The 57254-nt window shown below is 70.8% G+C and carries 44 protein-coding genes, 2 tRNA genes and 1 pseudogene (2 of these 47 running past the window's edge); 16 read left to right on the top strand and 31 right to left on the bottom strand.

Going from position 1 to position 57254, the window contains the following annotated elements:
* From ACZ5VQ_RS06175 to ACZ5VQ_RS06160, 4 genes are all read left to right on the top strand, one after another.
* A protein-coding gene (locus tag ACZ5VQ_RS06175) for a M50 family metallopeptidase (RefSeq protein ID WP_362087359.1) crosses the window boundary here: on the top strand, positions 1–371 show its 3' portion. Its footprint begins 352 nt before the window's first position; only the last 371 of its 723 coding nucleotides appear in the window; its start codon lies off the left edge, out of view; the stop codon is at positions 369–371.
* A gap of 245 nt (positions 372–616) precedes the next feature.
* The gene (aroA, locus tag ACZ5VQ_RS06170; protein ID WP_469103884.1) at positions 617–1933 is read left to right on the top strand and encodes a 3-phosphoshikimate 1-carboxyvinyltransferase; all 1317 of its coding nucleotides are present in this window, start codon (positions 617–619) and stop codon (positions 1931–1933) included.
* A 16-nt stretch (positions 1934–1949) separates the two neighbouring features.
* On the top strand, positions 1950–2960 hold the full coding sequence (gene rsgA, locus ACZ5VQ_RS06165) for a ribosome small subunit-dependent GTPase A (RefSeq protein WP_055617011.1): 1011 nt from the start codon (positions 1950–1952) through the stop codon (positions 2958–2960).
* 134 nt (positions 2961–3094) lie between these two features.
* Positions 3095–3418 (top strand): DMT family transporter, encoded by a 324-nt coding sequence (locus ACZ5VQ_RS06160; RefSeq protein ID WP_189837529.1) that lies wholly within the window; start codon positions 3095–3097, stop codon positions 3416–3418.
* 79 nt (positions 3419–3497) lie between these two features.
* Here the strand turns inward: ACZ5VQ_RS06160 and ACZ5VQ_RS06155 are convergent, their stop codons facing one another.
* A complete protein-coding gene (locus ACZ5VQ_RS06155) occupies positions 3498–4109 on the bottom strand; it encodes a TetR/AcrR family transcriptional regulator (protein WP_469103883.1) in 612 nt (203 codons plus the stop codon).
* A 251-nt stretch (positions 4110–4360) separates the two neighbouring features.
* Between ACZ5VQ_RS06155 and hisN the strand changes: the two genes are divergently transcribed.
* Both hisN and ACZ5VQ_RS06145 read left to right on the top strand, forming a co-directional pair.
* On the top strand, positions 4361–5161 hold the full coding sequence (hisN, locus tag ACZ5VQ_RS06150) for a histidinol-phosphatase (RefSeq protein WP_269650362.1): 801 nt from the start codon (positions 4361–4363) through the stop codon (positions 5159–5161).
* A gap of 164 nt (positions 5162–5325) precedes the next feature.
* Entirely contained in the window at positions 5326–5718 is a 393-nt protein-coding gene (locus tag ACZ5VQ_RS06145) for a CBS domain-containing protein (RefSeq protein WP_361072128.1), read from the top strand.
* Between the two features lie 116 nt (positions 5719–5834).
* On the opposite strand, the gene ACZ5VQ_RS06140 is transcribed toward ACZ5VQ_RS06145, so the two are convergent.
* A complete protein-coding gene (locus tag ACZ5VQ_RS06140) occupies positions 5835–7307 on the bottom strand; it encodes a catalase (protein WP_469103882.1) in 1473 nt (490 codons plus the stop codon).
* 137 nt (positions 7308–7444) lie between these two features.
* Between ACZ5VQ_RS06140 and ACZ5VQ_RS06135 the strand changes: the two genes are divergently transcribed.
* Positions 7445–7861, top strand: coding sequence for a Fur family transcriptional regulator (locus tag ACZ5VQ_RS06135; protein WP_143636461.1), 417 nt, complete (start codon positions 7445–7447; stop codon positions 7859–7861).
* A gap of 144 nt (positions 7862–8005) precedes the next feature.
* Here the strand turns inward: ACZ5VQ_RS06135 and ACZ5VQ_RS06130 are convergent.
* From ACZ5VQ_RS06130 to ACZ5VQ_RS06115, 4 genes are all read right to left on the bottom strand, one after another.
* Positions 8006–8079 (bottom strand) — tRNA-Met (locus ACZ5VQ_RS06130).
* Between the two features lie 230 nt (positions 8080–8309).
* The gene (locus ACZ5VQ_RS06125) at positions 8310–10115 is read right to left on the bottom strand and encodes a sel1 repeat family protein (protein WP_469103881.1); all 1806 of its coding nucleotides are present in this window, start codon (positions 10113–10115) and stop codon (positions 8310–8312) included.
* A 239-nt stretch (positions 10116–10354) separates the two neighbouring features.
* A tRNA-Met gene (locus tag ACZ5VQ_RS06120) sits at positions 10355–10428 on the bottom strand.
* 41 nt (positions 10429–10469) lie between these two features.
* Positions 10470–13397: a UPF0182 family membrane protein gene (locus ACZ5VQ_RS06115; RefSeq protein ID WP_469104075.1), complete on the bottom strand. Its 2928-nt coding sequence runs from the start codon at positions 13395–13397 to the stop codon at positions 10470–10472.
* A 137-nt stretch (positions 13398–13534) separates the two neighbouring features.
* Between ACZ5VQ_RS06115 and ACZ5VQ_RS06110 the strand changes: the two genes are divergently transcribed.
* Positions 13535–14092 (top strand): PPA1309 family protein, encoded by a 558-nt coding sequence (locus ACZ5VQ_RS06110; protein ID WP_055618589.1) that lies wholly within the window; start codon positions 13535–13537, stop codon positions 14090–14092.
* A 30-nt stretch (positions 14093–14122) separates the two neighbouring features.
* Here ACZ5VQ_RS06110 and ACZ5VQ_RS06105 read toward each other — a convergent pair whose 3' ends face one another.
* The 4 genes from ACZ5VQ_RS06105 to ACZ5VQ_RS06090 form a co-directional block, all read right to left on the bottom strand.
* Entirely contained in the window at positions 14123–15217 is a 1095-nt protein-coding gene (locus ACZ5VQ_RS06105; protein ID WP_469103880.1) for a YlbL family protein, read from the bottom strand.
* 68 nt (positions 15218–15285) lie between these two features.
* A complete protein-coding gene (locus ACZ5VQ_RS06100; RefSeq protein WP_269650368.1) occupies positions 15286–15477 on the bottom strand; it encodes a hypothetical protein in 192 nt (63 codons plus the stop codon).
* 146 nt (positions 15478–15623) lie between these two features.
* Entirely contained in the window at positions 15624–16085 is a 462-nt protein-coding gene (locus tag ACZ5VQ_RS06095) for a molybdenum cofactor biosynthesis protein MoaE (RefSeq protein WP_469103879.1), read from the bottom strand.
* 220 nt (positions 16086–16305) lie between these two features.
* Positions 16306–17418 (bottom strand): SDR family oxidoreductase, encoded by a 1113-nt coding sequence (locus ACZ5VQ_RS06090; RefSeq protein ID WP_469103878.1) that lies wholly within the window; start codon positions 17416–17418, stop codon positions 16306–16308.
* Between the two features lie 190 nt (positions 17419–17608).
* On the opposite strand from ACZ5VQ_RS06090, the gene ACZ5VQ_RS06085 reads away from it, so the two are divergent.
* Both ACZ5VQ_RS06085 and ACZ5VQ_RS06080 read left to right on the top strand, forming a co-directional pair.
* Positions 17609–19048, top strand: coding sequence for a zinc-dependent metalloprotease (locus ACZ5VQ_RS06085; RefSeq protein WP_469103877.1), 1440 nt, complete (start codon positions 17609–17611; stop codon positions 19046–19048).
* Complete coding sequence (locus ACZ5VQ_RS06080; RefSeq protein ID WP_469103876.1) at positions 19045–19566, top strand: NUDIX hydrolase; 522 nt, start codon at positions 19045–19047, stop codon at positions 19564–19566. The genes ACZ5VQ_RS06085 and ACZ5VQ_RS06080 overlap by 4 nt, the downstream gene beginning before the upstream one ends.
* Positions 19567–19737: 171 nt before the next feature.
* Here the strand turns inward: ACZ5VQ_RS06080 and ACZ5VQ_RS06075 are convergent, their stop codons facing one another.
* The 4 genes from ACZ5VQ_RS06075 to ACZ5VQ_RS06060 all read right to left on the bottom strand — a co-directional run bounded on the left by ACZ5VQ_RS06075 (position 19738) and on the right by ACZ5VQ_RS06060 (position 23689).
* A complete protein-coding gene (locus tag ACZ5VQ_RS06075) occupies positions 19738–20493 on the bottom strand; it encodes an AIM24 family protein (protein WP_469103875.1) in 756 nt (251 codons plus the stop codon).
* A gap of 17 nt (positions 20494–20510) precedes the next feature.
* The gene (locus ACZ5VQ_RS06070) at positions 20511–21191 is read right to left on the bottom strand and encodes an AIM24 family protein (protein WP_055610520.1); all 681 of its coding nucleotides are present in this window, start codon (positions 21189–21191) and stop codon (positions 20511–20513) included.
* Between the two features lie 13 nt (positions 21192–21204).
* Positions 21205–22938 (bottom strand): TerD family protein, encoded by a 1734-nt coding sequence (locus ACZ5VQ_RS06065; RefSeq protein ID WP_469103874.1) that lies wholly within the window; start codon positions 22936–22938, stop codon positions 21205–21207.
* Positions 22939–23092: 154 nt separating this feature from the next.
* A complete protein-coding gene (locus tag ACZ5VQ_RS06060; RefSeq protein WP_469103873.1) occupies positions 23093–23689 on the bottom strand; it encodes a M48 metallopeptidase family protein in 597 nt (198 codons plus the stop codon).
* A gap of 210 nt (positions 23690–23899) precedes the next feature.
* Between ACZ5VQ_RS06060 and ACZ5VQ_RS06055 the strand changes: the two are divergent.
* Together ACZ5VQ_RS06055 and ACZ5VQ_RS06050 are read left to right on the top strand one after the other, a co-directional pair.
* Positions 23900–25092: pseudogene (locus tag ACZ5VQ_RS06055) on the top strand (ThiF family adenylyltransferase).
* The gene (locus ACZ5VQ_RS06050) at positions 25085–26506 is read left to right on the top strand and encodes an ABC1 kinase family protein (RefSeq protein WP_469103872.1); all 1422 of its coding nucleotides are present in this window, start codon (positions 25085–25087) and stop codon (positions 26504–26506) included. Before ACZ5VQ_RS06055 ends, ACZ5VQ_RS06050 begins: the two are co-directional and overlap by 8 nt.
* Positions 26507–26631: 125 nt before the next feature.
* Here the strand turns inward: ACZ5VQ_RS06050 and ACZ5VQ_RS06045 are convergent, their stop codons facing one another.
* From ACZ5VQ_RS06045 to ACZ5VQ_RS06025, 5 genes are all read right to left on the bottom strand, one after another.
* Complete coding sequence (locus ACZ5VQ_RS06045; RefSeq protein ID WP_469103871.1) at positions 26632–26841, bottom strand: hypothetical protein; 210 nt, start codon at positions 26839–26841, stop codon at positions 26632–26634.
* A gap of 117 nt (positions 26842–26958) precedes the next feature.
* A complete protein-coding gene (locus tag ACZ5VQ_RS06040; RefSeq protein ID WP_362081481.1) occupies positions 26959–27282 on the bottom strand; it encodes a hypothetical protein in 324 nt (107 codons plus the stop codon).
* On the bottom strand, positions 27279–27647 hold the full coding sequence (locus ACZ5VQ_RS06035; protein ID WP_099499760.1) for a WhiB family transcriptional regulator: 369 nt from the start codon (positions 27645–27647) through the stop codon (positions 27279–27281). The genes ACZ5VQ_RS06040 and ACZ5VQ_RS06035 overlap by 4 nt, the downstream gene beginning before the upstream one ends.
* Positions 27648–27821: 174 nt before the next feature.
* A complete protein-coding gene (locus ACZ5VQ_RS06030; protein ID WP_469103870.1) occupies positions 27822–28136 on the bottom strand; it encodes a hypothetical protein in 315 nt (104 codons plus the stop codon).
* 162 nt (positions 28137–28298) lie between these two features.
* Positions 28299–30503, bottom strand: a complete 2205-nt coding sequence (locus ACZ5VQ_RS06025; RefSeq protein WP_469103869.1) for an ATP-dependent DNA helicase UvrD2 — start codon at positions 30501–30503, stop codon at positions 28299–28301.
* A gap of 265 nt (positions 30504–30768) precedes the next feature.
* Between ACZ5VQ_RS06025 and ACZ5VQ_RS06020 the strand changes: the two genes are divergently transcribed.
* The gene (locus tag ACZ5VQ_RS06020; protein ID WP_055610529.1) at positions 30769–31011 is read left to right on the top strand and encodes a mycoredoxin; all 243 of its coding nucleotides are present in this window, start codon (positions 30769–30771) and stop codon (positions 31009–31011) included.
* Positions 31012–31023: 12 nt separating this feature from the next.
* Here the strand turns inward: ACZ5VQ_RS06020 and nudC are convergent, their stop codons facing one another.
* The 5 genes from nudC to ACZ5VQ_RS05995 form a co-directional block, all read right to left on the bottom strand.
* The gene (gene nudC / locus ACZ5VQ_RS06015) at positions 31024–31971 is read right to left on the bottom strand and encodes an NAD(+) diphosphatase (RefSeq protein ID WP_246575274.1); all 948 of its coding nucleotides are present in this window, start codon (positions 31969–31971) and stop codon (positions 31024–31026) included.
* A gap of 85 nt (positions 31972–32056) precedes the next feature.
* Positions 32057–33460, bottom strand: a complete 1404-nt coding sequence (locus tag ACZ5VQ_RS06010; RefSeq protein WP_469103868.1) for a dipeptidase — start codon at positions 33458–33460, stop codon at positions 32057–32059.
* 10 nt (positions 33461–33470) lie between these two features.
* Positions 33471–37064 (bottom strand): UvrD-helicase domain-containing protein, encoded by a 3594-nt coding sequence (locus ACZ5VQ_RS06005; protein ID WP_469103867.1) that lies wholly within the window; start codon positions 37062–37064, stop codon positions 33471–33473.
* A 229-nt stretch (positions 37065–37293) separates the two neighbouring features.
* Positions 37294–40896, bottom strand: coding sequence for an ATP-dependent helicase (locus ACZ5VQ_RS06000; protein WP_469103866.1), 3603 nt, complete (start codon positions 40894–40896; stop codon positions 37294–37296).
* 305 nt (positions 40897–41201) lie between these two features.
* Entirely contained in the window at positions 41202–41567 is a 366-nt protein-coding gene (locus ACZ5VQ_RS05995) for an MGMT family protein (protein WP_469103865.1), read from the bottom strand.
* Positions 41568–41752: 185 nt separating this feature from the next.
* Here ACZ5VQ_RS05995 and ACZ5VQ_RS05990 point away from each other — a divergent pair, with 185 nt between their 5' ends.
* From ACZ5VQ_RS05990 to ACZ5VQ_RS05980, 3 genes are all read left to right on the top strand, one after another.
* Positions 41753–44569, top strand: coding sequence for a lysylphosphatidylglycerol synthase transmembrane domain-containing protein (locus tag ACZ5VQ_RS05990; protein ID WP_469103864.1), 2817 nt, complete (start codon positions 41753–41755; stop codon positions 44567–44569).
* Positions 44570–44698: 129 nt separating this feature from the next.
* Positions 44699–46249 (top strand): alpha/beta fold hydrolase, encoded by a 1551-nt coding sequence (locus ACZ5VQ_RS05985; protein ID WP_469103863.1) that lies wholly within the window; start codon positions 44699–44701, stop codon positions 46247–46249.
* Between the two features lie 118 nt (positions 46250–46367).
* Positions 46368–47912: an alpha/beta hydrolase gene (locus ACZ5VQ_RS05980; protein WP_469103862.1), complete on the top strand. Its 1545-nt coding sequence runs from the start codon at positions 46368–46370 to the stop codon at positions 47910–47912.
* A gap of 98 nt (positions 47913–48010) precedes the next feature.
* Here the strand turns inward: ACZ5VQ_RS05980 and moeZ are convergent, their stop codons facing one another.
* From moeZ to ACZ5VQ_RS05945, 7 genes are all read right to left on the bottom strand, one after another.
* Entirely contained in the window at positions 48011–49189 is a 1179-nt protein-coding gene (gene moeZ / locus ACZ5VQ_RS05975; RefSeq protein ID WP_307521613.1) for an adenylyltransferase/sulfurtransferase MoeZ, read from the bottom strand.
* A 63-nt stretch (positions 49190–49252) separates the two neighbouring features.
* On the bottom strand, positions 49253–50011 hold the full coding sequence (locus tag ACZ5VQ_RS05970; RefSeq protein WP_469103861.1) for a spherulation-specific family 4 protein: 759 nt from the start codon (positions 50009–50011) through the stop codon (positions 49253–49255).
* Entirely contained in the window at positions 49999–50958 is a 960-nt protein-coding gene (locus ACZ5VQ_RS05965; RefSeq protein ID WP_266755243.1) for an NAD-dependent epimerase/dehydratase family protein, read from the bottom strand. Before ACZ5VQ_RS05965 ends, ACZ5VQ_RS05970 begins: the two co-directional genes overlap by 13 nt.
* Positions 50959–51105: 147 nt before the next feature.
* A complete protein-coding gene (locus tag ACZ5VQ_RS05960) occupies positions 51106–52491 on the bottom strand; it encodes a hypothetical protein (RefSeq protein ID WP_469104074.1) in 1386 nt (461 codons plus the stop codon).
* A gap of 206 nt (positions 52492–52697) precedes the next feature.
* Positions 52698–54521 (bottom strand): DUF3492 domain-containing protein, encoded by a 1824-nt coding sequence (locus ACZ5VQ_RS05955; protein WP_469103860.1) that lies wholly within the window; start codon positions 54519–54521, stop codon positions 52698–52700.
* Positions 54522–54767: 246 nt separating this feature from the next.
* Positions 54768–56273 (bottom strand): DUF3152 domain-containing protein, encoded by a 1506-nt coding sequence (locus ACZ5VQ_RS05950; RefSeq protein ID WP_469103859.1) that lies wholly within the window; start codon positions 56271–56273, stop codon positions 54768–54770.
* A gap of 491 nt (positions 56274–56764) precedes the next feature.
* Positions 56765–57254 carry the end of an alpha/beta fold hydrolase gene (locus ACZ5VQ_RS05945; protein WP_469103858.1) on the bottom strand. It continues 500 nt past the right edge of the window, so 490 of the gene's 990 nt are visible here — the last part of the coding sequence; its start codon lies beyond the right edge, outside the window; its stop codon occupies positions 56765–56767.

The raw sequence follows: 57254 nt of genomic DNA, 5'->3' as shown, positions 1-57254 counted from the left end.
CCGCGGGCCACATCACCGCCCTGCTGTGGCTGGCCACCCTGCTCCTGGTGGTGATGCTGGTGATGATCCGCAACGCGTACGGCGCCCTCACGGTCCTCCTCACCGGCGGCACGTTCGTGGTGGTCTCCTGGCTGGCCGGCCCCCAGGTGCAGGCCGCCTTCGCCTACGCCGTCGTCTGGTTCCTCCTCCTCGGCGGCGTCCGACCTGCCTTCGAGCTCCAGATGAAGCGCAGCCGCGGCGGCGCCGGCGACTCGGACGCCGACCAGCTCTCCCGCCTGACCCACGTCCCGGCAGGCCTGTGGCTGTTCCTGTTCCACACGGTGTCCCTGTGCTCACTGATGGGCGGGGGCAGGTGGCTGCTGGGGTTGTGAGGCGCTGACTGCTGAGGCTGCGGGGCGGCGGCTTCTGTGGGCGGCGGGGCGCCCGATGGGGCGCAGCCCATTTAGGGGCGCGGGGCTGTGTCGATATGCGGCTCCGCCGCGTGGGCGCGACCAGCCACACACGACCCGCAGCCGCCCAACCACACGAACCCCCGAGGCCTCAGGCGCACCCCACGGAGTGGTTTCGCCCCTTTCGATCAAGATCTCCGCAAGTGGCAAACCATTAAAGTGAGGGCATGCCCGTTAACGCCGCACACACCGCCCTCTGGCCCGCCCCCCACGCAAGCGGAGCCGTCGACGCGACGGTCCACGTGCCCGGGTCCAAGTCGGTCACCAACCGCGCCCTCGTCCTCGCCGCCCTCGCGGCGGAGCCCGGCTGGCTGCGCCGTCCCCTCCGCTCCCGCGACACGCTCCTGATGGCAGGCGCCCTGCGTGCGATGGGCGTGGGCATCGAGGAGGGCGTGGGTCCCGACGGCTCCGGCGAGGCCTGGCGTGTCATCCCCTCGGGTCTGCAGGGCCCGGCCACGGTCGACGTGGGCAACGCCGGCACGGTGATGCGCTTCCTGCCCCCGGTCGCCGCCCTCGCCGACGGCCCCATCCGGTTCGACGGCGACCCGCGTTCGTACGAGCGCCCCCTGCACGGAGTGATCGACGCGCTGCGCGCCCTCGGCGCCCGTATCGACGACGACAGCCGCGGCGCGCTGCCGCTGACCGTGCACGGCTCCGGGGCGCTGGAGGGCGGTCCGGTGGAGATCGACGCGTCCTCGTCGTCCCAGTTCGTGTCGGCGCTTCTGCTGTCCGGCCCGCGCTTCAACCAGGGCGTGGAGGTACGGCACACCGGCTCCAGGCTCCCCTCCATGCCGCACATCCGGATGACCGTCGACATGCTGCGCTCGATCGGCGCCCAGGTGGACACCCCGGAGTCGGGCGGCGAGCCGAACGTCTGGCGGGTCACGCCGGGCGCGCTCCTCGGCCGCGACCTGACGGTCGAGCCGGATCTGTCGAACGCCCAGCCGTTCCTGGCGTCCGCCCTGGTCACCGGCGGCCGGGTCGTCATCCCCGACTGGCCGCTCCGCACCACCCAGCCTGGTGACAGGCTGCGTGAGATCTTCACCGAGATGGGCGGTTCCTGCGAACTGACCGACCGGGGCCTGGAGTTCACCGGCTCCGGCTCGATCCACGGCATCGACGTGGACCTGGGCGAGGTCGGCGAGCTGACCCCGGGCATCGCGGCGGTCGCGGCCCTCGCCGACTCCCCCTCCACCCTCCGCGGCGTGGCCCATCTGCGCCTGCACGAGACGGACCGGCTGGCCGCACTCACCAAGGAGATCAACGAGCTCGGCGGCGACGTCACCGAGACCGCCGACGGCCTCCACATCCGCCCGCGCCCGCTGCACGGCGGGATCTTCCACACGTACGACGACCACCGCATGGCCACCGCGGGCGCGATCATCGGCCTCGCGGTCGACGACGTACGGATCGAGAACGTGGCGACGACGGCGAAGACCCTGCCGGACTTCCCCGATCTGTGGACCGGAATGCTCGGGAACTGACGGGCGGACCGGGATCATGCGCCGTTACGGCAAGCACACCGACGAGGACGACATCCGCCAGCGCCCGAACCGCAAGGGCAACCGGCCTCGTACGAACATCCGCCCCAAGCACGAGGAGGCGGTCGAGGGCATGGTCGTCACCGTCGACCGGGGCCGTCTGACCTGCCTGGTGGACGACCGGGTCGTCATGGCGATGAAGGCCCGCGAACTGGGCCGCAAGGCCGCGGTCGTCGGCGACCGCGTGGCCATCGTCGGCGACCTGTCCGGTGAGAAGGACACCCTGGCCCGCATCGTCCGCATCGAGCCGCGCACCTCCGTGCTGCGCCGCACGGCCGACGACGACGATCCGTACGAGCGTGTGGTCGTCGCCAACGCCGACCAGCTGGCCATCGTCACGGCCCTGGCCGATCCCGAGCCCCGCCCGCGCCTCATCGACCGCTGCCTGGTGGCGGCGTACGACGGCGGCCTGGACCCCCTGCTGGTCCTGACGAAGTCGGACCTGGCCCCGCCCGACGAACTCCTGGAGATGTACGGGGCGTTGGGCGTCCCGTACGTCGTGACGAGCCGTCAGGAACTGGAGAGCGGCGAGGCGCTGGACCGCGTGCACAAGCAGCTGGACGGCAAGATCACGGCGTTCGTCGGACACTCGGGCGTCGGCAAGACCACGCTGGTCAACGCGCTCGTGTCGCGGGAGCGGCGGCGCTCCACGGGCGTGGTCAACGCGGTCACCGGCCGCGGCCGGCACACCACGACGTCGGCGCGGGCGATCCCCCTGCCCGACAACGACGGCTGGGTCGTCGACACGCCGGGCGTACGGTCCTTCGGTCTGCACCATGTGGACCCGTCCCGGGTCATCAAGGCGTTCCCGGATCTGGAGCCCGGCACCGAGGGCTGTCCGCGCGCGTGCAGCCACGACGAACCGGACTGCGCACTGGACGCGTGGGTGGCCGAGGGGCACGCGGATCCGGCCCGCCTCTACTCGCTCCGTCGGCTGCTCTCCACGCGCGAGCGGCGCGAGGGGGACTGATCTCCGGCCGAACTCCAACCGATCTCCGCTTGACCTCAGTGTTGTTTGCATCCCCGCTGCGACGGTAAAGGCATAATCGCACCAAGCGGGATGCAAGCGAGACGAAGCGGTCACGGAGCGTGGGAGGGCATCACATGGCGTGGCTGCTGGTCGTCGTGGCAGGGCTCCTGGAGACGGGTTTCGCCGTCTGCCTCAAGCTCTCCCACGGCTTCACGAGACTCTGGCCCACGGTGGCCTTCTGTATCTTCGCCCTGGGCAGCTTCGGCCTGCTCACCCTGTCCCTCAAGAAACTCGACGTGGGCCCCGCCTACGCGGTCTGGACAGGCATCGGCGCCGCCGGCACCGCCATCTACGGCATGATCTTCCTCGACGACCTGGTCTCGACCCTGAAGATCATCTCGATCTCCCTGGTGATCATAGGAGTCATCGGCCTACAGCTGTCGGGCTCGTCCCACTAGGACCACCGGCCGCCGCCCACCGGCCACCGATCACCGATCACCGATCACCGCGGTCTGTGCCCATCCACCGCGGTCGCGCTCAACTCACCGACCGCACAGTGGTCAGAGCGTCCCGGACCATCCCGGCCGTACCGCCCTCCCCGGCAGGGGCCAGCACGCACGACACCCCCAGCCGCACCACGAGCTCACAGGCCCGCGCCAACTCCGCGGCCTCGGACTTCGACGCGCCCGGCACGGTCAGCGACGCGACGGCCCGGTCCCGCACCAGCCCCACGAAGTCCCCCGGCGACGGCAACGGCCCGTCGGCCCTGCGCTGGGCGGGCACGGCCGACGAGGACGGCACCGCGGACAGGGTAGGAGAGGGCAGCCTCTCCGCCCAGCACCCGGTGAGCATCGCCCGCACCAGCGCGTTCCCCCGGGCCGCCGACACCGTCCACTCCGCCGCGGCGGCCAACCGCTCCCGGGGCTCCGAATGGCTCACCAGAGCCCGCTCGACCCCCGCGAGATACGCATCGGCCTCCCGCCGTACGAGCGCACGCGCGAGCCCCTCCTTGCTCCCGAACTCGTTGTAGAGGGTCTGCCGGGAAACCCCGGCCGCGGCGGCCACGTCGACCATCCGCACGGCGGACCACGGACGGCGTCCGAGCGCCGTGTAGGCGGCGTCCAATAGGGATTCCCGCGCTGCAGGCATCGTCGCCTCCCTGGGGCGATCGGCTCTGCGCCTCAGAGTTGACGCGCGCGGAGGCACTGTCAAGGGTTCGCGGCACGACCAGGGGGCGCCAAGCGCCGCCGAGGGGCGCGCGGCCGTGCCGGACCGCGGCTCGTCGCGGGGTGCGACCGGCCACAGCGGGGCGTGACCGGCGGCATCCGACCCGCACCTGTAACACAACCCCCGGTCTCCCCCCGTTCCCCGCGGAGCGACCCGGAAGATACGGTTCGCTCATGCCCGACTATCGCGATGACCTGCGCCTCGCCCATGTCCTGGCGGACGCCGCCGACGCCGCGACGATGGACCGGTTCAAGGCGCTCGACCTCAAGGTCGAGACCAAGCCGGACATGACCCCGGTGAGCGAGGCCGACAAGGCCGCCGAGGAGCTGATCCGCGGCCACCTCCAACGGGCACGGCCGCGGGACGCGATCCTCGGCGAGGAGTACGGCGTCGAGGGCACGGGCCCCCGCCGCTGGGTGATCGACCCGATCGACGGCACCAAGAACTACGTACGCGGCGTACCCGTCTGGGCCACGCTCATCGCGCTGATGGAGGCGAGCGAGGGCGGCTACCAGCCGGTCGTCGGCGTGGTCTCCGCGCCCGCGCTGAGCCGCCGCTGGTGGGCGGCGAAGGGCCACGGCGCGTTCACCGGCCGCAGTCTGTCGTCCGCGTCCCGGCTCAAGGTCTCCCAGGTCTCGCGCATGCGGGACGCGTCCTTCGCGTACTCCTCGCTGAGCGGCTGGGAGGAGCGCAGTCTGCTCGACGGCTTCCTCGACCTGACCCGCGAGGTGTGGCGCACGCGCGCGTACGGCGACTTCTGGCCGTACATGATGGTCGCCGAGGGCGCGGTCGACATCTGCGCGGAGCCCGAACTGTCGCTGTGGGACATGGCGGCGACCGCGATCATCGTGACCGAGGCGGGCGGCTCCTTCACGGGCCTCGACGGCCGCCCGGGCCCGCACAGCGGCAACGCGGCCGCGTCGAACGGCATCCTCCACGACGAGTTGCTGGGCTATCTGAACCAGCGCTACTGAGGCGCCCGGGGGCAGTTGAGGCACTGACGGGGGAGAAGGCGCCCCAAATATCGCCCGTACACGCCCTCTTGTTGACCGTCTCTTTAACTGCGACTCTGAGAGTCCCCCCACTTGTGAACTTGTGAATCCGTTAACTAACGGATTCGTAGGAGGTGGCTCCGTCCATGCTCGTCCGCGACGCCATGAGCACGGTGGTACTCACCATCGGACCCGCTCACACCCTCCGGCAGGCCGCCGCGCTGATGTCCGCACGCCGCGTGGGCGCGGCCGTGGTCCTCGACCCCGACGAAGGCGGGCTCGGCATCCTCACCGAGCGCGACATCCTCAACTCCGTAGGCCTGGGCCAGAGCCCTGACGCCGAGCGGGCTCACGCCCACACGACCACCGACGTGGTGTTCGCCGCCCCTACCTGGACGCTGGAGGAGGCGTCGCTGGCCATGACCCACGGCGGTTTCCGCCACCTCGTCGTCCTCGACCACGGCGAGCCGGTCGGCATCGTCTCGGTCCGCGACATCATCCGCTGCTGGGCACCACTGCGGCAGCACGCCCCGGCTTGAGCGCAGTTCTGCTTGAGCACGGCTCGAAATCTGAACGACCTGGAAGGCGAACGGGCCGGATCTCCGGTACGGGAGATCCGGCCCGCTCTTCTACGACAAGCGTTCCAGTGCTGGCGTCAGCCGCGCAGGGCCTGGACCGCGGCTTCCAGCCGCTTGCCGAAGTCTCCGTCGGCCTGACGGAAGTTGTCGATCGCGCGCTCGGCGATCTCGTCGCGCGAGACCTTGGCGATGAAGCCCGCGAGGTTGTCGATCAGACGGCCCTTCTCGCCCTCGGACATCAGGCGGTAGAGGTTGCCCGCCTGCACGAAGTCGTTGTCCTCGGAGTGGACCGGGGCCTCGTGGTTGCCGGTGCCGGCCGTGAAGTTCGCGGTCGCCTGCCACAGCGGCCGCTCGGTCTGGAACGGGCCGCCGAAGCTGTTCGGCTCGTAGTTCTTGGCACCCTTGTGGCGGCCGTCGTACAGGAAGCCGTCACGGGAGTGCGTACGCGCCTCGGTGGCGTGCGGACGGTTCACCGGCAGGTGGTCGGCGTTGACGCCGACGCGGTAGCGGTGGGCGTCGCCGTACGCGAACAGGCGGCCCTGGAGCATCTTGTCGGGCGAGGGTCCGATGCCCGGCACGAAGTGCGCGGGGCTGAAGACGGACTGCTCGACCTCGGCGAAGACGTTCTCCGGGTTGCGGTTGAGCTCCAGCCTGCCGATCTCGATCGGCGGGTAGTCCTCGTGCGGCCACACCTTGGTGAGGTCGAACGGATTGAAGCGGTACGTCGCCGCGTCGGCCGCCGGCATGATCTGCACCTGCACGGTCCAGGTCGGGAAGTCGCCGCGCTCGATCGACTCGCGCAGATCGCGCTGGTGCGAGTCGGGGTCGAGACCGGAGACGTTCACGGCCTCCTCGGTCGTCAGGTTCTTGATGCCCTGGTCGGTCTTGAAGTGGTACTTGACCCAGAAGACCTCGCCGGCCTCGTTGTTCCACTGGTAGGTGTGCGAGCCGTACCCGTTCATGTGGCGGTACGAGGCGGGGATGCCGCGGTCGCCGAAGAGCCAGGTCACCTGGTGGGTGCTCTCCGGGCTGAGCCCCCAGAAGTCCCAGACGTTGTCGGCCTCCTGGGAACCCGTGTACGGGTCGCGCTTCTGCGTGTGGATGAAGTCGGGGAACTTGATGGCGTCCTTGATGAAGAACACCGGGGTGTTGTTGCCGACGAGGTCGTAGTTGCCCTCCTCGGTGTAGAACTTCAGCGCCCAGCCGCGCGGGTCACGGACCGCGTCGGCCGAGCCGAGGTTGCCGGCCACGGTGGAGAAGCGCAGGAAGGTCTCGGTCCGCCTGCCGACCTCGGAGAGGAAGTGGGCGCGCGTGTACCGGCTGACATCGGCGGTGACCGTGAAGGTCCCGTAGGCGCCGGCGCCACGGGCGTGCACCACACGCTCCGGGATGCGCTCACGGTTGAAGTGGGCGAGCTTCTCCAGGAGGAGCTGGTCCTGGACGAGAACAGGGCCGCCGATGCCCGCGGTCTCGCTGTTCTGGTTGTCGGCAACCGGCGCACCGGCCTCCGTCGTAAGCGGTCCCTGCGTCACGTGCGCCTCCTGCGTCATTCCTTGCTGATCCTGGCTGTTCCTGTCCCTCAGCCAAGGCCGAACTCGATCCTACAATAGACAATGTCTAAGTCAAGGAATGCTCCAAAGTCACACCTGTTCGGAAACTGGGCCTCCCTGCTGCTAGGCTTGGTGGTATGAGCGACCTGTTGGAACGACTGCGCGGACGCGGATGGCGTATGACCGCGCAACGGCGCGTCGTGGCCGAGGTCCTCGACGGCGATCACGTCCACCTGACGGCCGACGAGGTCCACGCGAGGGCCGTGGCCAAGCTGCCCGAGATCTCCCGGGCGACCGTCTACAACACGCTGGGTGAGCTGGTCTCGCTCGGCGAGGTGCTGGAAGTCGCCACGGACAAGCGCGCGAAGCGGTACGACCCGAACGCGCACAGTCCGCACCACCACCTGGTCTGCGCCCAGTGCGGCGCGATCAAGGACGTCCACCCGGGCGGCAACCCGCTGGCGGACCTCCCCGACTCCGAGCGCTTCGGCTTCGCGGTCTCGGGCGTCGAGGTGACGTACCGAGGCGTCTGCCCGAACTGCGCGGCAGCCTGACCGCCCGCTCAACACTCCCCGAAGCCCCGGCCACGACTGACTTTGGCCGGGGCTTTCGACATCCCCGCCCCTGCCTCGCTCACCCTCCCGCCCCCGAACACACCGAAGGCCCGGAACCATTGGTTCCGGGCCTTCGGTCTTCAGTAGCGGGGACAGGATTTGAACCTGCGACCTCTGGGTTATGAGCCCAGCGAGCTACCGAGCTGCTCCACCCCGCGGCGATGACTGAACAGTACGTCACCGGCCCCGACCAGTGCAAATCAGTTCCCCGCGCCCGAATCCCCGGTTGTCGAACGCCGGGCACTGGACGCTTCGCGCCCGGGTCGGCACCTTCAGCCCGTCCGGCGTTTGAGGACGAGCGCGTCAGCGCGATACGGGGGTCTGGGGGCAGAGCCCCCAGGGACGGGACGGGTAAGGGCGGCGGGGGCGAAAACTCACCCCCGCCCCCTCACGCCGACAACTCCTGCCGCAACGCATCCCGCAACCGAGCCGCCCGCTCGGAAACCTCACCGGGCCCGAGCGACACGGCCCGATCGGCCCACCGCTGCCCCTCCGCCAGCTCCCCACGACGCGCGTAGACGAGGGCAAGCCGCAACGCCGCCCGCCCATGCCCCGCATCAGCGGCCCGAGTCCACCACAGCGCGGCCTCCGGCTCACTCCCCTCCCGGGCGAGCAACAGCCCAAGGTTGAACGCCCCGTTCCGAGACCCCGCCTCCGCGGCCTCCCGGTACCACCGAGCCGCATCCACGACATCCCCGCGCGCGGAGGCCAGCATCCCCACCCGCACCTGGGCCCGCCGATGCCCTTGGGAAGCGGCCCGCTCGTACCACTCCTCACACTCGCTCTTCTCGGTCGCAGGCTCTCCCAGCTCGTGCGCGGGCGCAGGCGGCCGCCGGGCGTCGAGCACGGTGGCCAGCCGATAGGCCGCCTCCGCGCTCCCCCCGCCCGCGGCACACCGAAGGTGCCGCTCGGCGGCCCGCTCGTCCCCGTCCCGAAGACGCGCGATCCCCACCTGCAGCGCGGCCTCGGTGTGCCCGGCGGCAGCGGCCCGCTCGTACCACCGCAGGGCCGCCTCGTCCTCGCCCCGCCCGGCGTGCAGGATCCCGAGGTTGAAAGCGGCGTCCACGCTCCCGGCCTCCGCGGCCTTGGAGAACCACGGCTCGGCCCCGGACGCGTCACCGACCTGCAGCAGCAGAATGGCCAGCGCGTTCGCCGCCTCCCGGTGTCCCGCGTACGCCGCACGCCGGTACCACTGCTCGGCCTGCGCGGTCCGCGCCTGCTCGGCGCAGAGCAGCCCGAGGTTGTACGCGCCGTTCACGTCGCCGGCGTCCATCGCGGCGCGGTACCACCGCTCGGCGGTCTGGGTCTCACCCCGCTCGGCGTGCAGCGCGCCCAGCGCGTTGGCGGCGTTCCCGTCGCCGTCCTGGGCGGCCCGCAGCCACCACACGGCGGCGCTCTCGGTGTCGCCCGCGTCCCGCAGCAGGAACCCGAGCGCGCAGGCGGCCCGCGCCTCGCCGTCCTTGGCGGAGGTCAGATACCAGCGCCCGGCCTCCTTGAGCTCCCCGCGCCTCTCCAGGATCGCTCCGAGGTGCAGCGCGGCACGCCGGTGACCGCGCGCGGCCGCCTGCCGGTACCACTGCTCGGCCTGCGCGGCGACGGTCGCCGCGACACCGTTGTCGCCCTCGTCCTCGCCCGCCTGCACGGCCTTGCGGTCCAGCGTCCGCGCGAGCCGGTACGCCGCCTCGCGGTGCCCCCGCTCGGCGGCCGCCCGCATCCAGTCCCCGGCACCGGCGTCGCCGCGGTGCTCCAGGAGATCTGCCAGCGCGTACGCGCCGAGGGCGTGGCCCTGCTCGGCGGACTGGCGCAGCCAGTACTCGGCGGCGGGCTCGTCCCCGCGCTCGCGGTGGTGGCGGCCCAGCGCGTGCGCGGCGGCCGCGGATCCGGCGACGGCGGCGATCCGCCACCAGCCGGCCGCCTCCTCGGCGTATCCGCGCTGGTGCAGGAGGACACCCAGGTTGTTGGCGGCGGCCCGGTCACCGGCCGCCGTGGCAGCGCGCAGCTGAGGCTCGGCCCCGTCGAGATCACCGCGGCGGAGCAGCATGGCTCCGAGAACGCTCATCGCCTCGACGTCGCCCGCCTCCGCGGCGAGTCGTCGACGAGCCTCCTCCGCAGCCTCGCCGGTCTCGTCCCGGTCGGAAGGCTGCACAAACCGCCCTGTCTCCAACAGAGTTGCCTTGTCCCCCATAACGTCCATCGTCGCACCACCTGCAACCTGGGTACACCTGGTATACCGCAGCCAGTGAGGTCACTTCAGCGTTTTGTCGACATGCCCACAGAGAGACAAGTGAAACACAGATTTCCCAACTCCAGGCGGATGGCGCAGCCTTCGCCGCAGCAGCACTGATGAGCGATGAGCACACGCACGCGATCCCGCACGGTCCGCACACACAGAAGGACCCGGATCCTTTGAGGATCCGGGTCCTTCTACTTCAGTAGCGGGGACAGGATTTGAACCTGCGACCTCTGGGTTATGAGCCCAGCGAGCTACCGAGCTGCTCCACCCCGCGCCGTTGTGTTGCAACCGTACCACGGCGCGGGGTGGGACTGCTCAACTGCCCTGGTCACCGTCCTGTTGACCGCTCTCTTCCTTGTTGGCGTCGCTGTTGGCACCACTGGCAGAGCTGGCCTTCTGCTCGGCCTCGGAGGCGCGCTGGAGCGCGTCCTGAAGGTCCTCCTGGGCCTTGCCGTACGCCTCCCAGTCGCCCTTCTTGAGCGCTTCCTCGCCGGCCGTGTAGGCCTCCTCGGCGTCGGCGATGGCCTTCGCCAGGTCGGAGTCGCCCGTCGTCGGTGGCGTCGGGGTCTCACCGTCCTTGGGTGGTGGCTCGGTGGTGTCCTCGCCGTCCACTCCGAAGACCGTGTTCAGCCCTTCGGCGAGGGTGTCCTTGAAGACGGTCTGGTCTCCGTAGGCGACGCCCACCTTCCTCAACAGCGGGTAGTTGGACGTACCGCCTCGCGCGTACACCGGCTCGATGTACAGGAACCCGCCGTTGAGTGGCACGGTCAGCAGGTTTCCGTACTCGATGTCGGAGTCCGTGCCTCTGAGGTTGCGGACGAACTCGGCGACGTCGGCGTTGCTGTTGAGCTCGCTCTGTACCTGTTGTGGACCTCTCACCGTGGAGGTCACTCTCAACAGCCTTATCGTGCCGTAGTCCTTGCTGGCCGCATCCGCGTCCACCGCCATGAACGCCCCCAGGTTCGGGCGCCCGTTGGGCGTGAAGGTCGTGGTCAGCGAGAACTGCTGTGCGTTCTGCCCCGGCATCTTCAGGCTCAGGTAGTACGGCGGGACCGCACTGCTGTCCTTGTTGGTCGGGTCGTCCGGCACCTGCCAGGCGTCACTGCCGCTGTAGAACTGGGCGGCGTCGGTGACGTGGTAGCGGGTGAGCAGCTCGCGCTGGACCTTGAACAGGTCCTGCGGGTAGCGCAGGTGCTCCATCAGCGAGTCGCTGATGTCGGCCTTCGGCTTCACCGTGTCGGGGAACGCCTTCATCCAGGTCTTGAGGACCGGGTCCTTGGTGTCCCACTGGTAGAGCTTGACCGAGCCGTCGTACGCGTCGACGGTCGCCTTCACCGAGTTGCGGATGTAGTTGACGCGGTTCTGCTGCGCCACCACCGCCCGCTGGTTGTCGGTCAGCGAGTCCGCCGTGGTGTCTCCCAGCGTCGTACGGGAGGCGTAGGGGTACCCGTTGGTCGTCGTGTAGGCGTCGACGATCCACTGGATCTTGCCGTCCACGATCGCCGGATAGGCGTCGCCGTCGATCGTCAGCCACGGGGCCACGGCCTCGACGCGCTCCTTGGGCGTGCGGTTGTAGAGGATCCGGGAACCCTCGCCGATCGCGCCCGAGTAGAACATCTGCGGCTCGCCGAACGCGACCGCGTACGCGGCGCGGTTGATCGGGTTGGCGAGGTTGACGCCGCTCTTGCCCTTGTAGCTGGTGGTCTTCTCGCCGTTCTCCTCGTAGTCGAGCTCCTTCTGCGGGCCGCCCACGATGGAGTACTGCTCGGTCTTCTCCCCGTAGTAGATCCGCTGCTCGTACTTGCCGAGGTCACCGGTGGTCGGCAGCCCCGACTCGGAGAAGTCCGGGGAGCCCGGCGGATCGGAACCGGTCGCCGTGCCCCTGGCCGCGACCGCGCCGTAGCCGTGGGTGTAGGTGAAGTGGTCGTTGATCCAGTTGCTCTTCGGGATGCCGTTCAGGTTCAGCTCGCGCAGACCGATGACGGTGTCCTGCTCCTTGCCGTCGGCGTCCGTGTACCGGTCGACATCGAGCGTGGAGGGGAACTGGTAGTACTTGCGCTCCTGCTGGAGCTGCTGGAAGGCCGGCGAGACGACGTTCGGGTCGATCAGCCGGTAGCTGGCGGCCGAGTCGGCGTCCTTGCGGATCTGCTCGGCGTTCTCGGTGCCGCCCTTGCCGGAGTAGTCCGTCACCTTGGCGTCGTCGATGCCGTAGGCCTCGCGCGTCGCCTTGATGTTCTTGTCGACGTACGGCGCTTCCTTGGCCTGCTCGTTCGGCTGGACCTGGAACTTCTGGACGATCGCCGGATACAGACCGCCGATCAGGATCGCCGAGAGCACCATCAGACCGAAGCCGATGACGGGCAACTGCCAGGTGCGCCGCCACAGGGTGGCGAAGAACAGCAGGGCGCAGATGACGGCGATGCAGAACAGGATCGTCTTGGCGGGCAGATACGCGTTCGCGTCGACGTACCTCAGGCCCGTCCAGTTGTCCGTCGCCTTGAAGTCACTGGACTTCACCGCGAGGCCGTACCGGTCGAGCCAGTACGCGACCGCCTTCAGGGCGACGAAGAGGCCGAGCAGCACCGAGAGATGCCCGGTGGCCGCGGCCGTGGCGCGCGCTCCGGGGCTGGTGATGCGCAGCCCGCCGTACAGGTAGTGGGTCAGCGCTGCGGCGATCACCGAAAGGATCGCGGCAGCGAATCCGAAGCCCAGCAGGAAGCGGTACCAGGGCAGATCGAAGGCGTAGAAGGCGATGTCCAGGTGGAACTGGGGGTCCTTCTGGTTGAAGGGCACTCCGTTCACCCACAACAGCCACGTACGCCACTGGCCCGCCGCGGAGGCGCCCGCGATCAGCCCGACCAGGGCGGTGATCCCGAGAAGAATCCACTTCTTGTACGGGGCCACGCCCATCCGGTAGCGGTCGAGGTTCTGCTGCTCCATCGACATGGCGCTCAGTGGCGGCCGCAACCGGTGGGCCAGCCAGATGTTCACGCCGACGGCCGTGGCCATCAGCAGTCCGAAGACGAAGAACAGGCCGATCTTGGTCCACAGGGTGGTCGTGAAGACGGACGAATACTTGACCGACCGATACCAGAGCCAGTCCGTCCAGAACCCCGCGAACATGACGAACGCCATGGCCAGCACGGCCAGTACGCCCAGTGTCATGAGCAGGGTCCGGACGCGCCGGGACGGTCGGCCCACTCTGATCCGTGGCCCCGTCGGGCCTCCGCCGCGGTCCGGCATCTGGAAAGCCAAGGTGCGCACCTCGAAGTTCGCTGTTGGTATCTGGGGGCCCCGCAAACGCCGGGCCACATCTATGCAACTTACTGATGCTTTACTCGGTTCCCGCTTCGGGGGCCGAACGAGGCAGGATTGTGACCATGTCCAACACCGCCTCCTCAGGCACACCCATGGCGGCCGGGCCCCTCACCCGTGCCGTCCTCGAGATCGACGAGTACGTAGCGGGGCTCGGCTGGGACCAGCCCGCCCGTCTTTTCGCCCTGGTCGACACCGGCCGGCTGCGCTCCCAGGAACCGGGGCTCGCCGAGCGCCTCGGTCTGACCGAAGACGCACCCGAGGGCACCCTTACCCCCATTGAGCAGGACGAACTCCCCGCGGGCAGCCCGCTGGACGAGTTCCTCGGCACCATCGCCTGGCCGGACTCGGTGGTCGGCTGCGCCCTGTCCGTGGAGCGGCTGATGCTCCCGCCGTCCGCGGAGGCGTCCGTACCGGACGGCCTCGACGAGAAGCGGCTGGCGAAGTGGGTCGCCGAGCACCCGGAGCGCCAGGAGGTCCGGATGACCGTCGCGGTGCTGCGCGGCGGGAAGCGCGAATCGGCGCTGCGGCTGCGCGAGAAGGACGCGGCGACGGACGTGCTCACCGGATCCGACCTCGTACCGGGCCTGGCCGAGGCCCTGACGGCGACGTTCGCGGAGTAGCTCGGAGCGGGCCGGCCCGCCGCGAGTGCCCTAGCTCCTGGTGCACTTCGGCAGGTCGGCCGTTTTGCCGCCGCGGATGTCCTTGAGGGCGCTCATCGCGTCGTCGATGGTGTCGACCTTGACGAGGGTGAGCCCCTCGGGGACGTCACGGGCGGCGGCCGCGCAGTTGTCCTTGGGCGTCAGGAAGTACTGGGCGCCCTTGTCGCGGGCGCCGACCGTCTTCATCTCGATGCCGCCGATCGGGCCGACCTTGCCGTCGTCGGTGATGGTGCCGGTGCCGGCGACGAACTTGCCGCCGGTGAGGTTGCCCGGCGTCAGCTTGTCGACGATGCCGAGGGCGAACATCAGACCGGCGCTGGGGCCGCCGACATCGGCGAGCTTGATGTCGATGGTGAACGGCAGCGTGTGGTCGGTCCCGGCCGAGATACCGACGATCGCGCGCTGCTCGCCGGTGTCGTCGGACTTGGCCGTGGTGATCGTGATCTCCTCGGTCTTGGTCGCCGTCCGGTTCTCCTTCTCGGCGGCGGCCTGTTCCTTGGCGGGCACGACGGTGAAGACGACCTTCTCACCGGGCTTGTGCTTGGTGACCAGCTTCGCGACGTCGTCGGGCGCCTTCACCGTCGTACCGTCGACGGCCTTGATGACGTCACCGGCGTGCAGCCTGCCCTCGGCGGGGGTGTCCTTGACGACGGTGGAGACGATCACCCAGGACTTCACCGGGATGTCCAGTTCCTTGAGGGCCGCGACCTTGGCGCTCTCCTGGGACTGGCTGAACTCCTCGGCGTTCTCCTGCGTCGACTGCTCCTCCGTCTTGCCGTTCGGATAGAGCGTGTCGTGCGGAACGACCTTGTTGTCGTGGGCCAGCCACCCGTACACGGCCTCGACGAGGTTCATCTTGTAGTCGGCACTGGTGACCCGGACGGTGGTCATGTTCAGATGCCCGGTCGTCGCGTAGGTCTTGCGACCTGAGATCTGGAGCACCGGCTCGCCGTCGTGCTGACCGAGTGTGTTCACCGTCGGACCCGGTGACATCTCCGAATACGGCACATTGATGAAGACTCCCGCGCACAGGAGCGCGATCAGCATCAGGGTGGAGGCGAGCATCGTCGCGGTGCGGCGTGGCATGGAACGACAGTACGGGACCGGTCTGTCAGCGCACCGTCAGGGCCGTCCGTCCGGGGAATCCGGGCAGATCAGGCATCCGTGCGCAATTGCTCCGACTTCTCCGGGTTCTCCGACTTCTCCATGGCCTCGCGGAAGCGTGTGTAGCCCGCGAGCTCGGTGCCGTCCCCGAGGGTCTTTCGGTTTCGTCCGGCCCAACTGCCCCAGAGTCCGGCGCCGATCGCGGCCAAAAGCGGAATCAGCAACCAGGCGAGCGCCGCCATGCCGACCTCCCAACCCCATGAGCGACCGCAACTGACTGATCAGCAGATTAACCATCCGCATGTTCAACGCTCACGGCAGGGGTCGGGTTACGCAACCGGAACGGCGGACAGGAGTGGCACCTGGGTCCCAGGTGACCCGTGGGACCTCAACAGGCCCCGACCCACTCCTCCGTACCGTCGGAGAACGTCTGGTGCTTCCAGATCGGGACCTCGTGCTTGAGATCGTCGATCAGCTTGCGGCAGGCCTCGAACGCCTCGCCCCGATGTGGACAGGAAACGGCGACGACCACCGCGAGGTCACCCACCCGTAGGTCACCGATCCGGTGCACCGCGGCGAGCGCCCGCACCGGATACTCGGCGACGACCTTCTCGGCGACCCGTCGCATCTCCGCCTCGGAGCTCGGATGGCAGGAGTACCCGAGCGCGTCGACATCGGCTCCCCCGTCATGATTCCGCACGGTCCCCACGAACAGCGCGGTCCCTCCGGAGGCATCGTCCCCGACGGCCCGGAAAACCTCGTCCAAGGAGAGCGCGGTCTCCCGAACGGCCAGCAGCTTGATGGGCTCCTGAGCGGCCTGCTCACCGGGATGATCATTCATGGGTGCCATACCCCCATCGTGCCCCACCCCGCCAACCCCACGGAATACGGATTTCCTCCCGCACACGCGCGTGCACGATTGGAGCCTCCTACAGGGGCTCAGCCCGTCCGGCGTTTGAGGACGAGCGCGTTCAGCGCGATACGGGGGTCTGGGGGCGGAGCCCCCGGAAAGGGACGGGAATGGGAAGGGGCGGCGGGGGCGAAAAACCCCACGCCACAACCCCACCGCCTCAGATCCGCCGCCGAGCCTTCCGAGCCCGCCGCACCAACGCAGCCGTACCCAACAGAGCAACCGTCGCCCCCGCCGCCCCCGCGGCAGTGGCGTCCTTCCGCCCGAGCCGCCGCCCGGCCAGGGTGTGCCGCCCGGCAACCTCCTCAAGAAGCTCCGCAAGGACCTCCTCATTGGTCCACTGCGGCCGCCACCCGGCATCGTGCAGCCGGCTCCCGCTCACCACCCAGGGATACATCGTGTAGGCGAGATCCCCCGCCGGAGACGGCGTGAGCCCGATCCGGTGCAGCCGGGCCGCGGCCCCCAGCGCGACGGCCGACGGCAACTCCATCCGCCGAATCCCGCTGAGCTCCTCGACCTCCTCCTGCTCCAGCCACCCCTCGCACCCGACGGCCAGCTCCCCTTCGACCTTCTCCAGGACGGCGTACTCCAGGGCCCCGCACAGGTCCTCGACATGGCAGAACTGCCAGGCGGGCCGCGACCCGGCGACGACGAGCAGCCGGGGGGACTCGAAGTACCGCGTGAGCGCCGTGTCGGTCCCTCCGACCAGCACGGCAGGCCGTACGACGGTGACGTTGAGCCCGGGATGCGCACGCGGTGCCCGCCGCGCGAGCCGCTCGACCTCCAGGAGGTCCCCCACCCCCGTGGCCTCCGCGGTCGCCCGCAGTTCGGCGTCTTCGGAGAGGGGCAGTTCGTTGTCGGGCAGCGCTCCGTAGACCATCGCCGAGGTGCACAGCACGACGCGGTGCACCCCGGCCGCGGCTGCGGCCGTCAGTACGGTCTGTGTCCCCCGCACGTTGTAGGCCGTTCGTGCGGCCGGATCCGTCTCCAGGTCGAGATCGAGCGCGAGGTGCACCACGACGTCCGCGCCGCGCAGCTTCTCGGCGATCGCCGGATCCCGGACGTCCAGGATGTGCCACTGCGCGGCCGCGCACTCACCGCGCCGCTCGTCGATGGCGATGACCTGCTTGATCTCGTCGCTGGCGGCGAGTCGCTCGGTGAGCATCGCGCCGATTCCGGCCGCGGCGCCGGTGATCGCGACGACGGGGCCGCGTACGGCCGGATTGGTTGAAGGGTTTCGCGCTGCGCGAACCTGTGGATCTGGGGAACTCACCGGGCGTCTCCAGCGGTTGTCTTCAGTAAGAACGCGCGTGACGCGTACGTACCAGGTGGCATCCATCCTGCCGCAGCCGCTGAGTCGGCGAAGCACCGAGGCCCGAACCGGTTGTGGTGTCTACGCTGGGTGGTGATGTAGGGCAGCCGCCGTCGGAGCGAACCGGCGGCCTTAACAGCCGAGGAATCCCGTGAGTGACACCCCATTCGGATTCGGCCTTCCGCCGGAGGAGCCGGACGACGGCGACGAGGGCAAGAAGAAGGACCAGCAGAGCGGTGGTGGTCAGGGACCTGCCGACCCGTTCGGTTTCGGGCCCGGAGGACCGGGTGGCGACAACCCGCTCGCAGCCATGTTCGGGTCGCTGAACCCCAACGATCTGGGCGCCGCGTTCCAGCAGCTCGGCCAGATGCTCTCGTACGAGGGCGGGCCGGTGAACTGGGACATGGCCAAGCAGATCGCCCGCCAGACGGTGTCCCAGGGCACTCCCGACGGCACCAAGGACGCGAGCATCGGCCCCGCCGAGCGCACCCAGGTCGACGAGGCGGTGCGCCTGGCCGACCTGTGGCTGGACGACGCGACGTCGCTGCCGTCCGGCGCCGGCTCCGCGGTGGCCTGGAGCCGCGCGGAGTGGGTCGAGGCGACCCTGCCGGTGTGGAAGGAGCTCGTCGACCCCGTCGCCGAGCGGGTCGGCGCGGCCATGGGCGACGTACTGCCCGAGGAGATGCAGGCCATGGCGGGCCCGCTTCTCGGGATGATGCGCTCCATGGGCGGCGCCATGTTCGGCACGCAGATCGGGCAGGCCGTCGGCGTGCTCGCGGGCGAGGTCGTCGGCTCGACCGACATCGGCCTGCCGCTCGGCCCGGTCGGCAAGGCCGCGCTGCTGCCGCTGAACATCGAGTCGTTCGGCAAGGACCTGAGCGTCCCCCAGGAGGAGGTGCGGCTGTACCTCGCTCTGCGCGAGGCCGCCCACCAGCGGCTCTTCGCCCACGTGCCGTGGCTGCGCTCGCACCTGTTCGGCGCGGTCGAGGGGTACGCGCGCGGGATCAAGGTCGACACGGCGAAGCTGGAGGACGTGGTCGGTCAGTTCGACCCGCAGAACCCGGAGGAGCTGCAGCAGGCACTCCAGCAGGGCATGTTCCAGCCGGAGGACACGCCCGAGCAGAAGGCCGCCCTGGCCCGCCTGGAGACGGCGCTCGCGCTCGTCGAGGGCTGGGTGGACGCGGTGGTCCACTCGGCCGCGAAGCCGCGTCTGTCGTCCGCCGACGCGCTGCGGGAGACGCTGCGCCGCCGTCGTGCGACGGGCGGCCCCGCCGAGCAGACCTTCGCCACGCTGATCGGCCTGGAGCTGCGCCCGCGCCGCCTGCGGGACGCCTCGCGCCTGTGGGCCTCGCTCACGGACGCGCGCGGTGTCGACGGCCGCGACGGCCTGTGGGCGCACCCGGACATGCTGCCGACCGCCTCCGACCTGGACGACCCGGACGGCTTCGTGCACCGCGAGCAGCTGGACTTCTCCGAGCTCGACAAGATGCTCGGCGAGGCCGCGAGCGGCCCGTCCCAGAAGCCGAACCTCACGAAGGACGAGCCCAAGGACGTCGAAAAGGGCGAGGAAAAGGGCGACGACGACAAGTGAGCCTGTACGACGACGCCGTCCTGGTCCTGAAGGGCATCGAGGGCCAGGAGGAGCTGCGGCAGGCCTATCTCGACCATCTGGAGGCCCATCCGGACGGCATGTGGAAGGCCTGCACGGCCGGGCATGTCACGGCGAGCGCCCTGGTGATCGATCCCGGGCACGGCAGGGTGCTGCTGACTCTTCACAAAAAGTTGCGGATGTGGCTCCAGATGGGTGGTCACTGCGAGCCCGGGGACGCCACTCTGGAGGCCGCCGCCCTGCGCGAGGCCACGGAGGAGTCGGGCATCACGGCTCTGACCCTGCTCCCGGGCGGGCCCGTACGCCTGGACCGGCATCCCATCCCGCCGCCCTGCCACTGCCACTTCGACGTGCAGTACGCGGTGGTGGCCGAGCCGGGCGCCGTCCAGGAGATCAGCGACGAGTCCCTCGACCTGCGGTGGTTCCCGTACGACGAGGTGGCGAAGGTGGCGGACGACTCGGTCGTACGCCTGCTGAGTGCGACACGAGCAAGGCTCTGAAGAGGCATGTGTAAGGGGCGGCCGCAATTGCGGCCGCCCCTTACACACATGCTGACAAGGGCGCCCCGTCAGGGGCGCGGGGAACTGCGCGCCCAGCCACGGCGGGCCCGCAGCCAACCACCGGCCCCGGACCTTTCGCGTGGCACTCCGAAGAGTGCCGAGCGAAAGGCCCTAACTCCAGGCGTTGCCCTGGTTCTGTCCCCGGGCCCCCTGCTGCCCCATCCCGTACTGGGCGGCAACGCCCGACCCGATCGCCGCGTTCTGCGGCGGCAGCATCTCGCTGGGCTGCACGAGCGCGTACCCCTGGCCCATGAAGCTGAGCTCCCAGCCCTCACCGGTGTTGCCGCGGCGCCGGAACACCCCGGAGGAATGGGTCTGGGCCTGCATCTGTACGCGCAGACTCGTCGACCAGGCGACGATCGCGTCGGCGTCGCAGTTGACGTACCGGTCCGGCGTGACCTGAAGCATCAGCGGCATGCCCGACGTCATCAGGGCGACCTTGCCGCGCCCGGTGATGTTGAGCTGGTACTTGCCGGAGCCGGAGATCCCGTACTGGCTGTCCACGGCGATCACCTCATGGTGCAGCGAGGAGTCCATCGCGAGGACATAGCTGCTGTCCACGGTGAGACCGTCCTGGTCCACGTCCACCACATGGATGCGCTGGGCGAGGTTGGCCAGGTAGACGGTGCCCTGCCCGTGGCAGCGCATCAGGTCGAGGCCCTCCCCGGTGTGCGCGCGCGAACGCTGCTGCCCGGAGTTCTGGTACTCGGCGTCGAACTCCACAAGACCCTGGTAGGCGACCATGGTGCCCTTGCGGGCCAGCATGTCGTCGTGTCCCTCCAGGACGACGCGCAGCATCTGCTTGTTCTGCAGGCTGTAGCGCTCCTGGGACTGCTGGTCGTTGTAGGCGAAAAGCGGGCTCTGCATGGTGTGTGTGCTCCCCCTCAGCCCCGTACCCGGAGGCGGTCGGTGCTGTCCTCGCTGGGCTGGACGACGACGATGCCCTGTCCGGAGAAGGCCATCTGGAAGGCCTCGCCGCTGCCCCGCCCGATCAGCGACTGCGCCTTGAAGCTGCGCTTGCCCTTCACCTTGAGGTTCGGGGACCAGGCGACGAGCGCGTCCGGGTCTACGTACGTCTCGTCCTCGCCGCCGCCGCAGTCGACGACGATGGGCTTGCCCCGGGAGGTCAGGGCGACCCAGCCCTGCCCGGAGATCTTGGTGTTCCACAGGCCCTGTCCGGCGAACTTCGCCAGTCCCTTGACGCGCTCGACGCCCCAGGTGAGGTGTGCGTCGAAGGCAAGCAGGTTGGTGGCGTTGACGGAGATCGCGTCGCCGTTGAGGTTGATGACGACGACGTTCGCCCCGTAGTCGGAGAGGTACAGCAGACCGTCTCCGGAGCACTTCATCAGGGGTGCGCCCTCGCCGGTCATCCAGTCCTTGGCGATCTGGCGTACGGCCGGCGGATTCGGCTCGTACTGGACGAAGCCTTCGTAGGCGACCATCGACCCCACGCGCGCGAGGAGGTCGTTTCCGGTCTGCATGGCGACCTTGAGCATGTGGTTGCCGTGGTTCTCCATGCGTGCGGCAACGGGTGCCGGGGCGAAGCCCGCGAGCTGCTGGTTCATAGGACGGGCTCCCTCAGACCTCGTACGGCTGGACGACGATGAAATTGCCGGGCGCGCCGCGGAACTGGAGGTTCACGCTCTCTCCGGTGTCGCCCGGGTAGGCGTTGCGGCGCATCCGCACCTGGCTGGAGACGATCACCTGGGAGGCGGCGGACCAGGCGACGACGGCGTTGCAGTCGGCGAACGTCGTCGGCGTCACGGGCAGGACCACGGGCACCCCGCGCGTCTTCACGACGACCGTGCCGGTCCCCTGGAACTGCATCGTGAACAGCGCTCCGCCGGGGATGCCGTGTCCTTCGACGCGGCGCACCTCGTACTGGAGTGTCTCGTCGAAGGCGAGGACGTTCTCCGCGGAGACACAGACGGCGTCACCCTGCAGCTCGATGGGGTGCAGCATGGCGCCGTTCTCCGCGAGGAACACCTGGCCGCGGCCCGAACAGCGCATCAGCTGCATCTCCTGGCCGGTCGCGTTGCCCACGATCCGCCCTGAGAAACCGGCGCCCTTGTAGCTGAAGTCGACCTTGCCCTGGTAGAGCACCATGCTGCCCTGGCGGGCCAGTACGGCCTGGTCGCCGCCCGTGCCGAGGTCGACACGGACCATCTTCTTGTTCTGCTGGGTCCAGCGCTGCCCGGTGGGCGTCTCCTTGTACGCCTGCAGCGCCGCCGTGACCCCGGCGCCTCCCTGGGGAGCACCCTGAGGCACTCCGTAGGCGGCGGGTGCACCCGGCACACCCGGTGCGCCGGGCTGACCGGGCACCTGGCCGAACGGCGGCTGCTGACCGTAGCCGGGAGGCGGGGTCGGCTGGCCGTAGCCCGGGGGCGGAGCGGGTGCCTGGGGCGCCTGAGGTGCCTGGGGCTGTCCGTAGCCGGGCGGCAGGGGTGCGGTCTGGCCGGGGGCCTGGCCATACGGAGGCTGCTGCTGGCCGGGCTGCCCGTAGGGCGCGGGAGCGGGAGCCGGAGGCGGTACCGGGGCGCCGCCGGGCGGGGTCAGGGGCGCGACGATGGTCGGCGCCGCGTGCACCGAAGGCGCGGGGGCCGGCGGTGGCGTGGCTCCTTGGGGTGGTGCGAAACCCTGGGCGGCAGGCTGCGGAGCCAGCGCTGGAGCCGGTGCCGGCACGGCGGGGCCTGCCGGGGCGCCGAACGCGGGCGGTGCCGCTGCCTGGGCGGGCGGCGCGAACGAGGGCGCGGCGGCCCCCGGCGCCGGTGCCGCGGGCTCCTCCTCGGCGACCTCGCCGCCGAAGTTCTTCAGCAGCGCGTCGAGCCCGCCGTCGAAGCCCTGTCCGACCGCGGCGAACCGCCATACGTCCTTGAGGTAGAAGTCGCCCAGCATCACGGCGCGTTCGGTGGAGAACTCGCCACCGTTGAAGGAGTAGCGAGCCACCTCCTCGCCGCCCGCGACGATGCGGAGGTACCCGGGGGCGACCTGCGACATCTGTCCGGCGCCGTCGATCGTCGCCGTGAAGGACAGCTTCTGGATCTGCGACGGGATCCTGTCGAGCGTGACGCGGAAGGACTCCGTGTCGCCCGCCTGCGCACCGAGAAGCTGGATGGACTCTTCGGGGGTCTTCGGCTGGTTGAAGAAGACGAAGAACCGGTCGTCCGAAAGCTGTTCGTCGGCGTCAAGACCGAAGCAGCTGATGTCGAAGCTCAGTCCGGGGCCGGTGATCTGCACACCCACGTACAGATCGGTGCCCGCGGTGAGGTCACTGATCTTGGCCTTGTGGCCGCGTTGGAATTCCCTGGCCATGCGTAACGACCGTCCCCCATCCCGAATACGAGTGCGTCGCGTCAGGCTAACGGCAAAATCCGGCCGCGGACCAAGCCGGTACACACCCGGTACAGAATCCCTGCTTCGAGTAGTCCGGCCAGGGTTTCGGCGCCGGAGGGGCGTCAGGCCGACGTCACTCGCCGCGGGTGGCGGGCAGGTGGGGCAGCCGGTCGGCGGCGACCACTCCTTCGAGGTAGCCGCGGGCCCGCTCGGTCCGCGGATAGGCCTCCAGGAGCCGCCAGAAGTCGGGGCCGTGGCCGGGCACGAGCAGATGCGCGAGTTCATGGACGAGGACGTAGTCCACGACGTATTCGGGCATGCCCTGCAGCCGGTGCGAAAGACGGATACTGCCCTCGGCGGGGGTGCACGAGCCCCAGCGGGTGTTCTGATTGGTGACCCAGCGGACCGAAGCGGGCCGGGCCCGGCCGTCGAAGTACAGATCGGAGAGCCGCGCCGCCCGCTCGGACAACTCCGTGTCACCGAGCACCCGCTTGTTCTCCTGGGCGGCCAGCTTGTCGAGCATGACGCTCACCCAGCGCTGCTCCTCCGCCTCGGACATCCGGGCGGGGATGAGCACGACGGTGCGATCGCCTTCACGGTACGCGGAGACCGTTCTGCGCCGTCGCGCGCTCCTGCGGACCTCGATCGCGCTCGCCCCCGAGCCGCTTGGCGGCTGGCTCGTCGTGCTGCGCTGTGGGTTTCCGGCGCGGTGCAGTGGGTCGGCGGGCACGCCCCGACGTTACCCGTTGCACACGGGGGAAGTCCCGCCTCCGGGACGCATCGATGCCGAACCGCACCCCACGCGCTCGATTTGTACGACGAATATCCACTGCCTGTGGACAACTTTCGGCACGGGCCGGGCAATGCGGGCATGCTGACATTCGACCGGCGGAGCAGGACGAACACCCGCCGGCACAACGGGGACGTACGGGGGTCGGTCATGCATCCGATGGTGAAACCCGCGCTGCGGCGCGGCTGGCGGGATCTCAACACCGTGCAGTTCGGGATGGCACCCGCACACGCGATGGTGCTCGGCCCGATGGACACGGCGACGGGCAGTCTCCTGACCTTGTTCGACGGCACACGCGGACTGCCTCTGTTACGCGACGAGGGACGCCGCATGTGTCTGCCCGACGGCTATGTCGACGGCCTCGTGGAGCGACTGGCCCAGGCGGGACTGCTGGACGACGCGACGGGCGGCGGCCCGGCCGCCGATGCTCTGCGCAAGAAACCGGCGGTCCTGGACCGGCTGCGGCCCGACGTCGCATCGCTCTCCCTGGTCGCTCCCGAACCGGGCGAGGCCATACGCCGGTTGGCGGCCCGCCGCTCACTGCGCGTACAGGTGCGGGGCGCGGGCCGGGTGGGAGCGGTACTGGCCGCAGCGCTGGCGGGAGCGGGCGTGGGCCAGGTCGACGTGCACGAGGCGGCTGCGTCGAACCGTGGGACGTGGCGCCGGGCGGGCTGCCCGTCGAATCCATCGGTGAGCGCAGGGACGAGGCCGCACGCCGTGCGGTGCGCCGTGCGGCACCGAACCGCCCGCCCCGGCGCGGCAGCGCACGCCAGACTCCCGAAGAAGAAGACCCGGGACTCTCCCTCGTGATCATCACGCCTCGGGACGGTCTCGCCATCCACGCGCCCGACCCGTCGGCCGCCGAGCCCCTGATCGACTCCGGAACACCCCATCTGTATGCCGGGGTGGTGGAGGGCACGGGAGTCGTCGGACCGCTCGTCCTGCCGGGCGACACGGCCTGCGCGGGCTGCCTGGATCTGGGACGCACCGACCGGGACCCGACCTGGCCACGCCTGCTGGCACAGTGGCGTTCCGCCCAGTCCCGTCATGTGCCGGCGTGTGATCTGGCGCTGTCCACCGCGGTCGCCGGCCTGGCCGCGGGGCATGCGCTCGCTTTTCTGGACGGGGAGCTGCCGTCGAGTGCGGGGGCCCGCTGGGAGGTCTCGGTGCCCGGTTTCGACTGGCACTCGACGCCGGTGTGGGACCATCCCGCATGCCGCTGCGGGGCCGCGGAGAAAGCTAATGGGGAGCAGACCTCGGACGACGAAGGGCCGCACGAGACAATGGCCGGGCAACAGCCGCACGCGGCACGGCTGTCCGGTACTTGGAGGGCGCATGTCTGATCTTCCCCGGAAGGCGGTCACCCGAACCGCCAAGCTCGCCGCACTACCGCTCGGCTTCGCCGGGCGGGCGACCTGGGGACTCGGCAAACGAATCGGCGGCAAATCCGCCGAGCTCGTGGGTCGCGAGCTGCAACAGCGCACGGCGGAGCAGCTTTTCAAGGTGCTCGGCGAGCTCAAGGGCGGGGCCATGAAGTTCGGACAGGCCATGTCCGTCTTCGAGTCGGCGCTGCCCGAGGAGGTCGCGGGCCCCTATCGCGCGGCGCTGACGAAACTCCAGGAAGCGGCCCCGCCGATGCCGACCCGCACGGTCCACGCCGTGCTGGCGGAGCGGCTCGGCGAGGACTGGCACGACCTGTTCCTGGAGTTCGAGGACAAGCCCGCCGCGGCGGCCTCGATCGGTCAGGTGCACCGGGCGGTGTGGCACGACGGCCGGGAGGTCGCGGTCAAGGTGCAGTACCCCGGAGCGGGCGAGGCCCTGCTGTCCGATCTGAACCAACTGAGCCGTTTCGCCCGCCTCCTGGGGCCGTTGATTCCCGGCATGGACATCAAGCCACTCATCGCGGAACTGCGCGACCGGGTGTCCGAGGAGCTCGACTACGCCCTGGAGGCACAGGCACAGCGGGCGCACGCGGAGGAGTTCGCGGACGACCCGGATGTACTGGTGCCGGCCGTGGTCCACCAGTGCGAGCAGGTCCTGGTGACGGAGTGGATCGACGGGATCCCCCTGTCCGAGGTGATCACCGACGGTACGCAGGAACAGCGCGACCGGGCAGGCCAGCTCCTGGCCCGCTTCCTCTTCTCCGGCCCGTCCCGCACCGGCCTGCTGCACGCGGACCCGCACCCGGGCAACTTCCGTCTCCTGCCGGACGACCCCGAGGGCCCCGAAGACACCGAGGACACCGAGGACACCGAGGGTTCCGGCGGCAAGGGCGGCTGGCGGCTCGGCGTCCTGGACTTCGGCACGGTGGACCGTCTGCCGGGCGGCCTGCCTCCGACGATCGGCGACTCGCTCCGGATGACCCTCGACGGCGATGCCGAGGCGGTCTACGACCTGCTCCGCGAGGAGGGCTTCGTCAAGGAGTCCATAGAACTCGACCCGGACGCCGTTCTGGACTACCTGCTCCCCATCATCGAGCCGGCCCAGGCAGACGAGTTCACCTTCACCCGCGGCTGGATGCGCAGCCAGGCGGCCCGCATCGCCGACCCCCGCTCCCCCGCACACCAACTCGGCAAGCAGCTCAACCTGCCCCCGGCGTACCTGCTGATACACCGGGTGACCTTGAGCACCATCGGGGTCCTGTGCCAACTGGGAGCGACGGTACGACTGCGGGACGAACTGGAGGAGTGGCTGCCGGGGTTCGTACTGGACGACGAACAGACACTTACGGAGGGGGACTCAGCGGCTGGGGCATGAGCTTGGGCTGCCGTTCGTCGGACGAGGGCCGACGGGGGGTGCCCCTATGCCTTGCCAAGGGAAACGGAAGCGGGGGAGGGGCGGGGGTGGGGGGGTGGGGCCCCGGAGGAGTTCGGCTCGGAAGCTCACCACCAGGCCGAGTCCAGTCGCCCCTCGATCGCTCTGAGGTTGGCCCGGGCGCAGTCGTCGCAGATGTAGTGGCGGGCGCCGTTCTCCACGGAGAAGGTCCAGGTGAGTGGCGGGTCCTCTGACGTCGCGCCGCAGCGGGCGCACACGATGGGCCGGGGCTCCGCGGTGGAGCCGCCGCTGTCACTGTCCCCGGGAAGACTCGTCACGTGGTGACGATAACTCCGGGATCCGCGGTTGGAGAGGCACAACGCACCGCGGGGGCCGGTCCGTTCGGACCGGCCCCCGCATCAGCTGTTGCTTCCGTTGCCGTTGCGAGAACGGCTCTACTGCATGACCGCCATGGCCAGTGCGCGGCGGGCGCGGCGTGAGGCGCGCTCGGCACGGCGCTGCATGCGGCGGGCGGTCACCAGGCGCGTCGCCCGGCGTTCCTGCTCCGCCTCATGCAGCCGGTCGTGCATATGCGCACGAGCCAGGGCTTCTGGGATGAGTTGCATCTCTCGGGTCCTGTTCTGGCGCGTGTCGTTCGCGCCGGTGGAGGTGAAGTCTGGGATCGCGGAGCCGGCGGGCTCGCTGGTGGACGGCTTCATCGGGACCTGCTTCTTGGGGTCGTGCGTCAGGGGGCGATCGATCGTTCCTAGGGTGTTCATGCCGCAACCGGGTTCTTGCGCGGGCGGCCACGCGGCCGCTTCCGGGCGACAACGACGCCCTGGACGAAGAGCTCGCCGCCCCAGACGCCCCAGGGCTCACGCCGCTCCTTGGCGCCGGCGAGGCAGGCCTCGATCAGCGGGCAGGTGCGGCAGAGGGACTTGGCGTACTCGACGTCGGCCGGCGACTCGGCGAAGAAGACCTCCGGGTCGTAGGAGCGGCAGGGGACGGGTACGCCGAGGTTCTCGATGGCGTCGTCGAGCGCGGTGAGCGCAGTGAGCGGGGTCAAGGTGGAGTCCTCCGTGAGGCCGGGCGGGGGGATCGTTTCGGAAGGCGGTACGGACGGGGCGTGCGCTTCGAGTTGCACGGTTGGTCTTCCTCGTCTGGTCGTGCCGGCCGGTTGGCCGGTTGGCGGCTGGTACCGGGTTCTTTTCTTGTCCCGAGGCCCCTTCGCTCTGTCGTCCCTGGTCGGGGACAAACAGAAGGGCCGCGGATCCCGGGTGGGGTTCCGCGGCCCTGAAGGCGCCGGCCTGATCGTCGATCAGGCTGGATCACTCCAGGGTTCAGGCCCACGGAAGGCCCACATCGTGTGGTGCGTCTGCTTGGCGGCTCCGGCACCGGTGGCGGCGAAGGCATAGGCCTGCGCCTGTGCCTCTACTGCTTCCAGTGCCTTCATCGGTCGCTCATTGCGCTCGCGGACAGGGAGACCCGCGAGAGACACGGAGGACGCCGGCCGGACGGCAGGAATGCCAGACAGACCGGTGCCCAGGTTCGAGAAGCCGAGCAGGCACGTGGAGACGACCGAGCGATCGGTCAATTTGGCGGTGCTGACGGAGCTGCTGTTGATGCTGATCACTGGAATCGCCTCCTCTCGGCGTCTCTGGGACCGGGCGAGCCGGTCCGACGGTTATTAAGTACAGCACGAAACCAGGGCCTTCGAGAAGGCCGCCGTTTCCGTGCTTTAGAACCTATGGGGATTGCTGGGGCATGCGCAAACTATTTTCTCGACGAGTTTGAATCAGTCCTCGTCTGCACCGTCCTCAAGTTCCTGACCTGCGCAGATGGCGAGTACGTCGGTCCCGTAGCGGTTGAGCTTGCGGGCGCGGACCCCTGGGATGCGGGACAGCTCGACCGGAGTGGACGGCACCGCTTCCGCGATGGCCATCAGGGTCTTGTCCGTGAAGACGCAGAAGTCCGGCTGCCCGCTGCGCTGCGCCTGGACCGCCCGCCAGTCGCGCAACCGCTCGTAGAGGCCTTCGTCCATGTCGGACGGGCAGTCCTCGCAGCGCATCAGTTTCATCTCGCCGGCCTCGTTGAGGGTGCGGCCGCAGACCCGGCAGCGGGCGGGGGTGCGGTTCGCCCGTCGTGTGACGCCGGGGGCGCTGCCGGGAGCGCCGCGCTCGATACCGCCGGAGCCGAGGGCGCCTGCCGCGCCGGCGCGGTTCGCCGTGGTGACGGAGCCGGGGCGCAGTCCGTCGAGGAAGCGGCTGGGTCGCCGGTTGGGCCGGCCGCCAGGTGAGCGGGACAGCGCCCAGGAGACGGAGAGGTGCTCTCTGGCGCGGGTGACGCCGACGTAGAGAAGGCGGCGCTCCTCCTCGATCTGTTCGTCGGTCTTCGCGTAGGTGATGGGCATCATGCCTTCGGCGACGCCGACCAGGAACACGACGTCCCACTCCAGGCCTTTGGCGGAGTGGAGGGAGGCGAGGGTGACGCCCTGGACGGTGGGGGCGTGCTGGGCACCGGCGCGTTCGTCGAGTTCGGCCACGAGGTCGCCGAGGGTGGCGTCGGGTTTGGCGGCGGCGAAGTCCTGGGCCAGGTTGGCGAGGGCGGCGAGGGACTCCCAGCGCTCTCTGACGGCGCCGGAGCCCGCGGGGGGCTGGTGGGTCCAGCCGTCTCCCGACAGGACGGCTCGCACCTGCGAGGGCAGGTCGGGGGCGTCGTCGAGGAGTGAGTCGTTGCCACCGAAGCGGGCTGCTCCGCGCAGGGCGTGGATGGCTCTCTTCACCTCGGGCCGGTCGAAGAAGCGCTCGGCTCCCCGTAGTTGGTAGGGCACTGCGACGTCGGCGAGGGCCTGTTCGTAGGTCTCGGACTGCGAGTTCGTACGGAAGAGGATCGCGATCTCGCTCGCGGGGATGCCGGAGGCGATGAGGTCGCGGATGCGGCGGGCGGCGCCTTCGGCCTCGGCGGGTTCGTCGGTGTACTCGGTGTAGCCGGGTTCGGGGCCCGCGGTGCGCTGGGAGATCAGCTCCAGGCGGTGGTCGGCGGCGCGACCGCGGGCCTGGGCGAGCAGGCCGTTGGCGAGGTGGACGACCTGGGGGGTGGAGCGGTAGTCCCTGACGAGTTTGACGACCGTGGCTCCGGGGTGGCGGGTGCGGAAGTCGAGGAGGTGGTCGGGGGTTGCGCCGGTGAAGGAGTAGATGGTCTGGCTGGCGTCACCGACGACGCAGAGGCTGTCGCGCTCGCCGAGCCACAGTTCGAGGAGGCGCTGCTGGAGGGGGCTGACGTCCTGGTACTCGTCGACCACGAAGTGCTTGTACTGGGCGCGGACCGCTTCGGCGATGTCGTGCTGGTCCTGGAGGATGGCGACGGTCAGCAGCAGGACGTCTTCGAAGTCGATGACGCTGCGGTCGCGTTTGAGGTCCTCGTACGCGGCGTAGAGCTGGGCGATCTCGGCGCGGTCGCGGGGGGCTTCGCGGCCGGCCTTGGCCGCGGCGGCGGCGTAGTCGGAGGGGACGGTCTGGGTGACCTTGGACCATTCGATCTCGGCGGTGACGTCCCGCAGCTCGCCGCGGTCGAGGCGGACGCGGCAGCCGGCCGCGGCGTCGGCGACGAGCTGGATCTTGCGGTCGACGATCCGGGGCAGGCTGCCTCCGACTGCTTTCGGCCAGAAGTACTGGAGCTGGCGCAGGGCGGCGGAGTGGAAGGTGCGGGCCTGGACTCCGGAGACGCCGAGTTGGCGGAGGCGGCCGCGCATCTCTCCGGCGGCGCGGTTGGTGAAGGTGACGGCGAGCACGCTGGAGGGCTGGAGGATCCCTGCGCGTACTCCGTAGGCGATGCGGTGGGTGATGGCGCGGGTCTTGCCCGTACCGGCTCCTGCCAGCACGCACACCGGGCCGTGCAGGGCGGTGGCGACCTCGCGCTGCTCGGGGTCGAGCCCTTCCAGTACCGCGTCGGCCGTGTCAGGGGCCTGCGGGAAGAGGGTGGAATGCGTTGCTGCTGTCACCCCGCCATGCTGCCAGGTCGGCGGAGACGGGTGCGCCGGTTGTCCACAGGGAGGCGCTCGCAGTCGTACTAATGCGGCAGGCGCCCGGCTCGGCTCGGTCGGCAGGCGCCCGGCTCGGCGCCGACGGCACCGCCCCCTTTCGCCGAGGCCGTCTCCCGCCGTGTGTACCGGCTCGCTCCCTGCCGCGTACGGGAATGGCGGCCAGGTCGCGTACGTTCCATCTCTGCGAAGACCCACTCCCCTGCAGCGAAGGAGCATGAGAGACATGCTGGGCACTGTGACGATGTACAGCACCACGTGGTGTGGCTACTGCCGTCGGCTGAAGGGCCAGATGGACCGCGAGGGCATCACGTACAACGAGATCAACATCGAGCAGGACCCGGCGTCCGCTGCCTTCGTGGAGAAGGCGAACGGCGGGAACCAGACGGTTCCCACCGTCCTCTTCCCGGACGGTTCGACGCTGACGAACCCTTCGCTGGCGCAGGTCAAGCAGAAGATCGGCGCGTAGTCGGTACGTGCCTCAGGCGGCCGCTCCGCGCGTCGGCAGGGGCTTGCCATACCAGAGCTCGATCAGGCGGGCCGCAATCGAGATGCCGTACGGAGGCAGGACCTCCCCGGACTCGAAGGCGGCCCGCAGGTCTTCGCGGGAGAACCAGCGGGCTTCCTGGATCTCCTCGCCGTCGACGTTGATCTCCGCCGAGGTGGCGCGGGCCATGAAGCCCAGCATGAGGCTGGAGGGGAAGGGCCAGGGCTGGCTGGCGATGTACTCGACCTCGCCGACGGTGACGCCGGCCTCTTCGAAGACCTCGCGGCGGACCGACTGCTCGATGGACTCGCCGGGCTCGACGAATCCGGCGAGGGTGGAGAAGCGGCCTTCGGGCCAGTGGACCTGGCGGCCGAGGAGGATGCGGTCCTCGTGGTCGGTGACGGCCATGATCACGGCGGGGTCGGTGCGCGGGTAGTGCTCGGCGCCGCAGGCGGGGCAGCGGCGGATGTGGCCGGCCGCTGCGATCACGGTGCGTTCGCCGCAGCGGGAGCAGAAGCGGTGCAGGCGCTGCCAGTTCTCCAGGGCGACCGCGTGCACCATGAGGCCGGCGTCGCGCTGTGAGAGGAGCAGGCCGGCTTCGCGCAGGCCGGCCGCGCGCGCGGACTGGTCCATGCGGCCCGGAAGGGCGTCCTTCTGGAGTGCGAAGTAGCTGACGCCGTCGTCGTCGGTGCCCAGGAAGTAGCGGTGCGCCTCGGTGAGGGGCGCTTCGAAGGACGGGGTCATGACGAGTTCGGTGGTGCCGTCCGCCGTCTCGTCGATGAGGACCTGGCCGCCGGAGACCACGAAGGCGCGGGTGGTGGGGTGGCTCCACGCCGCGGCGAGCCAGGCCTCGTCGAGCCGGTGGTGGGCGGCCCGGTCGATGCCGCTCGGGGCGGTGAGCGAGATGGGACGGTCGGCGGTGTGGTCGGTCCAGGTGGTCACGGGTGCTTCCAACTCCCCCGGTGTAACGGTTGTTTCGTCGGGTGGTTCAGCCGGATGTACGGCGGGATGTGGCGGCGGGGCTTCTTCAGTGTGCATCGCGCCAGTTCTCGGCCAGGTCGCCCCACAGGTAGGCGGTGGTTTCGACGCCCTTGAGGAGCAGGTCGAGTTCGACCTTCTCGTTGGGTGCGTGCCAGCCGTCGGACGGGACCGAGATGCCGAGGAAGAGCACCGGTGCGGCGAGGACGTCCTGGAGGTCCGCGGCGGGCCCTGATCCTCCCTCGCGGGTGAAGCAGATCTCCTGCTCGAAGGCGCGGCCCATGGCGCGTGCGACGGACTGCAGTGCCGGGTGGTCGAGCGGTGTGAGGCACGGGCGGGTGGCGGCGGCGAAGGTGATCTCGTGGCGGATTCCGGCGGGCAGTCGCTCGGCGGTCCAGGCGCGGACGATCTTCTCGATGCGGTCGGGGTCCTGTCCGGCGACGAGCCGGAAGGAGAGCTTCACCATGGCCGAGGAGGGGATGATCGTCTTGCTGCCGGGGCCCTGGTAGCCGCCACCGATGCCGTTGACCTCGGCGGTCGGGCGGGCCCAGATCCGCTCCAGGGTGGTCTGTCCGGCCTCTCCGTGGGTGGCCGTCGACTTGGCGGTGCGCAGCCACTGTGCCTCGTCGAAAGGCAGTTGGGCGAAGAGTTCCCGCTCGCGGTCGGTGAGTTCGGCGATGCCTTCGTAGAAGCCGGGGACGGCCACGCGCGCGTGCTCGTCGTGCAGGGCGGCGACGAGGCGGGCGGCCGCGGTGGCTGGATTGGGTACGGCACCGCCGAAGGCGCCGGAGTGGATGTCCTGGTCGGGCCCGTACAGCGTGATCTCGCACTCGGCGAGGCCGCGCATGCCGGTGCACACGGTGGGGGTGTCCTCGGACCACATGCTGGTGTCGGAGACGATCACGGCGTCGGCGGTGAGGCGGTCCCTACGCTCTTCGACGAGTGCGCGGAAGTGCGGGGAGCCGGACTCCTCCTCGCCCTCGATGAGCAGCTTCAGGTGGACGGCGGGGGCGGTGCGGCCGGTGGCGGCGAGATGGGCGCGGACGCCGAGTGTGTGGAAGAACACCTGGCCCTTGTCGTCGGCGGCCCCGCGCGCGTGGAGGCGGTTGCCGCGGACGACGGGCTCGAAGGGGTCGCTGTCCCAGCCGTCCTCGCGGGCCGCGGGCTGTACGTCGTGGTGTCCGTAGACGAGGACCGTGGGTGCCTGCGGGTCGTCGGAGGGCCATTCCGCGAAGACGGCGGGGGCGCCGAGTGTCGCCCAGACCTCGCAGGTCGGGAAGCCGGTCTCCTGGAGTTTGGCGGCGAGCCAGTCGGCGCTGCGCCGTACGTCCGCGGCGTGTTCGGGCTGGGCCGACACGGACGGGATGCGCAGCCACTCGGCGAGGTCGTCGAGGAAGGCGGCGCGGTGCTGCTCGATGTACGCGCGGACGGCGCTGTCCGGAGTCTTGCTCATGGTCACGAGCCTAGCCGTCCACGCGCGCGTGCTGGTCCGGCGGTTCCTCGGGGACCCCATCGGGTGGTTCTTCGAGGAGGAGCCGCTCCAGTGCGGTCCGGTCGGGCAGGATCCCGGGGCGTACGACCTCGCCGCTGCGCACGTACAGGAAGGCGGCCTGTACGGATTCCAGGGGTACGCCGTGCTGCTCGGCCCAGGCGAGCCGGTAGAGGGCGAGCTGGAGGGGATCGGCGTTGCGGGCGCGGTTGGTCTTCCAGTCGACGATCTCGTACGTCGTCCCGTCGTCGTCTTCTTCTTTGTAGACGGCGTCGATGCGGCCCCGTACGACGCGTCCGGCGATCGCGAGCTGGAAGGGGGCCTCGACGCGGTAGGGGGTGCGGTGGGCGTACGGGGTGCGTTCGAAGGCCTCCTTGAGGGCTTTCAGGTCGCGTTCGTCGGCGATCTCGGCCTCGCTGCCGGGCAGTTCCTCCGGTTCCAGCATCGGCAGTCGCAGCTCTTCGAAGCGGGCCTCGACCCAGGCGTGGAAGCGGGTGCCGCGGCGGGCGGCCGGCTGGGGCGGGCGCGGCATGGGGCGCGCCAGTTCCTGTGCGAAGGCGTCCGGGTCGGCGGCCAGGCGCAGCAGCTGGGAGGCGGTCAGGGAGGCCGGCAGGATGACGTCTGTGACGCTTTCGCGTGCGCGCAGGAGCTCTCCGGTGAGGGCGTCCAGGTCGCGGTCCCAGGAGGCGATTGTGCGGGCTTCCTCCGGGGTGAGGTGCCTGGTCTCGGAGGCGGGGCGCGGCGTCTCCGGAGGGTGCGGGCGCGCGTCCGGGGAACGGGTGGGGGGCGCGTCCGGGGAACGGGTGGGGGGCGCGTCCGGGGACGGGGTGGGGTGGGGAACCCTGGGACGGTTCGTGGTCCACGAGTCCCAGTTCCCCTGGGCTGCCTCGTCTGTGAAATCGGTCTCTTCGTAGGGGTCCTCCCCGTAGGGGGGCTCGTCGTAAGGCGGTGCGTCATAGGGCGGTTCGTCGTAAGGCGGTTCGTCGTCCTCGGGCGGCGGCCAGTCCGGGTCGTCGTACGGCTCCGGGGTGTCGTGGGACGAGGGGTGGGCCGTCTCGTGGGAGTGGCCGGACTCCAGGTGGGCCAGGACCGTCTGTGCGGCCGCGCGTCGGCGGGCCATGGCTGCGTCGTCGAGCGGGAGGGGCCAGGCGTGGTCGCCGCCTGCCTCGTGCAACGCGGGGTTCTCCTCGGCCTCCTCGGGTTCGTCCGCCCAGGCTTCGATCTCGCCGTGCCCGGCCTCGCAGTGCTCGTACAGGGACCGCAGGAAGTCCGAGGGGCCGCGGGGCTTCTTCTGGGAGGGGCCCCACCAGTGGCCCGAGCCGAGCAGCAGGGAGCGGGGGCGGGTGAACGTGACGTAGCCGAGGCGGAGTTCCTCGGTGTGCTGGTGCTCCTTCATGGCCTCGTGGAAGGCCTTCATGCTGCGGGAGTCCCAGGCTCCGATGTCCGGCAGGGTGTCGGCGTCGCCGCGGAGTTCGTGCGGCAGGACCTTGCCCTGTGCGGTCCATTTCTCGCGGCCCTGGCTGCTGGGGAAGGTGCCGGTGACGAGGCCGGGGACCGCTACGACGTCCCACTCCAGGCCCTTGGACTTGTGCGCGGTGAGCACCTTGACGGTGTTCTCGCCGCCCGGCAGGGCGTTGTCGAGACCCTTCTCGTACTGGGCGGCGGTGCGCAGGAAGCCGAGGAAGGCGAGGAGGGTGGCCTCGCCGTCGTTGGCGGCGAAGGACGCGGCGATGTCCAGGAAGTTGGAGAGGGTCTCGCGGCGGCGGGCGGCCAGGGCGTGCGGGGACGCGGAGAGCTCCACCTCCAGGCCGGTGGTGGCGAGGACCCGGTGCAGGACGTCCATGAGGGGGTCGGAGAGCGAGCGGCGCAGGTCGCGCAGTTCGGTGGCGAGCCGTGCGAACCGTACGCGGGCGTCGGCGGAGAAGGGCAGGCCGTCGTCGTCCCCGTGGCCTCCGAGGGGTGTCTCCAGGAATGTGTCGAGGGCGTCCGCGAGCGAGATGATCTCGGCCGGGTCGATGCCCTCGACGGCGGCGGCGAGCCGCCGGTCGGGGTCGTCGTCGGCCCCCACGCGCGCGTGCGACACGAGAAGGCGTGCCCTGCGTCCCAGGAGGGCGAGGTCGCGGGCGCCGATGCGCCAGCGGGGGCCGGTGAGCAGGCGGACCAGCGAGGCGTTGGCGCCCGGGTCCTGGAGGACCTCGCAGACGGCGACCAGGTCGGCGACCTCGGGGAGGTGCAGCAGCCCGGAGAGGCCGACGACCTCCACGGGGATGTCGCGGGCCACGAGGGCGCCCTGGATCTCGGCGAAGTCGGTCGCGGTGCGGCACAGGACGGCGATCTCCCCCGGCGCCTTTCCGGTGCGCACGAGATGGGCGATGGAGTCGGCGAGCCAGTCCATCTCCTCGGCGTGGGTGCGCAGCAGGGCGCAGCGCACCATGCCGTCCCGCTCGGCGCCCGGGGCGGGGCGGAGGGCCTCCACGCCCGCGTGCAGGGCACGCAGGGGCTCGGCGAGGCCGTTGGCGAGGTCGAGGAGGCGGCCGCCGCTGCGGCGGTTCTCGCTGAGCGACTGGCGGGTCGCGGGGCGGCCGTCGGCGTGGGCGAAGTGCTCGGGGAAGTCGTCGAGGTTGGCGACGGAGGCGCCGCGCCAGCCGTAGATCGCCTGGCAGGGGTCGCCGACGGCGGTCACCGGGTGGCCCGTGCCGCTGCCGAACAGGCCCGCCAGGAGGATGCGCTGGGCCACGGAGGTGTCCTGGTACTCGTCGAGCAGGACCACTCGGAACTCGTCGCGCAGGATGCCGCCGACCTCGGGGCGGGTGCTGGCGAGGGTCGCGGAGAGGGCGATCTGGTCGCCGAAGTCGAGGAGGTCGCGCTCGCGTTTGGCGGCCCTGTAGCGGCTCACCAGTTCAGCCAGTTCACGCCGGGCGGCGGCCGTCTCGGGGACCTTGCGCAGGTCGGCGTTGGTGAGCTTGACGCTCTCCAGGTCGCGCAGCAGTGCGGCGTCGTGGGCCCGCAGGTCCCGGGGGTGTACGAGGTGTTCGGCGAGCTCGGCATCGAGCGTGAGGAGGTCGCTGACGAGGTCGGGGAAGGAGCGGGTGAGCGCGGGGTAGGGCCCGGGTGCCTCGCGCAGGACACGTGCGGCGAGCTGGTAGCGGGTCGCGTCGGCGAGGAGACGCGCGGTGGGTTCGAGCCCGATGCGCAGTCCGTGGTCGGTCAGCAGGCGGCCCGCGAAGGCGTGGTAGGTGGAGATGACCGGCTCGCCGGGCGGGTTGTCCGGATCGATCACGTCAGGGTCGGTGACGCCCGCCTTGATGAGGGCTTTCCGTACGCGCTCGGCGAGTTCGCCCGCCGCCTTGTTGGTGAAGGTCAGGCCGAGGACCTGCTCGGGGGCGACCTGTCCGGTGCCGACCAGCCACACCACGCGCGCGGCCATCACCGTGGTCTTGCCGGATCCGGCACCGGCCACGATCACCTGCGGGGCGGGCGGTGCGGTGATGCAGGCCGTCTGCTCCGGGGTGAACGGGATGCCGAGGAGCTCCTTGAGCTGCTCGGGATCAGAGATACGGGCTGGCACGTCAGAGAGGCTAGCCGCGCCCACTGACAGCCGGTGCCGAATCGGTGGCCGGGCCGGAGGATGCGCTGGTCAGCACGCGTGGTGCCGTACGTCACTTCACGTACGGCGGGAGCCCCACGAACGGCGGAACCTCTGCTACTGCGGATGTCCGCACCCACCCTCCGGGGCCCGCGCCCTGTCACTCGGCCGTGGCCGTTACTCGACCGCGCCCATCACCCGACCAGGCCTCTCACTCGACCACGTGCCGCCCTTCCGGCCGCGCGCTGCACGAGGCGCGGAACGCGCAGTGGGTGCAGTGCTGTCCGGTCGTCGGTGTGAACCGTTCGTCGAGGACCTTGCCCGCCGCGGTGGCGAGGAGGTCGCCGACCCACTCCCCCTCCAGCGGCTTCTGGGCCTGCACCTTGGGCAGGGTCTCGCCGCCGTCCTTCTTGGGGGCGCCCTGGCGGAGTTGGACGAGTTCGGCACCGCCCGAGTCGGGGCGTTCGCCCTCGAAGGCCTCGTCGACCGCGCCTTCGCGGACGGCGAGCTGGTAGACGGCGAGCTGCGGGTGGTGGGCCACGTCGGCCGCGCTCGGTGCCTGTTTGCCGGTCTTGAAGTCGACCACGTAGGCGCGGCCTTCGGCGTCCTGCTCGACGCGGTCCATGGAGCCGCGGATGCGTACTTCGTAGGAGCCCGCTTCGAGGGTGACGTCGAAGTCGTGCTCGCTCGCCACCGGCACGCGGCCCGCGCGGGCCCCGTTGGAATCGACGTGCCACTTCAGGAAGCGTTCGAGCGCCACGCGCGCGTGCTCCTTCTCCTGCGCCGACTTCCAGGGCGCGTCGAAGGCGAGCGCGTCCCACACGGAGTCGAGGCGCTCCATGAGGACGGCGAGGTCCGCGGGGGTGCGGCCGGAGGCGACCTCGTCGGCCAGGACGTGCACCACGTTGCCGAAGCCCTGGGCGACGGTCGCGGGGGCGTCGGCCTTCACCTCGCGGCCCAGGAACCACTGCAGGGCGCAGGTGTTGGCGAGCTGGTCGAGGGCGCTCCCGGACAGCACCACGGGATGGTCGCGGTCGCGCAGCGGCACCTTGCTCTCGGTCGGCTCGTACATGCCCCACCAACGGTACGGGTGCGCGGACGGCACGAGGGGGCGGCCGTCCTCGTCACCGAGCGCGGCGAGTCTGGCCAGCCGGCGGGCGGCGGCCTCCCTGAGGCGGTCCGAGACGCGTGGGTCGACCGTGGTGGCGCGCAGTTCGGCGACGAGCGCGGCGACGGACAGGGGGCGGCGGGGACGGCCCGTCGTGTCCTTGGGCTCCACGCCGAGTTCGGTGAGGAAGCGCGATGGCTGGTCTCCGTCGTCGGCCGGGGCCTTCACGGCGGTGACGACGAGGCGCTCACGCGCGCGCGTGGCGGCCACATAGAACAAACGGCGCTCTTCGGAGAGGAGTGCTCCGGGGGTCAGCGGCTCCGCGAGGCCGTCGCGTCCGATGCGGTCGGCCTCCAGGAGGGAGCCGCGGCGGCGCAGGTCGGGCCACAGACCCTCCTGGACACCCGCGACGACCACGAGGCGCCACTCCAGGCCCTTGGAGCGGTGTGCGGTCATCAGACGTACGGCGTCAGGGCGTACGGCCCTGCGAGTTAGGGTGTCGGCCGCGATGTCCTCGGCGTCGATCTCCTCCAGGAAGTTGAGGGCGCCGCGGCCTCCGGTGCGTTCCTCCGCGCGGGACGCGGTGGCGAACAGCGCGCACACGGCGTCGAGGTCGCGGTCCGCGTTGCGGCTGGCCGCGCCGCCGCGCCGGGCGGCCCGTTCCAGGCGCTGCGGCCACGGCGTGCCGTCCCACAGCTCCCAGAGCGCCTCCTCCGCCGTACCGCCGCCCGCGAGGCGCTCCCGTGCCTTCCGCAGCAGGGCGCCCAGACGCTGGGCTCCACGCGCGTACGACGGGTCGTGGGCGACCAGCCGCTCGGGCTCGGCCAGCGCCCGCGCCAGCAACTCGTCGGAGGGCGGCGGCACATGGTTGCCGGCGGCGCGCTCCTCCTCGCGCAGGGCGCGGCCCAGGCGGCGCAGATCGGCGGCGTCCATGCCGGCCAGCGGGGACGCGAGGAGGCTGAGCGCGGTCTCTGTGTCGAGCCAGGGCCTGTCGGGTGGGGGCGCTTCCGGCGCGGGTTCCTCGGAGGGGCCGGCGGCGCCATCGGGCTCCTCGTCAGGCGCGCCTGCTGCTTCGGCCGGTGCGCCGGCACCTTCGGAAGGTGTGTCCTGGTGGTCCGCGTCCGCGGGTTCATCCACCTCGGCTCGTACGCCCTCGTCGGGACGCGCATCGTCGTCAGCCCGTACGCCCTCGTCGGGACACACACCGTCGTCGGCCCGTACGTCTTCGTCAGCCCGTACGTCCTCATCGTCCTGTGGGTCTGCCGCCGCGCCCACAGTCCCCGTGTTCTCCGCCGTACCCGCGGTTCCCGAGCTCTCCGCCGCCGCCACCGCCCTGAGCGCCGTCAGGAGCGGTGACACCGCTGGTTCGTGCCGCAACGCCAGGTCGTCACCGTCGATGTCGAGGGGGACGCCGGCCGCGGTGAGGGTGCGGCGGATCGTCGGGATGGTGCGGGAGCCCGCGCGCACCAGGATGGCCATCTCGTTCCAGGGGACGCCGTCCTCCAGGTGGGCGCGGCGCAGGATGTCCGCGATGTTGTCCAGCTCGGTGCCGGGCGTCGGGTAGGTGTGGACCTCGACGCTGCCGCCGTCCCGTACGGGGGCCAACTCCCTGTGGGCGCGGACTTTCTCCGCGGGGAGGCGGGTCAGGGGCATGCGCTGGGTCAGCAGCCGGGTGGCCGCCAGGAGGCCGGCGCCGGACCTGCGTGAGGTCCTCAGGACCTCCATCGGTGCCGATGTACCGTCCGCGCGCGGGAAGGCCTCCGGGAACTGGAGGATGCCGTTCACGTCGGCGCCCCGGAATGTGTAGATCGACTGGTCGGGGTCGCCGAAGGCCACGAGGGTGCGGCCGCCGCCCGCGAGTGCGTGCAGCAGCCGTACCTGTGCCGGATCGGTGTCCTGGTACTCGTCCACGAGGACGGCGTCGTACTGGGCGGCGAGGCGCTCGGCGACCTCGGGGCGCCGGGCGAGCAGCACCGCGCGGTGCACCAGTTCCGCGTAGTCGAGGACTCCTTGCATGTCGAGGACGTCGAGGTACTCGGCGAGGAAGGCGGAGGCGGCGAGCCAGTCGGGGCGGCCGATGCGCCGCGCGAAGGCCTGGAGGGCGTCAGGGCCGAGGCCCAGTTCGCGGCTGCGGGCGAGGACCGCGCGGACCTCGTCGGCGAAGCCGCGCGTGGTGAGGCAGGCGCGGAGCTCGTCCGGCCAGCGCACATGGGCGAGGCCGAGCCGCTCCAGGCCGGGCTGGCCCGCGAGCAGTTCCCGTACCGCCACGTCCTGTTCGGGGCCGGAGAGCAGCCGCAGCGGCTCCACGAACAGGTCGCTGTCCTGGTGGGCGCGGACGAGGGCGTAGCAGAAGGAGTGGAAGGTCGTCGCCTGGGGCGCGCGGGCCGCTCCTATGCGCAGCGCCATGCGGTCGCGCAGTTCCACGGCGGCCTTGCGGCTGAATGTGAGCACCAGGATCCGCTCGGGGTCCGCGCCGCGTGCGATCCGCGCCGCGACGGACTCCACGAGTGTGGTCGTCTTGCCGGTGCCCGGACCTGCGAGGACGAGCAGCGGGCCGTGCTCGTGGTCAACCGCCGCGCGCTGCCCTGCGTCCAGCAGAGGGGGAGCCACCCTGGCCGGCGGGGTACGCACCAGTCGGTAAGCGCCACGGGCCCCCTGTCGCCCCTGGGGGTGCGACAGGCGCCTGGTGGAGGAAGAGGAGCTCACGTGGTTCGCCGGTCCTGGTGGGTGTGCTTGGGTCTGTCTCTGTCGACGCGGAACGCCGTCATTCAGGGGTGGTGCTGGGGCGACGGATGGAGGGACCCTCGTGCGTTGAGGGCGGTGGCCGCGGGATGAACGGGGTGCGCGCCGTCGACGCTACGCCGGTGAATGTGGTGGAAGCAGCGCTTCCTCTTGTTCCCACCAGGCACACACGTCACCCGCCTCACGAACGTACGCCATGTCACGGACGTGCCCCGCTTCCCCCGTACGGGCCACCGCCACCCCTCCTGACAGCTCGATGCCGGATGCTGTCAGGTGTGACCCTCCGTGCGCCCGCCGCCGTCCCACCGGGCCTGTTTCATGTCGACCCGCGGGAGATGGCCCTCGGAGGCCCTGCTCGCCTCCTTCAGGGGCGTGCCCTCGGCGCGGTAGTGCCCCAGTGCCTCCAGCTCGTGGCCGGGGAGCAGCTTGCCGTCCGCGCGTATGACCCGCCACCAGGGAACCGCTCCTCCGTAGAGGGCCATGACGCGGCCGACCTGTCGGGGCCCGCCCTCCTCCAGCCATTCGGCGACATCTCCGTACGTCATGACACGCCCGGGCGGGATCTGCTCGGCGACGTCGAGGACCCGCTCCGCGTACTCCGGCAGGGCGTCCGCCGGAAGGCTCTGCTCGCTCATCCGGCCCATCCTGCCCCAGAGCACCGACAATGTGACGTGGTGGCGACTGTGCGTATCCCTCGCCCCGGAGCAGCGCTTGGGGCAGACTGTGCGACCCCGCATTGCACCCTGATGCCCCCCTGTGTCGGCGGGGCATGCCACCATCGTGCGGGCGGTTACTGGTGATACGAGATCAAGAAGAGACGATGAAACAGCAGGGTGTGCACCCCGAAGACGCGGAGGGCACCTCTGAGGTTTCGTCGCGCCCGGACACCGGCGACGACTCGGACGAGCGCGCTGCGAACGCGTCCGAGAAGGCCGATCTGACCAAGAAGACGGACCCCGACGGGCGAGCCGACGGGCAGGCGGACGCGCACAAGGAGAGGGGCGACGAGGCGGCGGACTGCGCCGACGACGCCCACAGCGAAGAGGTCGAGGGCGACGAACCGCTGCTCCCCGCGCGCGTGCACCGCCCTTCCGACCTGATGCGTCTCCTGGTGGGCGTGCTCGCGATCGCCTTGTTGATGGCGATCGCCGCGTTCGCGCACGGCACGACGTCGGGGCTGGCACAGGACATCAACAAGGGCACCGACGAGGCACCCGACCTGCTGATCAAGATCGCGGGGCTCGCGTCGAGCATCGCGATCCTGTTGGTGCCGGTCGCGTTCGCCATCGAGCGGCTGATCAAGCGCGACGGACTGCGCATCGCCGACGGTGTGCTGGCCGCGGTCCTCGCGCACGGTGTGACACTCGCCACCGACCTGTGGGTCGCCAAGGCGGCCCCGGACTCGATCCAGAAGGCACTCACACAGCCCTCCCCCGGCGACATCCACGCCCTCACCGACCCGGTGCACGGCTATCTCGCGCCGGTCATCGCGTACATGACGGCCGTCGGCATGTCGCGCCGGCCGCGCTGGCGCGCGGTGCTGTGGGTGGTGCTGATGCTCGACGCCTTCTCCATGCTCGTCACCGGCTACACGACCCCGTTCTCGATCATCCTGACCGTGCTGATCGGCTGGAGCGTGGCGTACGGGACGCTGTACGCGGTCGGCTCGCCGAACGTGCGGCCCACGGGGCGGACCCTGATGGCGGGCCTGCGGCACGTCGGCTTCCACCCGGTGAGCGCGGCCAGGGACGAGACTCCGGAGGCCCTGGACGGCGATCGTGGCCGCCGGTACTTCGTGACGCTCCAGGACGGTCCACCGCTGGACGTCACGGTCGTCGACCGCGAACAGCAGGCGCAGGGCTTCTTCTACCGCGTGTGGCGCCGTCTGACACTGCGCGGCATCACCACGCGCCGAAGCCTCCAGTCGCTGCGCCAGGCCCTGGAGCAGGAGGCCCTCCTCGCGTACGCGGCCATCGCGGCCGGAGCCAACGCGCCCAAACTGATCGCGACGTCCGAGCTCGGCCCCGACGCCGTGATGCTGGTCTACGAGCACACCGGTGGGCGCACGCTCGACTCGCTGCCGGACGAGGACATCACCGACGACCTGCTCCGGGACACGTGGCATCAGGTGCAGGCACTGCAGTCCCGGCGCATCGCGCACCGCAGGCTCGCCGGCGACGCGATCCTGGTGGATCGTTCCGGCACGGTGATCCTCACGGATCTGCGCAACGGCGAGATCGCGGCCGGTGAGCTGCTGCTGCGCATGGACGTCGCCCAGCTGGTGACCACGCTCGGCCTGCGGATCGGCGCGGAGCGCGCAGTGGCGTCGGCCGTCGGCGTCCTCGGCCCGGACGCGGTCGCGGACTGTCTGCCCATGCTGCAGCCCATCGCGCTCACCCGCTCCCACCGCGCGACGCTGCGGAAGCTGGCCCGGGAGCGGTCGGAGCGCGAGCGCGAGGCCGTCCTGGAAGCCTCCCGGCAGGCCAAGCTGGCCCGCGCCGAGGAGCACGAGCACACTCCCGAGGCGACCAGGCCCGTCCTGGAGAAGCCCGACAAGAAGGCCGTACGCGCCGAACAGCGGGCGGAGAAGCGCGCCATCGACGACGCCCTGGAGGAGGCGCGCGAGGAGGATCTGCTCACCCAGATCCGTCACCAGGTGCTCCTGATCAGGCCACAGGCACCGGTCGAACCGGCCCGCCTGGAACGCATCCGGCCGCGCACGCTGATCAGTTTCATCGCGGGAGCGTTCGGCGCGTACTTCCTGCTGACGCAGCTCACGCACATCGAGTTCGGCACGCTCTTCGACAACGCCGAGTGGGGCTGGGTCGCCGCCGCCGTGCTCTTCTCGATGCTGAGCTACTTCGCGGCGGCCATGAGCCTGCTGGGCTTCGTGCCCGAGCGGGTGCCGTTCATGCGGACCGTGGCCGCGCAGGTCGCCGGTTCCTTCGTGAAGATCGTGGCGCCCGCGGCGGTGGGCGGTGTCGCCCTCAACACGCGGTTCCTCCAGCGCGCGGGGGTACGGCCGGGGCTCGCGGTGGCGAGTGTCGGCGCGTCGCAGCTGTTCGGGCTCGGCTGCCACATCCTGATGCTGCTCTCCTTCGGCTATCTGACCGGTACCGAGAAGACCCCCTCCTTGTCGCCGTCCAGGACCGTCATCGCAGGTCTGCTGACCGTCGCCGTCCTCGTCCTCGTGGTGACGTCGGTGCCGTTCCTGCGAAAATTCGTCGTCACGCGCGTGAGGTCGCTTTTCGCGGGTGTCGTGCCGCGCATGCTGGATGTGCTGCAGCGGCCGCAGAAGCTCCTCACCGGCATCGGCGGCATGCTTCTCCTGACGGCCTGCTTCGTGATGTGCCTCGACGCGTCGGTCCGGGCGTTCGGGACCGAGGGCATGCCCTCACTGAGCATCGCCAGTGTCGCCGTGGTCTTCCTCGCCGGAAACGCGCTCGGCTCCGCCGCGCCGACCCCGGGTGGCGTGGGCGCGGTCGAGGCGACCCTGACGGTCGGTCTGATCGCCGTCGGGCTCCCCAGCGAGGTCGCGGCGCCCGCCGTCCTCCTGTACCGACTGCTCACGCTGTGGCTGCCCGTGCTGCCGGGGTGGCTCTTCTTCAACCACCTCACCCGCAAGGGCGCGCTCTGACCCCTGGGCCTGCCCCCCCTGAGCGGCCCCTGGGACACGAGAGCGCGCTCCACAGACGGGCGTCGGGGCTCTCACCCGCACGGCCCGTGCCCCGAGCGCCCCGCCCTGGGCGACCTCAGGATGGGGAGCATGCCGAACCCTTCCCCGCTCCGGGCCGCCGCCCTGACCGCCACCGCCGTTCTGCTGTCGGCGGCCCTCGCCGGCTGCGGCGGCGACGGTGACTCCAAGGACGAGGATCTGTCGGCGCAGAAGCTGAGCTGGCAGGACTGTCCTGAGCCCTCCGAGGCCGAGGGCGGCGGAGATGCCCCGTCACCCCTGCCGGACGGTGACACGTGGAAGTGCGCGACCCTCAAGGCGCCCCTCGACTGGGACAAGCCCAAAGGGGACACGATCGGGCTCGCGCTGATCCGCGCGGAGGCGAGCGGCGCCAAGGACAAGCGCATCGGCTCACTGATCTTCAACTTCGGCGGCCCGGGCGGCTCGGGCGTGACCACGCTCCCCTCGTTCGGCCAGGACTACGAGCAACTGCGCACCCGCTACGACCTGGTCAGCTTCGACCCCCGGGGCGTCGGCCGCAGCGCGGGCGTGAAGTGCGAGAACAACGAACAGCTCGACGAGTACTTCCAGCAGGACGCCACCCCCGACGACACGGCCGAACAGAAGACCCTCCTGGACAGCACCAAGGAGTTCAACGCGGCCTGCGAGAAGAACTCCGGCAAAACCCTCCCGTACGTACGCACCACCGACGCGGCCCGCGACATGGACCTGATGCGGCAGGTCCTCGGCGACGACAAGCTGCACTACTTCGGCATCTCGTACGGCACGGAACTGGGCGGCGTGTACGCCCACTTGTTCCCCAAGAAGGTGGGGCGGGCCGTCTTCGACGCGGTCGTGGACCCGACACAGAACTCGGAACAGGGGTCGCTCGGGCAGGCCAAGGGCTTCCAGCTCGCACTCGACAACTTCGCCGAGGACTGCACGTCGAAGACGGAGGACTGCCCGCTCGGCGACAGCGCCCAGGACGTCAAGGACCGGATCGCCGAACTGCTCACGGACCTCGACAGCAGGCCCATCCCGGGCGTCTTCCCCCGGCAGCTGACCCAGACCGCCGCCATCAGCGGTATCGCGCAGTCCCTGTACTCGCAGGACTTCTGGGAGTACCTGACCGAGGGACTCCAGCAGGCGTACGACGGTGACGGCAGGGTGCTGATGCTGCTGGCCGACTCGATGAACGGGCGAAACCAGGACGGCGAGTACAGCAACCTCGCCGCCGCCAACGTCTCCATCAACTGCGCCGACGACAAGCCCCGCTACACCACCGCCGACGTGCAGACGAGGCTTCCGGAGTTCCGCAAGGCCTCGCCCCTGTTCGGCGACTATCTGGCGTGGGGCCTGGTCGGCTGCACCGACTGGGCCGTGGCGGGCGCCGCCGACCACCCTGACGTGAGCGCGCCGGGCTCGGCGCCGATCCTCGTGGTCGGCAACACCGGCGACCCGGCGACGCCGTACGAGGGCGCCCGCAAGATGGTGGACTCGCTGGGCGAGGGCGTCGGGGTGGAGCTGACGTACAAGGGCCAGGGGCATGGGTCGTACGACAGCGGAAACAAGTGCGTGCGCGATGCCGTGAACGGCTACCTGCTGAACGGCAAGGTCCCGCCGACCGGCCAGGTCTGCTCGTGAAATAGCAGGTCAGACGGTTATCCACAGGGCTTCACGGCGCTCGCGGCCATCTGCCTACTATTGCCTGACTGTCATCCGCGACATCCGGCGGACGACGCCCGCGAGGGGGGAAGTGTTCATGGCGCGTATCGCACGGTGGACGGCTGTGGCCGCCGCCGCGTTGCTGGTGGCCGGCTGCAGCGGCTCGTCCGGGAGCGACGGGGACGGGAGCAGGGACGACGGAAGGCCGCCTGCCGCGGCGCCCTCCGACACCACTGGGCTGCCCGCTTCCCTCACTTCGCAGAAGCTCGACTGGGACGGCTGCAAGGCCACGGAGACCGGCCCCGCGCCGGGCGGCGACTGGCGGTGCGCGACGCTCAAGGTGCCACTGGACTGGTCGAAGCCGACTGGCGAGACCATCGGCATAGCGCTGATCCGCAGCGAGTCGAGCGGCTCCTCGGACGAGCGCATCGGCTCGCTGCTGTTCAACTTCGGCGGCCCGGGCGGCTCGGGCGTCGACTATCTGCCGCCGTACGGGCCCACGTTCGCCGAGCTCCACAAGCGGTACGACCTGGTGAGCTGGGACCCGCGCGGCGTCGCGGCCAGCGAGGGCGTGCGCTGCCGCGACAACAAGGAGATCCAGACGGCCGAGTCGGTCGACACCACGCCGGACACCTCCGCCGAGGAGACCACGTTCCTCAAGGACGCGGCCGACTTCGGCAAGGGCTGCCAGGAGTCGGCGGGCAAGCTCATGGAGCACGTCTCGACCACCGACACGGCCCGGGACATGGACCTGATGCGCCATGTCCTCGGCGACCAGAAGATGCACTACTTCGGCATCTCGTACGGCACGGAACTGGGCGGCGTGTACGCCCACTTGTTCCCCAGGAACGTGGGGCGTCTGCTCCTCGACGCGGTCGTCGACCCGAGCGCCGGCACGGTGGGCCACGCCAAGAACCAGGCCAAGGGTTTCCAGCGCGCCCTGGAGGACTACCTCAAGTCGACGGGCCAGGACCCGCAGGAGGGCTCCCAGAAGATCGTGGACCTGCTGAAGCGGATCGACTCCGAACCGCTGTCGACGGCGAGTGGCCGCGACCTCACCCAGCAGCTGGCCCTCACGGGCGTCATCTACCCGCTCTACAGCAAGTCGTCCTGGCCCGCGCTCACCAGCGCGCTCGAAGCGGCCGAGGACGGCGACGGTACGGAACTGCTCGCGCAGGCCGACGGCTACAACGACCGTGACGCATCGGGCCGCTACGGCACGACGACGCATTCACAACGGGTCATATCGTGCTTGGACGACAAGGAGCGGCCGACGCCCGAGGAGGCGAAGGCGCTGCTCCCCGAGTTCCGGAAGATCTCGCCCGTCTTCGGCGATTCGATGGGCTGGGACACGGCGGGCTGGTGCCACGACTGGCCGGTGGCCGGCCAGCACGAGACGGCGGAGGTGAGCGCGCCCGGCGCGGAGCCCGTCCTGGTGGTGGGCAACACCGGCGACCCGGCGACGCCGTACGAGGGCGCCCGCAAGATGGCCGACGAGCTGGGCAAGGGCGTCGGTGTGCAGCTCACCTGGAAGGGCGAGGGACACGGGGCGTACGGCAGCGGGAGCGACTGTGTCGACAGCACGGTGAACGACTACCTGCTGGACGGGAAGGTGCCTCAGGACGGCAAGGTCTGCGAGTAGCGGCCCGGGCGGTCCCGACGGGAGCGATCCCGACCGGGGCAGCGAAAAGGGGCCCGGCACACCTGGTGCCGAGCCCCTCCTCCGAAGAAGGCGTACGCCTAGTACACCGGCTTCTCCGGCTCGATCTGGTTGACCCAGCCGATCACGCCGCCGCCCACGTGCACGGCGTCCGCGAAACCGGCCGACTTGAGGACCGCGAGGACCTCCGCGCTGCGGACACCCGTCTTGCAGTGCAGGACGATCTTCTTGTCCTGCGGAAGGGTCTCCAGAGCGGTGCCCATGAGGAACTCGTTCTTCGGGATCAGCTTGGCACCGGGGATCGAGACGATCTCGTACTCGTTGATCTCGCGGACGTCGATGATCTCGATGTTCTCGCCGTCGTCGATCCACTCCTTGAGCTGCTTGGGAGTGATCGTCGAGCCAGCGGCCGCCTCCTGGGCCTCCTCGGACACGACGCCGCAGAAGGCCTCGTAGTCGATGAGCTCGGTGACGGTGGGGTTCTCGCCGCACACCGCGCAGTTCGGGTCCTTGCGGACCTTGACCTGGCGGTACTGCATCTCCAGGGCGTCGTAGATCATCAGGCGGCCGAGGAGCGGCTCGCCGATGCCCGCGAGGAGCTTGATGGCCTCGTTGACCTGGATGGAACCGATGGACGCGCACAGCACACCCAGCACGCCGCCCTCGGCGCAGGAGGGAACCATGCCCGGCGGCGGGGGCTCCGGGTAGAGGCAGCGGTAGCAGGGGCCGTGCTCGGACCAGAAGACCGAGGCCTGGCCGTCGAAGCGGTAGATGGAGCCCCAGACGTACGGCTTGTTGAGCAGCACGCACGCGTCGTTGACCAGGTAGCGGGTCGCGAAGTTGTCCGTGCCGTCGACGATCAGGTCGTACTGGCTGAAGATGTCCATCACGTTCTCGGCTTCGAGCCGCTCTTCGTGAAGGACCACGTTCACGTAGGGGTTGATGCCCAGCACGCTGTCCCGGGCCGACTCGGCCTTGGAGCGGCCGATGTCCGCCTGGCTGTGGATGATCTGGCGCTGCAGGTTCGACTCGTCGACCTCGTCGAACTCCACGATGCCGAGCGTGCCCACGCCGGCGGCGGCCAGGTACATCAGCGCCGGCGAGCCCAGGCCGCCGGCGCCCACACAGAGCACCTTGGCGTTCTTCAGCCGCTTCTGCCCGTCCATGCCCACGTCGGGGATGATCAGGTGGCGGGAGTACCTGCGGACCTCGTCTACGGTGAGCTCAGCAGCTGGCTCGACCAGGGGTGGCAGCGACACGGGGACTCCGTTGGTCGGTCAATCACTACAGTTGTTCTCCCCGTAACACTGCCACGCCCTTCTTCATTCCGAGACACCCGTTCCGATCCGCGAGACGATTTCGTCCCAGTAGCCGGGCATGCTCTCCCAGGGGTCGGCCGAACCCCCGCGATCCGTGCGGTCGGTGAAGTAGATCGTCGAGGCGCCCTGCCAGCGGGCGATGCGCAGTGCCTCGTCGAGATGGCCGCGGGGCACGCTGTGCACGAAGTGGCAGAAGCGCTCAGGCGGGTACTCGGCGGTCCACTCGGCCACCTGCGACCAGCGGTAATCGCTCCAGGGCCCGGTGAAGGTCACCAACTGGTCGGCGGCCTCGGCATATCCGGGATACGGGTGGGTGCCGTGACCGAGGACGATGTGGCCCTGGTGCCCCTCGCCGAAGAGCGCCCGCAGGGTGGTGGCCGTGCGACGGATCTCGGGCAGCGCTGTCCGCTCCGTGGGACAGCGGTCCAGGAGGAAGCCGTCGACCTGGTACCAGTCGCGATAGCGGTTCGCGTCGGAGACGAGCTCACCGAAGGCTCGTGCGCCGTACGTCACATCCAGGTGGCCCAGGACGCGGACGCCCGCGTTGCGCAGGCGTCCGGCCGCCTCCAGACAGCGGGGGTCGGGGCGGGTGCCGGGGCCGTCGGCGACGTTCAGGACGACCCAGTGCAAGGGGGTTCCGGGGCGGGTGAGTTCGCCCCATTCGACCGGGGCGACAAGGGGGTGCGCATAGCCGGGGATACCGAAGCCGGCCCGTAAGTCGGTGCTCGCGGTGCCCGTTGCGGTGCTGGTCAGATGCGGCATGCCGCCTCCATCCAGATGTCGGCGAGGGATTCCTCGAGGTTGATCCGGGGGCGCCAGCCGAGCCGGTCGCGTGCGGTGCGCACGTCGGCCTGCTGCCAGCTGCCACAGCCGTCCGGGTAGGGGTAGGCGGCCGGGGCCGTGTGCTCCGTCTCGGAGCGGGGGTGGCCGATGGATGGCCTGACCGGGACGGGCGGTCCGTCGAGTTCGTGCAGGGCACCGCCGTAGCCGGCGACGCGTGCGAGGACGGAGGCGGCGTCGCGGAGGCGTACGGCACGACCGGATCCGATGTTGATGACGCCCTGTGCGGCGGAGAGGGAGGCGGCATGGACGGCACGGGCGACGTCGCGTACGTCGATGAAGTCGCGTTGGACGCCGAGGCCACCGAGTTTGAGTTCGCCGTCGCCGGACTGCATGGCGCGGCGCATGGCCTCGGCGAGGCGGCCGAGGGGAGAGCCGGCCGGGGTGCCGGGTCCGGCGGGCGAGAACACCCGCAGGACGACGGCGTCGAGGCCGGACCCGAGGACCAGTTCGGTGGCGGCGAGCTTGCTGACGCCGTACGGGCCGCCGGGGCGGGGCACGGCGTCCTCGGCCGTGGAGGAGCCGGGCTGGCTGGGGCCGTACTCCGCGCCGCAGCCGATCTGTACGAGGCGCGCTCCGCAGCCGCTGCGGCGCAGGGCTTCGCAGACGGTGGCGACGGCGACGGTGTTGTGCCGGGTCAGCTCGCGGGCGCCGCCGCGGGTGGCTCCGGCGCAGTTGACGACGACGCCGGGGTGCACCGCGTCCAGGAAGCGGGTGAGCGCTCCCGGGCTGCCGCTGGCGAGGTCGAAGCGCACGTCCGCGTCGTCGCCCCGGCCGAGCGCGGTGAGCTGCACGGCGGGGTCGGCGAGGAGGCGGTCGGCGACGAACCGGCCCAGGTATCCGTTGGCTCCGATCAGCAGCACCCTCATCGGGCGGCTCCCGGGGCGGATTCTCCGATGCGGAGGGTGATCATCTGGCGTTCTCCTTCAGGGTGTTGCCGTGGGTCGTGCGGAAGGCCCGCGGTGTCGGCCCCGCGGGAAGGGCGCTCGGCACGGAGGCCGGGCGCCGGGGGCGGTTCACGGCGTCTCTCCGTGTGCCGCGTGGGCCGAGGCCCGGGTGAGGGTCCTGGTCGCATGGATCAGGAGGACGAGTGCCGCGCCCCCGCACACGAGGGCGGGGACGGATCCCGGCCCCCAGGCGGCGGCCGCGGTCTCGACGGGCCGGGCCAGCAGCGAGCAGCCGGGCAGGCGGCCGGCGAAGACGCTCACCAGTGCCAGCGCCTCGGCCGTGCCCGCGGCCGCGAGGATGACGGCGGGAGCGTGGGTGAAGCCGTGCACGGTGAGGAGCCGGGCGAGCAGCAGAAGCGCGCCGAGGGCACCGGCCGCGGCGTACGCGGGAGGCTCGCCCAGCCATGCCCCGCTGCCGACGAGCAGTCCGCCCAGGGCGCAGAGGAACAGTCCGAACACGCCCAGGAGCAGGGGCCTCACGGAGGAGGCGAACTCCTCCAGGCCCCGGCTGGTGGCGAGTCGGCGCCGGGCTCGTACGGCGAAGAGGTGGGCGCACCAGGTCGCCGGGACGACGGCGAGGGTGAGGGCGAGGACGGACGCGAGAGCTATCGGCCAGGGGCTGTCGGAGCCGCCGGTGGGCGGTCCGTCGGGGCCGCCCTCGATGCCCGCGGCGAGCAGGCCGTCGCCGAGAAGGGCGTAGGCGAGGAGCCCGCAGGTCCAGGCGCGCGTGGACGTGGTCGGGTGCCACGCGCGTGCGGCGCGCAGCGGGCCGCGGCGTACTGCCGCGCGCAGGCCCAGGGAGACGGCGAACACGCCCACGACGGCCACCGCGAGACGCGGCCGTCCCTCCGTGAGCCGGAGTCCGGTCACGGTCGCCGCGCACAGGGCGCCCGGCAGCAGGGTGAGCAGAGCCCAGTCGGCGCGCACCCGGAGGGTGTCCGGGGCCTCGGGCCGAGGGGCCGTGTCACCGGCGCGGGGCACGCGCGCGTACATCTCCTCGGCGAGCGAGAACACGTCCCGGTGCCGGAAGCGCGTGGCGGTCCGGTCGGTCACACCGTGTGCCTCCAGCCCCGCGGCGATCTCCAGCGGGTCCACCGCGCGCTCGCACAGCTCCCGGTGGCGGTGCATCAGGGCCTTCACGGGGTCGACGGCACCGCGCCGGGCGGAGGGTTTACGGTCCGCGGCAGCACCTCCCCCGGCGTAGGGGGGCGCCTCGCGGTCGGAGCCGGCCGGTTCGCTCCCGTAGGCGGAAGCCTCGCGGCCGGCGGAAGCGGCCTCGCCCGCGTGAGCCGACGGCTTCCGGCCGGAAGCCGGAGCCACGCCCGCACCCAAACCTCCACCGACACCGACACCGACACCGGCATCGACACCGGCACCGGCACCGGCACCGGAAGCGACATCCCACCCGAGCCGGGCATCCGCCACGCTCGACGCCTCGCGCCGGGCATCCGCCACCCTCGACTCCCCCAACTGCACGTCCACCACGCGGACTTCTCCAGGCTGGACGTCGACCACCCTCGTCTCGCCCACCTCGGCGTCCGGTGTCCCCGGCTCGTCGACGCCCATCAGCCGCGCCTCGGAGCTTGTGTCCCTTGCGTCCCACGCCCCGGGGCTTCCCGACGCCTGGGTGGCGTCCGCGCGCCCCGTCCGTCGCCGTCCGTTCACCACGCCCCCTCCCCTGCGGGCACGGGCTCGCCGGATGCGGCGCCCGAGGCGGACCCGAGCGGGACGCCCCGGACCGGCGGTCCCGCAGCCCATCCCGGACCGGGTCTGCCCGCGACCAGTCGGGTGCCGGAGTGGGCCCACCGCCCCGGCACATGGGCCTCGGCCGGTATGGCGAACGGCAGGGGCTCGCCCGAGGCGTCGACGACGACCCGCCGGACCGGACAGCGCGAGAGGATCTCCAGGTAAATGCCGTGAAATGCCGCGATGTTCTGCTCGACGGTGAACAGTTCGAGCGCACGCGCGCGTGCCGCCGCGCCGAGGCGCGCACGACGCTCCGGGTCGCGCAGCAGGGAGACGCACGCCTCGGCGAGCGCCCGCGGATTGCGCGGCGGCACCACGAGACCCGTACCGCCGATGACCTCCACGACCGCCCCGACATCGGTGGACACCGTGGCGCGTCCGCAGAACATCGCCTCGACGAGGCTGATCGGAAAGCCCTCGACGACGCTGGACAGGACGACGACGGCGCCCGCCTCGTACGCCTCCGGGAGGGTCGGTACCTCCGGTCCCCCGATCTCCTCGAAGGAGACGGGGTTGTCGCCGACGGTGTGCACGCCGTCCGCCTCGTCGGGGAAGAGCTGCGCGGCCAGGGCCTTGCAGTGCGCCAGATAGGTCGCGCCCTCCAGCCCCTCGGCCGGCGCGCCGACAATGCGCAACCGCGTCTTCGGCTCGTCCTTGCGGATCTCCGCGAAGGCGTGCAGCAGCGAGATCAGGTCCTTGGCGGGCTCGATGCGCCCGACCCACACCAGGGTGTCCGCGTCGGCGGCCTCGGCGCTCTCGCCCACGTCCGAGAAGCGGGACGCCTCCATGCCGGGATAGACCGTACGGATCCTGGCGCGGTCGGCGCCGCAGCGCTCCTGCCAGCGGCGGGCGTGCGTGTTGCCGGGCGTGATGATCTCGGCCTGCCGGTACGCCTCGGCGGCGAGCCGGCCGTGGAACGCGGCGAGCAGCGCCCGCGCCGAGGACGAGGCCGCGCGGCCCTCCAGATCCTCCCGCGCACCCAGATAGTGCGCCCGCAGCTGCACGCCGTACTCGGTGACGAGCAGGGGCACGCCCGTGAAGTGCCGCGCCAGCAGCCCGGGCAGGGCCGCCGCGCCGCCGGACGTGGCGTGGCACAGGTCGACCGAGCCGAGCCCGTCGTCCTCGTACCAGTCGAGGGACAGCGGTCTCAGCGTGCGCTCCACCTGGGCGGCGACGGTGAGCAGATCCGGTACGCGTGCGCCACGTGCGGCACGAAGTGCGCCGGGCGCGCGGCAGGCGCGCTCCAAGGCGCGCACAGCGGTCTCGGAGCGCAGGGCGCCGACCAGTCCGCCCTCGTCCCGGGCGAGTTCCGCCAGCCCGTACAGCGCGCTGCCGAAACGGTCCGCCACACCCGCGGAAGCGCCTACAGAAGCGCCCGCGGAAGCACCCTCGGCCGCTCCGGCGGATCCGGCTGCCCCCTCGAACGCGGCGGATCCCACAGGCGCGTCCCCGGCGCACACGGCCGCCGCCAACTCCTCGTAACACTCGGCGAAGCGCCGCCGCGCCCGTCGCCCGTATCCGACGCCGTCGTCCTCGGCGGTCCACAGGGGTGCGGTGCGTACGCGGCTGACCTGGGGCGGGAGCTCGATCCAGCCCTCGTCCTCCTGTTGCTCACTGCGGCTGAGCGCGTAGATGTCGAACTCGTGCTGCCCGAGCCCGCGCACGAGCCGGTCGCACCAGAGCCTGGCATCACCGCTCACATACGGATAGCCACCCTCCGTAAGCAGTCCGATGCGCACGAGCGCACCCCCGATCTCCCGTATGGGGAGCCGCCGTTGACCCGGCGGCTCGCAGCGGGACGAACGTATGCGGACATGCCGGTGGTGCGATGGACGGTTGTCCATCGCACCACCAAAAGGGGTGAACGGTCGTAACTTTCCCGTGCGGGTCGCGTTCTGTCGCGCTAAGAGATCAACCGAACACGTTTCGTCATGTCACGGCCCGCCGGATTCCAGCGAAAGGCCGTCGGTTCCCAGGGAAAGTCGTCAGTTCCCGGGGAACGCCCAGGGGTTGGGCCGGCAGCGGATTCCGTCGTGGTCGAGGAACTTGGTCTGCTGCTGCATGACGGGGGCGAGCGCGCCGTCCACACTGCAGCTCACATGTCCGAAGCCGAGCCGATGACCGATCTCGTGGTTGATCAGCATCTGGCGGTACGCGTACATCTTGTCGCCGTACGTCTCGGAACCCTGGGCCCAGCGGTACGCGTTGATCATCACGCGTTCGGTGGAGGCCGAGTCACAGGAGACGTTGTCCTCGGTCGTGTCGAGGCCCGACTTGGCACACCAGAACGCCGTCGTCCCAGGACTTGCCAGGGTGATGACGAAGTCGGACTTCCCGGAGGAGACCCGCTCGAAGGTACGGCCGCCGTCGTGGGCCCAACTCCGGTCGTCGTTCAGGGTTTTCTGCACGGCCTCCGCGAAGAGCGCACCGTCGAGGCCGAGGCCCTTCTCGACGTCGACGCGGTAGGTGTACTTGCGCCCGGTCCCCGGCGCCTTGTCGAACCCGGAGATCGCGTCGAACTCCCCGGAGCCCTTGAGATCGGCCGCCAGGGGATACTTCTTCGCCATCTGCTGCGAGTACGACAGCGTGACCGCACCCGCGCCCGCGTCCCCATCCGCCGATGACGACGGGACCGGCCGGCTGTCGGTGCGCGACGCCGAGTCCTTGGCCTCCCGGTCGGCGCCACTCGCGGACTGCGGGCGTACGGAGTCATCCTCACGTCCGCTGATGACCTGTCCGGCCACGACGACGGCCAGGACGGTGGTGACTGCGGCGGCCGCGATGCCGGTGAAGGCCCGGCCCTTGCCTCCCCGGGCCTTCTCGGGCCGCGCATACGGGGGTTCCTGATCTCCCGGGGGCAGCTTGTGCCCGCCCGGAGCCACCTTGTGCTCGACCTCGTCGTCCCAGACGGTGACGGAGGCGTAAGGGTCCGAGCGAAGCGTCGCCGCGGCGGCCGAACGCGGCGCGAAGGGGTCGTCGCCCTGGTCGAAGGCGTCCACGTCGGCCTGCCTGGGGCCGCCGGCTCCCGACCGGGGCGGCGCGAACCGCTGCCGGGGAACCGTCGGGCCGGACCGGCCCTGCGGCAGGCCCTGACCTTGCCCGGGTCCGGGGCGTACCGCCCCGGGAGGCCCCTGCGGGGATCCCTGCGGCGCTCCGTACCCGACGCCCGCCCGCGGCCCGCCCCTCAACTCGCCCCACGCACCGCCGTTTTCGCGCTGCTCGGGATGCCCACCACGGGCCCGCGGTACACCGTGAGCGGGAGTGCCGTCGGGATAACGCGGCGTGCCATGGACCGGAGTCCCGTCGGGCAGCCGGGGAAAACCGTGCGCCGGTGTCCCGTCGGGCAACCGCGGAAAGCCGTGGGCAGGGGTGCCGTCCTGCGGCCGCGGAAAGCCGTGGGCAGGCGTGCCGCCCTGCGGCCGCGGAAAGCCGTGGGCGGGAGCGCCATCCTGGAAACGCGGAAACCCATGAGCGGGTGTTCCGTCCTGCATCCGCGGAAAGCCGTGCGCCGGAGTCCCGTCGGGGAGGCGCGGAAACCCGTACGCGGGCGTGCCGTCGGGAAGCCGCCCGGTGGGCGCTCCCCCACCGGCCGCTGCTCCCGCCGACGGGCCACCGGGGAACCGCGGAGGTCCCCCCGTCTGCGCGCCACCAGCGAATCCCGAGGCCCCGCCCGGGGCCCTGCCCGATCCCCTGCCCGGGGCTCCACCCGGAGGCATCCCGCCCCCTGACCGCGGAACTCCCTGCCCCGGTACGCCCTCAGGCCCGCGGGGTGCCCAGCCCTCGGGCAGCCGGGGCACGCCCTGGGTCGGCGTCCCGCCCGTCGGCGGCTGAGAAGGCTGCTGTCCGGCGGACCCCCGTCGGCGCCCGGTCCGATTCTTCTTCTCCGGCTCCGGTTCCGACCGGGCAGCTGGAACCACGTGTATGTCGGCGGTGTCGCCCTTGGGGGCCGGCCCGCGGCGGCTGTGACGTCCCACGTCCCGCCTCAGCTCCTCGCGCTGGTAGGGCCGGTATCGGCCAACTCGCCGGTGTCCGCGAGGAGTTCGCGGAAGGCCGTGGCCACGGTCTCCGGGTACTCCATCATCGCCACATGTCCCGCGTCAGGCAACGTCAGCAACCGCGAGTCGCGAAAGGCGCATGCCGCCCGCTGGGCCATACGGTACGAGACGAGCTGGTCGCGGCCTCCGTAGACGAGGAGCGTCGGCGCGAGCACCCGCTCGGCCTGGCGCCACAGTCCGTGCTGGCCACCCAGTGTGTACGCGTTCACGATGCCGCGTGCCGAGCGTGCCATGGCGTCCCAGAAGTAGGGGAGGGCGAGCCGCCGCTCCATCTCCTCGACCGCGTTGCGAAATCCCTCGGGCGTGACCATGCCGGGGTCGCCGTAACAGAGCGCCGTGACTCCCCGTACGCGCTGTTCGGCCGACCAGTCCTTGGTGAACCTGGTGAACAGACCCGCAACGCCGGGCAGGGCCAGC

The sequence above is a fragment of the Streptomyces sp. NPDC033178 genome (assembly GCF_055577685.1).
This window is presented reverse-complemented; position numbering and strand designations above follow the sequence as displayed.

Excerpts from the sequence above, each read along its gene's own strand:
- aroA (WP_469103884.1), top strand. The coding sequence starts at position 617 with ATGCCCGTTAACGCCGCACACACCGCCCTCTGGCCCGCCCCCCACGCA.
- rsgA (WP_055617011.1), top strand. The coding sequence starts at position 1,950 with ATGCGCCGTTACGGCAAGCACACCGACGAGGACGACATCCGCCAGCGC.
- ACZ5VQ_RS06160 (WP_189837529.1), top strand. The coding sequence starts at position 3,095 with ATGGCGTGGCTGCTGGTCGTCGTGGCAGGGCTCCTGGAGACGGGTTTC.
- ACZ5VQ_RS06155 (WP_469103883.1), bottom strand. The coding sequence starts at position 4,109 with ATGCCTGCAGCGCGGGAATCCCTATTGGACGCCGCCTACACGGCGCTC.
- hisN (WP_269650362.1), top strand. The coding sequence starts at position 4,361 with ATGCCCGACTATCGCGATGACCTGCGCCTCGCCCATGTCCTGGCGGAC.
- ACZ5VQ_RS06145 (WP_361072128.1), top strand. The coding sequence starts at position 5,326 with ATGCTCGTCCGCGACGCCATGAGCACGGTGGTACTCACCATCGGACCC.
- ACZ5VQ_RS06140 (WP_469103882.1), bottom strand. The coding sequence starts at position 7,307 with ATGACGCAGGAGGCGCACGTGACGCAGGGACCGCTTACGACGGAGGCC.
- ACZ5VQ_RS06135 (WP_143636461.1), top strand. The coding sequence starts at position 7,445 with ATGAGCGACCTGTTGGAACGACTGCGCGGACGCGGATGGCGTATGACC.
- ACZ5VQ_RS06125 (WP_469103881.1), bottom strand. The coding sequence starts at position 10,115 with ATGGACGTTATGGGGGACAAGGCAACTCTGTTGGAGACAGGGCGGTTT.
- ACZ5VQ_RS06115 (WP_469104075.1), bottom strand. The coding sequence starts at position 13,397 with ATGCCGGACCGCGGCGGAGGCCCGACGGGGCCACGGATCAGAGTGGGC.
- ACZ5VQ_RS06110 (WP_055618589.1), top strand. The coding sequence starts at position 13,535 with ATGTCCAACACCGCCTCCTCAGGCACACCCATGGCGGCCGGGCCCCTC.
- ACZ5VQ_RS06105 (WP_469103880.1), bottom strand. The coding sequence starts at position 15,217 with ATGCCACGCCGCACCGCGACGATGCTCGCCTCCACCCTGATGCTGATC.
- ACZ5VQ_RS06100 (WP_269650368.1), bottom strand. The coding sequence starts at position 15,477 with ATGGCGGCGCTCGCCTGGTTGCTGATTCCGCTTTTGGCCGCGATCGGC.
- ACZ5VQ_RS06095 (WP_469103879.1), bottom strand. The coding sequence starts at position 16,085 with ATGGCACCCATGAATGATCATCCCGGTGAGCAGGCCGCTCAGGAGCCC.
- ACZ5VQ_RS06075 (WP_469103875.1), bottom strand. The coding sequence starts at position 20,493 with ATGCAGAGCCCGCTTTTCGCCTACAACGACCAGCAGTCCCAGGAGCGC.
- ACZ5VQ_RS06070 (WP_055610520.1), bottom strand. The coding sequence starts at position 21,191 with ATGAACCAGCAGCTCGCGGGCTTCGCCCCGGCACCCGTTGCCGCACGC.
- ACZ5VQ_RS06065 (WP_469103874.1), bottom strand. The coding sequence starts at position 22,938 with ATGGCCAGGGAATTCCAACGCGGCCACAAGGCCAAGATCAGTGACCTC.
- ACZ5VQ_RS06050 (WP_469103872.1), top strand. The coding sequence starts at position 25,085 with ATGTCTGATCTTCCCCGGAAGGCGGTCACCCGAACCGCCAAGCTCGCC.
- ACZ5VQ_RS06040 (WP_362081481.1), bottom strand. The coding sequence starts at position 27,282 with ATGAACACCCTAGGAACGATCGATCGCCCCCTGACGCACGACCCCAAG.
- ACZ5VQ_RS06020 (WP_055610529.1), top strand. The coding sequence starts at position 30,769 with ATGCTGGGCACTGTGACGATGTACAGCACCACGTGGTGTGGCTACTGC.
- ACZ5VQ_RS06010 (WP_469103868.1), bottom strand. The coding sequence starts at position 33,460 with ATGAGCAAGACTCCGGACAGCGCCGTCCGCGCGTACATCGAGCAGCAC.
- ACZ5VQ_RS05995 (WP_469103865.1), bottom strand. The coding sequence starts at position 41,567 with ATGAGCGAGCAGAGCCTTCCGGCGGACGCCCTGCCGGAGTACGCGGAG.
- ACZ5VQ_RS05990 (WP_469103864.1), top strand. The coding sequence starts at position 41,753 with ATGAAACAGCAGGGTGTGCACCCCGAAGACGCGGAGGGCACCTCTGAG.
- ACZ5VQ_RS05985 (WP_469103863.1), top strand. The coding sequence starts at position 44,699 with ATGCCGAACCCTTCCCCGCTCCGGGCCGCCGCCCTGACCGCCACCGCC.
- ACZ5VQ_RS05980 (WP_469103862.1), top strand. The coding sequence starts at position 46,368 with ATGGCGCGTATCGCACGGTGGACGGCTGTGGCCGCCGCCGCGTTGCTG.
- ACZ5VQ_RS05970 (WP_469103861.1), bottom strand. The coding sequence starts at position 50,011 with ATGCCGCATCTGACCAGCACCGCAACGGGCACCGCGAGCACCGACTTA.
- ACZ5VQ_RS05965 (WP_266755243.1), bottom strand. The coding sequence starts at position 50,958 with ATGAGGGTGCTGCTGATCGGAGCCAACGGATACCTGGGCCGGTTCGTC.
- ACZ5VQ_RS05950 (WP_469103859.1), bottom strand. The coding sequence starts at position 56,273 with ATGCAGGACGGAACACCCGCTCATGGGTTTCCGCGTTTCCAGGATGGC.